This is a genomic window from Streptomyces pallidus (ex Mingjun et al. 2026) (genome assembly GCF_051550185.1).
GTDB lineage: Bacteria > Actinomycetota > Actinomycetes > Streptomycetales > Streptomycetaceae > Streptomyces.
The window spans coordinates 7373588-7431258 of the sequence record NZ_CP196181.1 but is presented as its reverse complement, the minus strand read 5'-3'; the positions used below and the strand labels follow the sequence as shown (position 1 = coordinate 7431258).

Sequence of the window (57671 nt, the reverse complement as noted above, 5' to 3'; positions counted from 1 at the left end):
CGACCCCACGACCTGCATCACTGCTCCGCCCCCGTTCGCCGTGCCGTACGTGCAGGGTGCCACCGCGTGGAGATCCGAAAACCGCTCGGACGGGCCCGGATCCCGGCTCCCTCTCCGGGCTCGACGCGCAGTCCGCGGTCGATTGTCAGTGGTGGGTGCGAGGATCGAAGCATCGAATCGGAAAAAGGGGGAGCGGCCATGTCCGGAAACCAGAACTACATCAATCACGTTGCTCTTGTGCTGGATGCCAGTTCGTCGATGACGAAGCTGAGCCGCAAGGTCGTCGAAGTCGCCGACCAGCAAATCGCCTATTTGGCGCGCCGGTCGGAGGAACTGGACCAGGAAACCCGTGTCACGGTGTACGTCTTCGCGGACGAGGTGGAGTGCGTCATCTACGACAAGGACGTGCTGCGCATGCCGTCCTTGAAGCAGCTGTACCGGGTCGGCGGCATGACGGCCCTGCTGGCCGCCACGCTGAAGTCGCAGCAGGAGCTGGCGCAGACGGCCCAGCTGTACGGCGACCACAGCTTCCTGACGTTCGTGCTGACCGACGGGCAGGAGAACGCAAGTCACCGCTGCCCCGGCGCTCCTGCCAGGAGCCCGCGTGAACTCGTCCAGGCCGTGGCCCGGATGATCGAGACGCAGGAGGACAACTGGACGCTGGCCGTCCTGGTGCCGGACCAGATGGGCAAGCGCGAGGCGGTGCAGTGCGGCTTCCCGAAGGACAACGTGGCCATCTGGGACGCCACGAGCACGCAGGGTCTGGAGGAGGCCGGACAGGTCATCAGGGAGGCCACCGAGAAATTCATGGTGGGCCGCACCAAGGGAATCCGGGGATCTCGGGCGGTGTTCTCCACGGGGGCGGAAGCGGTCAACAAGGAGACCATCGAGGCGGCCGGTCTCACCCCGGCGAATCCGTCGGAATACCACCTCGTTCCGGTGACTCGCGACGCGGCCATCCGGGAATGGGTCATAGAGTCCGGACACACCTACCGCACGGGTTGCGCGTTCTATCAGCTGAGCAAGTCGGAGAAGGTCCAGGCGCGCAAGCAGATCGCCGTGCTGGAGAAGAAGACGGACCGGGTGTACACGGGCCCGCAGGCCCGGGCCCTGCTCGGGCTGCCCGACGCGGAAGTGCGCCTCAAGCCGGACCACAACGACGACTTCACGATCTTCGTGCAGAGCACCAGCGTGAACCGGAAGCTGGTGCCGCAGACGCGGCTGCTGCTCATGGTCTGACACCTCGCGGCCCGACCGGGCGAAATCCGGTGGACCGGCCGGCGGGAGTCCCGGAAGATCGCCGAGGTACTGGCGGGAGAGGGAGCTCGTTTGGACGTGTTCACGTGCGCCGGGTGCGGCGCGGAGCTGACGGCGCCGCTCTCCCGGGTCGCCCTCCCCGTCCACACCCACCACGGGGGATGGGAGGAACTGCATCCCCCGCTGATGGAACCGGGGACGTATGCCGTCGACCCCCAACCCTCGGGACCGCCCTGGCGGTTGTGGGACGAGATCGGAGAGGCCGGGGCGGCCGGCCAGGGGGTGTACGCGCCCGTGTACTCCGTGTCCTTCGGGGCGCGGGACAGGATCGTCATCGCGCCCGGCGACTCCCGCGGCATGGCGCTGGTCCTCGACAAGTGCGAGGGCTACTGCCGGGGCGTCGACGGCCGGGCCGGTCCCAACCTGGCGTGCGTGGCCTGCGGTCGGGCGGTGGCGACCCGCATGGACGACTGCGGGCTCTGGCAGACGGTGTGGCTGGAGCCCGACGCGGTCCACCGCCTCCCGTCCGGCCTCCCGGCGGGCCCACCACCGGACTGGGCGGACCTGGAGCACCCGGAGCACCGCGTCCCGCCCGTCGACCCCGACGGGTGGTGGAGCCGTCGCTGGGAGGCGGCGGTCGGAGTGGCGCTGGCCCACCTCGTGGCAGTCTCCGAGGGCTGTCCGGTGCGCCTTCCGGCGGGTCCCGTCGCCGAGTTGCTCGGCGCCGCCGTGTCCCGGTACCTCCCGGCCGGGCCGGCGGCCAAGTCCGTGGGGCTCGCCGGCCCGGGGGTCCCCGCGCCCCGGCCGCGTCCCGACGTCCTCCTCGTCCCGCGCCACCCGCTGACGGGCGAGCCGTGGCGGCCGCCCGGCGACGAGGAGGCGGTGGTGGTGCCGCTGGACAGCGGGGTCTGGGCGTACCTCGTCCACCCCGGGGAAACCTCACCGCTGCCGGCGACCGGGAGGCTGCCGGAAGGTGTCCTGCGCGACGACTACGCGTCGGCGCCCGGGCCCTGGTACCCGTTGCTCCCCCACCACCGCGCCTTCACGGACACCCTCGTCCGGATGCCCGCCATGCGCAGCCCCCGGCTGCGCGCGTACTACGAACAGGGCCCAGGACCCCACTGAGCCACCGGCGAGTGCAGGTGGGGGTCGGCGGGCCGTTCGAGCGGGGCGCCGGTGGTGAAGGCGTGCCGGGCGAAGCGTTCGCCCATGAGGCGGTGGGTCGCGGCGTCCGGATGGAGGTTGTCGGGCAGTGGCATGGCGGCCGCGTCCGACGGTCCGTACAGTTCGCGCCCGTCGAGGTGGTACAGGTGCGGGTCGTCGGCACGGCGCTCGCGGACGATGCGGGCCAGCTCGTCCCGGATGACGGTAAGGGTCAGTTTTCCGCCCGCCACCTCACTCGGGTCGCCCGTGGCCCGGAACTTCAGCTGCCCGGTGGCGAGGGAGTCCGGATCGACCGCGCCGGGGCCCGGGGTGTCCTCGTGCACGGGACACAGGATCGGCGAGACGACGAGCAGAGGTGCCGTCGGGTGGCCTTCGCGGACCGTGTCGAGGAAACCGTGCACGGCCGGGCCGAAGGCCCGCAGCCTCATCAGGTCGAGGTTGACCACGTTGATCCCGAGCTTGAGGCTGATCAGGTCGGCGGGGGTGTCGCGGATCGTGCGGGCCGTGAACGGGTCGAGCAGGGCGCTGCCGCCAAGGCCCAGATTCAGCAGTTCGACGCCGCCGAGCGAGGCGGCGAGGGCGGGCCAGGTGGTGCTGGGGCTCGCGGCGTTGGAGCCGTGGCTGATCGAACTGCCGTGGTGCAGCCAGACGGGGCGGCCGCGGAGGGGCAGCGACTCGACGGGGGCGTCGGTGCGCAGCGCGACGAGTTCGGTGGTCTCGTCGTGGGGCAGCCAGATCTCGACGTCCTTCGCCCCGGTGGGCAGGCCGGTGAAGCGGACGGTCGCCGGTGGGCCCGGGCGGTACTCGGTGCTCCAGTCCGTCATGTCGACGGCGAGGGTGTTGCCGCCGTCTGCGCTGCCCTGCGCGGTGAGGCGGCCGTCGACCAGCAGGTCGTACACGCCGTCCGGGCGGGGCGGGGCACCGGCGTAGACACGTTTGGTGGGTACGGTCTCGAGCTCGACCGCAGTGGCCCGGGTGCGGAATGCGACCCGTACGCCGGACGGCTGGGCCTCGGCCATGGCGAGTTGTCCGTCGGCGCACTGGGCCCGGGCCCGGGCGGGCAGCCGGTGCGGCAGCAGTCCCTGCGCGGTGCGCTCCAGCTCGATGGCGCCGCGCACCAGGGAGTCGGTGAGCGGGGTGGTGATCCAGTGTGCGGCCGGGGACACGAGCGGACTCCTGTGGCTTGGTGCGGGTGTGCGTGTGCGTGGGGGTGTGGGGGCTGGGGCGGACGGCGGGTGGGCACTCACGGTGTGGGCCAGGCCCGCAGCAGGGCGTCGAGGGCGTCGATGATGCGGTCCCAGCTCTCCTGGCTGTCCGGGGAGCTGTGGCTGAAGCCGCCGGCCTTCTCCAAGCTGACGTAGCCGTGGAAGACGCTGCCGAGCATGCGGACGGCATGGGTCTGTTCCGGCTCCGCCAGGTCGTAGCCGCGCAGGATGGCCCGTGTCATCCGCGCGTGGCGTACTCCGGCGCTCGCGAGGGCGGTGTCGGTGTCGAGCGGGAACTGCGTCGCGGTGTAGCGGCCGGGATGCTCCCGGGCGTAGTCGCGGAAGACGTCCGCGTACGCGCCGAGGGCGTCCTTGCCTGAGCGTCCGGCGACGGCGTCGGCGGCCCGGTCGGCGAGATCCTCCAGGCAGGACAGTGCGATCCGGGTCTTCAGGTCGTGGGAGTTGCGCAGGTGCGAGTAGAGGCTCGCGACCTTGACGTCGAACCTCCGGGCGAGTTCGGAGAGCGTCACGTGCTCGAACCCGATCTCATCCGCCAGGTCCACCCCCGCACGTACCAGCCGATCCGCTGTGAGCCCGACCCGTCCGGCCATGACGCCCCCTCATCCTCTTCCCCGAAACCTTCCTACATCCATCAAGCATTTACCTAAAGCATATAGGTAGACGACGGGCGCGTCGCGCTGCCCCCGAAGGGCGGCGTTTCGTCCACGGGGCGGGCCGCCCGGCGCTCTAGGCTCGGCCCGTGACGCAACCCGAGCAGCGCGTCGAGGGCTTCGGACCGTTCACCACCCGGGTCACCTGGCAGCTGACCGATGGCGGGACAGCGGTCTGGGAGTCGCGTCCCGCCCGGCGGCGAGGAACCCTCGCCATCCGTACACCGGGGGCGGAACACGACCTGCACGCCCGCGCCGACGAGGTCTCGATCGGGCGCCTGCGCAGGCTCAACGCCATCGCCGCGACCGCGTTCTTCATCGGAGGCGCCCTCTTCGCGGCCGGCGCCGGCGTCGCCCAGTTCGGATCCGGCGACGCCACGCAGAGCGCGTCGATCTACTTCGTCGGCGGACTCTTCTTCAACACCGGCGGCTACGTCTCGCTCCTGCAAGCGGTCAACGCGCCCCGCCACACGGTCGACAACCGCCTACTGGCCACCCGCCGCTGGCGGTGGTGGAGCTACGAGCCGATGCGGTTGGACTGGCTGAGCGCCTTCCTCCTGTTCACGGGCACGCTGGTGTTCGGCGTGAACCTGCTGGACTCGTTCCAGCAGGGGCTGAGCGTCCAGCAGGTCAACCGGATGGTCTGGGTACCCGACCTGGTGGGCTGCCTGCTGTTCCTGGCATCCGGGCACCTCGCCCTGATCGAGGTCTGCCACGGGCGGCTCCGCCTGCTGCCGCGCGACCTCGGCTGGTGGATCGTCACGGTGAACCAGCTCGGGTCGGCCCTCTTCATGCTGTCCGCGCTCGCCGCGTACACCAGGCCGAGCACCGGCAGCCTGGTCAACGTGGCCATCGCCAACTGGGGCACCCTGACCGGCGCCCTGTGCTTCTCCGTCGGGGGCGTCCTCCAGCTCTTCGAACGCCCTTAGCTCCCGGGACTCCCGCGGCCCGCGTATCCCTTGTACGGCCCGTATCGCCCGCACTGCCCCGAAGACTGCGGTCGTCTGCCCGTCCTCGAATGGACCGGCCCCTTCCTCCGGCCGGGGGATACTGGGGCGCGGCCGATCCGAACATCATCCGCCCATCAGTCCCCCACCCGGCGGCGTCACCGCCGGCTGTTGGCCACGTCCCACCCTCTCGCGAGGAGCACCACGCGCATGTCGATACCCCCGCAGCCACCGTCGTCCCCTCAGCCGTACCCGCAGCCGGGGCCGTACGGGCAGCCCGGCCAGCCGGGACATCCCGGAATGGCCGGGCCGGCGGCGCCGCCGTACGGCGGTCCGCAGGGCTGGTACGCGCCGCCACAGAAGACCAACGTGCTGGCCGTCGTTGCGTTCGTGATGTCGCTCGTCTGCGCGATCCCGACGGTCCCGCTGATCCTCGGCATCGTCGCCCTCTCCCAGATCCGCAAGGGCGGCGAGAAGGGCAAGGGGCTGGCCGTAGCGGCCATCGTCATCCATGCGGCGACCATCGCGTTCTACGTGGTCGTGATGGTCATCGGGCTGTCCGGAGCGATGGGCGTCGACCCTGAGCCGCGGCGCGACACCAGCGGCCAGGTCACCACCCCCGGCTCCAGCGACGTACAGGACATCCGCAAGGGCGACTGCTTCAACACGGAGGACGACCTGGCGAAGACCCAGGAGAAGGAGGGCACCCAGGCCCGCTTCTCGGTGCGGACGGTGCCCTGCGACCAGCCCCACGAGGGTGAGGCGTACGCGGTCTTCGACCTGGAGGACGGCCCGTTCCCCGGCACGGCGAAGGCCGCCGCGGCCGCCGAGGAGAAGTGCGGCGGGAAGGCGCTGACCGACTACGTGGGCAACGCCGCGAAGCTGCCGAAGACGCTGGAGGTCTTCTACTACTACCCGCAGTCCAGCAGTTGGGCCCTCGGCGACCGCGAGGTCACGTGCTTCCTGGGCACCGCCAACGGCACGAGCACCGGCTCCGCCCGCGCCACCACCGGTTCCTGAACCTCCTCCCGACCGGACGTGCCAGCTCGCGGTACCGGTCCGACCCACGTCGGCGGGCCTGGCGCCGAGAGCGAGCAGCCGTTGCGGCTCGGCGTCCTGGTCGCGGTCGGGCGGGCGAAGGCCCCCGCACGGCCGGGGCCGCCGCATCCCCCCTCAGGTGCGGCGGCCCCGGTGCTTGTGCGGGCGGATCAGGCCACGAAGGTGATCCGGCTACCGGTCGGACACCTTCAGCAGCTTGTTCGGCGTACCGCTGCTCGGGTTGGTGATCTTCCCCGGGGTCGCGGCCGCGGTGAGCGCCTCCGCGACCTGCGCCGGGGTCGCGTCCTTGTGGCCGGCCAGGTACAGCGCGGCCGCCCCCACGACGTGCGGGGTCGCCATGGACGTACCGGAGATCGTCTTCGTGCCCGTGTCGCTGTCGTTCCAGGTGGAGGTGATGTCCGACCCGGGTGCGTACAGGTCGACGACGGATCCGAAGTTGGAGAACGACGACTGGGCGTCGGCGGCGGTGCTGGAGGCCACGGTGATCGCCTCCCGGACGCGGGAGGGCGAGCCCTGTCCGGCGTCGCTCGACTCGTTGCCCGCGGCGACCCCGAAGGTGACCCCCGCCGCTATCGCACGGCGCACGGCCTCGTCGAGCGCCTCGTCGGCACCACCGCCGAGGCTCATGTTCGCCACGGAGGGGCCGCTGTGGTGCTGTGTCACCCAGTCGATCCCGGCGACGACCTGCTCCGTGCTGCCCGACCCGTTGTCGTCGAGGACGCGGACGGCGACGATCTTCGCCGCCTTCGCCACCCCGTGCGACCGGCCGGCTATGGTTCCGGCGACGTGCGTGCCGTGCCCGTTGCCGTCGTCGGCGCTCTGGTCGTTGTCCACGGCGTCGAAGCCGTGCTCTGCCCGGCCCCCGAAGTCCTTGTGGGTGATGCGGACGCCGGTGTCGATGACGTACGCCGTGACGCCTTCACCGCCCGCGTCGGGGTAGGTGAACTTCTTGTCCCCCGCCGTCTCCGTCTGATCGATGCGGTCGAGGCCCCAGGACGGCGGGTCGTCCTGGGTGGTGTTGATGGAGAACTTCTTGTTCTGGACGACCTTGGACACCGCCGGGTCGGCCGCGAGGCGCTTGGCTCCGGTCTCGGAGAGCCCGGATGCGGAGAAGCCGTTGACCGCGGACGTGTAGGTGCGCTTGAGTTCGCCGCCGTACTTCTTGGCGAGGGCCTGCTTGTCCGCGTTCTGGTCGAGGATGACGATGTAGCTGCCGGGAAGTGCCCCCGGGGCGCCGAGCCCGTACACCGTTCCCTCTGCGGGTGCGGTGGCACCGGCGAGGGGCGATAACAGCATGCAGACGCCGGCTGCGGTGGCGACTCCGGTGGCCACGGCCAGGATGCGGAAGCCGCGCGAGCGTGCGCGGGCATGCCTGTGAGTTGACATGAAGAGGGTTCTCCTCGTGTTGACGTGTGGGGCGTCAAAGCGTTGTGGTGCAACCCCGTTGGAGCCGAAGGATCTTCTGGGGCTGGTTCGAAACCCTGACCGATTCGCAGAGGCGATTCAAGGCCGCCCGGGCCGACAGCCCTGTTCGCCAAGCTTTCTGAAGGAAATCTCCTCGTCAGCCCCGCGGGACGACCACACTCTTCGAACGACGCACACATGTACGCCACTTCACGATGCACTAGCGAAGGCGGGGCACCGAAGGGCCCGCAGCTGCGGGCAGGCGAGCGGCACGGCCACGGGCCCACACCCCGGCCCGGTCACCGACCGTGCACGCCTGGCGACCGGCACCGGCCGGAGTGCCGAACCAACGGGACGAGCCAGCGGCAGGTCCTACGCGCCGGCCGGCGCGCGGTGCCGGCGACAGCGCACCCACCCGGCCGTCCGCCCGTACGGCCGCCCCGCCGCCCGGCAAGGCCGTCCGCGGTGGACGGCGGAAGCGTCGGCGGGACCCGTTCCGTACCCTGGGCGGCATGCGCACGCGTCCCACGCTGAACTGGACCCCAACCGAGGACCTGCCGCCGGGCACCACGGATCTGGAGCCGGTCGCCGACGCCCTGGGCAGGGGCGGTGTGCTGGTGCTCAGTGGGGCGGGCATCTCCACGGAGTCGGGCATTCCCGCCTACCGGGGCGAGGGCGGGAGCCTGAGCCGGCACACCCCGATGACCTACCAGGACTTCACCGGCAGCGCCCGGGCGCGACGCCGGTACTGGGCGCGCAGCCACCTCGGCTGGCGTACCTTCGGCGGCGCCCGGCCCAATGCCGGGCACCGGGCCGTGGCCGCGTTCGGGAGCCGCGGCCTGCTGTCGGGCGTGATCACCCAGAACGTCGACGGCCTGCACCAGGCCGCCGGCAGCGAGGGCGTCGTGGAGCTCCACGGCAGCCTGGACCGGGTCGTCTGCCTTTCCTGCGGAGCCTTCAGCCCGCGCCGCGAGCTGGCCGAGCGGCTGGAGGAGGCCAATGCGGGCTTCGAGCCGGTGGCCGCCGGAGTCAACCCGGACGGCGACGCCGACCTCACCGAGGAACAGGTCGGGGACTTCCGCGCAGTGCCCTGCTCCGGTTGCGGCGGCGTCCTCAAGCCCGATGTGGTGTTCTTCGGCGAAGCCGTTCCGCCGGAGCGGGTCGAGCACTGTCGCGAGCTGGTCCGCGGGGCTGCGGCGCTACTGGTCCTGGGCTCCTCCCTGACGGTGATGTCCGGGCTCCGGTTCGTGCGCCAGGCAGCCCGGGCCGGGAAGCCGGTGCTGATCGTCAACCGGGACCCGACGCGCGGCGACCCGCACGCCCTCACCCGGGTCGCGCTCCCCCTGGGCACGGCCCTCACCACCGTCGCCGACCGACTGGACATCCCGGTCGACGGCGGGTGTGCGGCCTGAGCCCGGGTGCGCGCCCGGGCCCTTTGCGCCGGGCCCCTTCAGTCGGCCCGCTCGCGCACGTAGTCGTCGGTGAGGAGGTCGCACGTGCACCAGTCGCCGTCGCACGGACTGCCGTGTTCCGCCCCGTAGGGGCCGAGTCCGGCCATGAGGCCGAGGACCTCGGCCCGTTCGGGCGCGGTGAGAACGGGCAGCGAGGGGTCGGCAAGCTGCCGCCAGTCGGCCAGGTCGTCGTTGACGTCGGCGACGCAGCGGCCGTCGACGAAGAGGGTGTGGAGCGGGTGCTCGGGGAAGTCGTTGAGCCGCAGGACCCACCAGCGCCCTTCCACCCGCGCCGCATGGGGGAAGACGTTTGAGCCCGTGGCGTGCCAGATGGTTCCCGGGGGAAGCGGGAGGGGGCTCTCCCCCTCCCCTGCAAGGCCGGTCGTCGCGGCCCGTTCGCTCGTCATGCTGCCCATCCTGCAAGGTCCACGGCCGTCAGGTCCAGGTCGAGGCCGGTGCCGTGCAGCGCCAGGGGCGGAGGGGCTGCCGGGAACGGGTGCGTTCGTGCGCTCCGGCAGGAAGTGGTCGGTTCCGCAGTCGGGTCGGATTCCGCCGACTCGATTCGGACATCCACGGATAGCGACCCGAACGCGTTCAGGTGCTACTGACCAGTACTTTTCGACTCTTCGGCGTACGCCGCAGGACGACGTATTTGCGCCGTTCGTTTTACGGGACGCATCAGGGGGCGTTCCCCCGGCGAACATCCGCCGTGGCCGGCCGGGGGTCCGCCTCCGATGGCCGGTTCGGCAGCGCCGGGTTCGGATCAGCGACTGAGCGTTGACCCCTCAGTAACTTGGCGCTAGTTTCGCCTCGTTCACCGAAAGGCCCTAATTCCCGTTCCGGGCCAGCGCGACCTTGTGCCTTCCCGCGGCCTTAGTCATGGCCGAAATTCCCCCACCGGGCAACGCCATCGCACATTCGGAGAATTATGACGTCGGTAGTGCAAGTCATCGGACTGACCCCTTTCGGCGAACCCGACTCCCGCCTCGCGGCCGCGGTCACGCGCGGCGGCGGCCTGGGCGTCCTGGACCTCGGATCCGGCGACCGGGCCGCCCGTGAGGCCCTCGGCGAACTGCGGCACTGGCTCCCGGGCCGGTACGGGGTGCGGATCGGGCCGCAGTGCCGATTACGCCCCGGCGACCTGGCCGGGCTGCTCGACGTGGCCGGCGGGCCCCGTACCGTGCTGCTGGGCGTCGGGGCGGCCACGCGGCCCGGCGACCTGCCGTCCGGCGCGGGCGGCGTGCGCGTGCTGGCCGAGGTCACCGATCTGGCGGAGGCCCGGGCCGCCCTGGACGACGGTGCGCACGGCCTGATCGCCCGGGGCAACGAGTGCGGCGGCCGGATCGGCGAGCTGAGCACCTTCGTCCTGCTGCAGCAGCTCCTCGACGCCACCGGCCCCGACGGGCCCCCGGTGTGGGCCTGCGGGGGCATGGCGCCCGGCACGGCCGCGGCCGCCGTCGCCGGCGGCGCCGCGGGAGTGGTGCTCGACACCCAGCTGGCGCTCCTCGCGGAGTCGGCGCTCCCCGCGGCCGTCGCGGCCGTCCTGCGGTCGATGGACGGCTCCGAGACCACCGTGCTGGGCCGCCACCGTTTCCTGCACCGCCGCGGGCCCGGGGCCCCGCCGGCCGCGGAACTGCCCGACGACCCGGACCGGATCACGGAGCTGCTCGGCGGGCGCGACCCGGGCACCCGGCTGCTGCCGGTCGGGCAGGACGCCTTCCTCGCCGCCCGCTTCGCCGACCGCCACCGGGACGCCGCCGGCGCCGTCCGCGCCGTCACCGAAGCGATCCGGGCCGCGGCCGACGACGACACCGCCACCCGCGGCCTGGGCGCCGGGTCCCCCATGAGCCGGGCGCTCGGCACCGCGCTGCCCCTCGCCCAGGGGCCCATGACCCGGGTCAGCGACGGGGCGGACTTCGCCCGCGCGGTCTCCGACGGCGGAGCCCTGCCCTTCCTCGCCCTGGCGCTCGCCGGCCCGGAACAGGCCGACACGCTGCTCGCCGAGGCGGCCGCGGCGCTCGCCGGCCGCCCCTGGGGGGTCGGGATCCTCGGCTTCGCTCCGGAGGAGACCCGTACCGCCCAGCTCGAAGCGGTGCGCGCGCACCGACCCGGCCACGCCGTCATCGCCGGGGGCCGGCCCTCGCAGGCCCGGGCCCTGGAGGCCGACGGCATCCGCACCTTCCTGCACGTCCCCTCTCCCGGACTGCTGCGCCAGTACCTCGGCGAGGGCGCGCGCCGTTTCGTCTTCGAGGGCGCCGAGTGCGGGGGACACGTCGGCCCGCGCAACAGCTTCCCGCTGTGGGAGGCACAGATCGACGTGCTGCGCGAGTACCTGGCGGAGGATCCCGGCAGCGCACCGGAGATCGAGGTGTTCTTCGCCGGCGGTGTCCACGACGCCCGCTCCGCCGCCATGGTGGCGGTCCTGGCCGCGCCGCTCACCGCCCTCGGGTGTGCGGTCGGCACGCTGATGGGCACCGCCTACCTGTTCACCCGGGAGGCCGTCGCACACGGCGCCGTACGCCCCCTGTTCCAGCGGCAGGTGCTGGCCGCCGAGGGCACCGCGTTGCTGCGGACGGCGCCCGGGCACGCCACTCGGTGCGTGCCGAGCCCGTTCAGCGAGGGATTCCGGGACCTCGCGGCCAGCCTGCGCGCGGAGGGTGTTCCCGACCGCGAGGCGTGGGAGCGGCTGGAGCGCCTGAACGTCGGCCGGCTGCGGCTGGCGAGCAAGGGCGTCGAGCGCACCGCGAGCGGCGCCCTGGCCGCGGTGGACGAGGAGCGGCAGTACGCCGAGGGGATGTTCATGGCAGGTCAGGTGGCGGTGCTGCGCGACGCCCCCACGACCGTCGCGGCGCTGCACGCGTCCGTCACCGAGGGGGCCGCCTCCTTCCTCGACCGGCGGCGCGCCGCACTGCGGGCCGGGCGGGCCCCGCTCCCCTCCGGGGCCGACGCCCCGGCACCGGCTCCGCTGGACGTGGCCGTCATCGGCATGGCCTGCATGTTCCCCCAGGCTCCGGACCTCGCGGCGTTCTGGGCGCAGGTGCTGGACGGCCGGGACGCCGTCACCGAAGTGCCGGCGGAGCGCTGGGACCCCGACGTGCACTGCTCCCCCGGCCCGGACGGCACCGGCTCGGCCAGCGCGTCCCGATGGGGCGGGTTCCTGCCGCGCATCCCCTTCGACCCCCTGCGCTACGGCATCCCGCCGGCGTCCCTGGGCAGCATCGAGCCGGTGCAACTGCTCGCGCTCGAGGCGTCCCGGCGCGCCCTGGAGGACGCCGGCTACGGCGAGGACGGCCGAGTCCTCGACCGCTCGCGGACCGGGGTGGTGTTCGGCACCGAGGCCGGCAGCGACCTGTCCAACGCCACCACGCTGCGGGCCGTGCTGCCCTCCTACTACGGGCACGTGCCCGCCGGGCTGGACGAACAGCTGCCCCGGCTCACCGAGGACACCTTCCCCGGCCTGCTCGCCAACGTGGTCGCCGGCCGGGTCGCCAACCGCCTGGACCTGCGCGGCCCCAACTACACGGTGGACGCCGCCTGCGCCTCCTCGCTGGCGGCCGTGGACGTGGCGTGCAAGGAGCTTCTCCTCGGCACCAGCGACGTGATGCTGTGCGGCGGCGCGGACCTGCACAACGGCATCAACGACTACGCCCTCTTCACCTCGGTGCACGCGCTGTCGCCGACCGGCCGCTCCCGGGCCTTCGACTCCGCCGCCGACGGCATCGCCCTCGGCGAGGGCGTCGCCTGCATCGTCCTCAAGCGCCTCGCGGACGCCGAACGGGACGGGGACCGGATCTACGGGGTGATCAAGGGAGTCGGCGCCTCCAGCGACGGGCGTTCCCTCGGGCTGACCGCGCCCCGGCCGGAGGGCCAGCGCGCCGCCCTGGAACGGGCCTACCGGGGCGCCGGCGTCTCCCCCGCCGACGTCGGTCTGGTGGAGGCGCACGGCACCGGGACCGTGGTCGGCGACCGCACCGAGCTCGGCGTGCTGACGGAGGTCTTCGACGAGGCGGGCGCCCTCGCCGGGAGCTGTGTGCTGGGCTCGGTGAAATCACAGATCGGGCACACGAAGTGCGCGGCGGGACTGGCCGGGCTCATCAAGGCCGTACTGGCGCTGTACACCGGCGTCCGACCGCCCACCCTGCACCTGGAGAGACCGAACCCGGCCTGGAAGTCCGGCGCCAGCCCCTTCGTCTTCCACCGGGAGGCGCTGCCGTGGCCGGTCGCCCCGGGGCGGCGGTACGCGGGCGTGAGCGCGTTCGGCTTCGGCGGCACCAACTTCCACGCGGTCCTGGCCGCCCGCGGCGGGGACGGGCCGCCGCCGGCGCACGCCCGCGACGAGTGGCCGGCCGAACTGTTCCTGTTCCGGGGGACCGACCCGGCGGCCGCCCGGCGGGCCGCGGCACAGCTGCTGGACCCGGCGGACGCGGCCGCCCGCGGCGACGCCCCGTGGCGGCTGCGCGACCTGGCCGCGACCGCGTCCTTCCGCGCGGCGCGGGCCCGCGGGCCCGTCCGGATCGCCTTCGTCGCCCAGGACACCGGTGACCTGTGCCGCCTGCTGCGGGCAGCGGTGGAGGAGGACCTCGGGGCGGATGCCGGTCCGGCGCCGGCGTCGAAGCCGACCGGCTCCGGACGTGACGTGTACAGGGCGGCCGAGGCGGTCGCGGAGGGCGAAGGGATCGGGCGTACGGTCTTCCTCTTCCCCGGGCAGGGCAGTCAGCGTCCCGGAATGTCCGCCCACCTCTTCACCGCCTTCCCCTCCCTCGGCCGGCTGCTCGGCGTCGACCCGGAAGCGGAAGCGGCAGCGGGCACGGGCTCGGGGACGGGCGCGGCCATGACCGCGGACGCGGACGCGTGCGGCCGGGCCGTCGGCGCGTTGTACCCGCCCGCCGCGTTCGACGAGGCAGCCCTGGAGGAGTCGCGGCGGGCCCTCACGGACACCAGGGCCGCACAGCCGGCCCTGGGCATGGTGGAGTTGGCGGCGTACGAACTGCTCGGCCGCTGCGGGATCCGGCCCGACATGGCGGCCGGCCACAGCTACGGCGAGCTGGTCGCCCTGTGCGCCGCGGGGGTCGTCGACGCCGAGTCGCTGCCGCGGCTGAGCTCCGCCCGCGCCGCGGCCATCCTGGACGCGGCCGGAGACGACCCCGGGGCCATGGCGGCGGTGGCCGCCGCACCGGAGGACATCGGGCGGGTGCTGGGCGGCCCACCGCTGCCGGACGGGCTGGTCGTCGCCAACCACAACGCGCCGCGGCAGAGCGTCCTGTCGGGCCCGACCGGCGCGGTCGAGGCGGCGGTGCGCGGGCTGCGGGACGCCGGGCTGGCGGTGAAGCGGCTTCCGGTTGCCTGTGCCTTCCACAGCCCGGTCGTGGCCGCGGCCGGACCGGCCTTCGGCCGGATCCTGGAGGAGTTCCCGCTGCGGGAGCCGGAGTTCGAGGTGTGGGCCAACCGCACCGCCCTCCGCTACGGGACCGGCGCCGAGTCGGTGCGCGCGGAGCTCGCCGCTCAGATCGGGGCGCCGGTGCGGTTCGCGGCGCAGATCGAGGCGATGTACGGCGCCGGTGCCCGGACCTTCGTCGAGGTCGGACCCGGCCGGGTGCTGACCCGGCTCGTCGCGGACGTCCTCGGTGACCGGCCGCACCGGGTGGTCGCCGTGGAACCGCGCGCCGACAGCGGACTGGCGGGTTTCCTCGACGCCGTCGCCCGACTGGCGGCCGCCGGACTGCCGGTGGCCAACGACTGGATGTTCCGGGGGCGGGACGCCGTCGACATCGACCGGGCCCCCGCCCCGCGCACCCCCGGCTGGACGGTGGACGGACACCTCGTCCGGACCGCGTCCGGCGAGCCGCTCCCCGGCGCCCTCACGCCGGCCCGACGAGTCGTGGAGGCACCCGTGTCGACGAACCCAGGTGAGGAGGCTGCTTCCGACGCGCAGGACATGCTGGTCGCCGAGTTCCTGCGCAGCAGCCGGGAGATGATCGCCGCGCAGCGCGACGTGCTGCTGGCGTACTTCGGCGGCGGGCCGGAGAGGCCGGCCCCCGGCCCCGCCGCGCAGACGCCCGTGGCCGTGTCCGTGCCCGTACCCGAGTACGGGCCCGGGTGGACGGTCGGCACCGGCGCACCGGGCCCCGCGGCGTCCGAAGCCCCCGGGGGGCCCGTACCGGGGGGCGGTGCGCCGGATGCCGGCACACACGCGCCACAGTCCGGGGAGCTCTCCGAGGAAACGGTTCTGCGGGCGGTCCTGGAACTGATCAGCGAACGCACCGGCTACCCCTCGGACATGGTCGAACCGGAACTCGACCTGGAAGCCGACCTGAGCGTGGACTCCATCAAGCGCGCCGAGATCGCGGGAGAGCTGGCCCGCCGCCTCGGCACCTCGGCCGGCGGCCCCGCGCCCGCCGCGCTGGACGACGCGGAACTGGAGGAGCTGACGCGGGCGCGGACCGCTTCCGCGATCGCCCGGTGGCTCGTGGCCCACGCGACGGCCTCCCCCACTTCCACCGCATCAACCGCATCAACCGCATCCGACGCCACCGCCGGACCTCAGGTCCCGCAGCCCGAGACCGCGGTCGCCGCAGCCGCACCGGGCGCGGGCACGCCCGGCGAGCAGGGTGCGGCGGCCGGCGCTGCCGGCCCCAGGCCGCCCGACGGGGCTACGGAGCCCGACGGCGCGGCGGAGCCGGTCGTGACCGCCCCCCGCCGGTACCGGGTGGTCCGGGCCCGGCTGACGAGCACGGCCGGCACGACGGCGGACCTCACCGGCACCCGGTGGGTGCTCCTCGGCGACGGCTCCGGGGCCTGGCGCGGCGCCGCCGCGGAACTGCGGGAGCTGCTGACCGCGCGGGGCGCGGAGGCGCTGCTCACGGACTCGGTCCCGGCGGCGCCTGCGGACGGCCCTGCGGACGGCGTGGTCGTGCTGGGCGCCCTGGGCGGGAGCGGCGGTCCGCCGTTCCTCCCGGCCGGCTTCCCCGTCGTCCGGGCCGTGCTGCGCGGCGCCCCGCGGCGCCTGCTGGTCGTCCGGGAGGCGGGGTACGGGGTCCGGGCGGCCGGGACGGACGGGCTGCTGCGGTCCGCCGCCCGCGAGTACCCGGACGTCGCGGTGCGCTGTCTCGCGCTCGATCCCGGTGGGCCGCCCGGTCCGGTGGCGGCCGCGCAGGCCCTGCTGGAGGAGCTCCTCGTGGGCGGCAGCGAGCCCGTGGTCGTACGCACGCCGGCCGGACGGTTCGCGCCGGTGCTCGTCGAGGCGCCGCTCGGCCCGCTCGCCGGTACCGGCGCGGGCCCGGCCGGCGGGGGCGCCGCCGAGGCGGAGGCGCTGGGGCTGGACCGCGACGGCGTCGTGGTCGTCGTGGGCGGGGCCCGCGGGATCACCGCGCGGTGCGTGACCGTGCTGGCGGCGGCCGCCCGCTGCCGGATCGAACTCCTCGGCCGCACCCCGGCGCCGAGCGGGCCCGAGGACCCGGTGACCGCCGCCGCACGCGACCGCACCGCCCTGCGGGGCCTGCTCGCGCGTACCGGCCGCTACGACTCGCCCGCGGCCGTCGACGGCGCCGCGGACCTGATCCTGGCCCAGCGCGAGATCACCGCGACGCTGGACGCCGTACGGGCGGCCGGCGGCCGTGCCCGGTACCGCAGCGCCGACTGCCGGGACGCGGCCGCCGTGCTCCAGGCGCTCAAGGAGATCCACTCCGAACACGGCCGCATCGACGGGGTGGTCCATGCCGCCGGAGTCGTCGAGGACCAGCTGATCGAGGACAAGTCGGAGGACTCCTTCCGCCGCGTCCTCGGCACCAAGACGGAGGGTGCGGCCGCGCTCCTCGCGGCGGTCGAGGAGCTGCCGCAGGCCGAGCACCTGTCGTTCGCCGTGCTGTTCGGCAGCATCGCGGCCGTCCTCGGCAACCGCGGCCAGGCCGACTACGCGGCGGCCAACGACGCGCTGGAGGCGTACGGCACCGCGTGGGCGGCCCGGACCGGGCGGCGCGCGCTGACCGTGCACTGGGGCCCGTGGGCCCCTTCCGAGGACCACAGCGGCATGGTCGGCCCGGAGCTGGCCCGGCACTACGCCCGGCGCGGGGTCCGGCTGATCGATCCGGAGGAGGGAGCCCTGGCCCTGCTGCGGGAGCTGGCCTGGGGTGACCCGGCGGAGCGGGCCGTCGTCCTGACCGCCTCGGAGTGGTGACGTGACCCGCCGTCCGTACGGGTCCGGCGGCCCGGCCGTGCCCGTCGCCATCACCGGTATGGCCGTACTGCTGCCGGGCGCACCCGACCTGGCCGCGTACTGGCACAACCTGAGAGCGGGCGTCGACGTCATCGGCGAGGTCCCGCCCGGCCGCTGGGACGCCTCCTACTACCGCCCGGGCAGCGCACCGGAGCCGGCGGCGGCCGACCGCGTGTACTGCCGGCGCGGCGGGTTCGTGGACGCCGTCGCGGAGGTGGACGTCACCCGCTGGGGCGTCATGCCGTCCTCGGTGCCCGGCACCGAACCGGACCAGCTGATCGCACTCCACGTGGCGGCGAACGCACTGGCCGACGCGGGAGGCACCGACCGGCTGCCCGACCGCGACCGCGTCGGGATCGTCCTCGGCCGCGGCGGCTACCTCACGCCCGGCCTGGTCCGCCTCGACCAGCGCGTCCGCACGGCCCGCCAGCTGGTGCACACCCTCGGCGAGCTGGTGCCGGGCCTGGACGCGGAGCAACTGGAGCGGGTGCGGGAGGCGTTCACCGCACGGCTGGGTCCCGACCGGCCGGAGGACGCCATCGGGCTGGTGCCCAACCTCGCCGCCTCCCGGGTCGCGAACCGCCTGGACCTGCGGGGTCCCGCGTACACGGTCGACGCCGCGTGCGCTTCGTCGCTGCTGGCCGTGGACCAGGCGGTCGCCGCGCTGGCCGCCGGCCGGTGCGACGTGATGCTGGCCGGGGGCGTGCACCACTGCCACGACATCACGCTGTGGAGCGTCTTCTCTCAGCTGCGCGCCCTCTCCCCCAGCGAGCGGATCCGCCCCTTCCACCGTGGCGCCGACGGGCTCCTCATCGGTGAGGGCACCGGCGTGGTGGTGCTCAAACGCCTCGCCGACGCGGAACGCGACGGCGACCGGGTCTACGCCGTGATCCGCGGGACCGGGATCAGCAGCGACGGCCGCACGTCGGGCCTGGTGAACCCCGATCCGGCCGGGCAGGCACGAGCGGTCCGGGCGGCCTGGCGGGCCGCCGGCCTGGACCCGGCGGCGCCCGGCTCGCTGGGGCTGCTGGAGGCGCACGGTACGGCCACCCCGGCCGGTGACGCCGCCGAACTGGCGACCGTACGGGAGGTGTTCGGCCCTGCGGAGCCCGGCGGGTCGGGGCAGCGGCCCGTCATCGGGTCGGTGAAGTCCATGATCGGGCATGCCATGCCCGCCGCGGGGGTCGCCGGGCTCGTCAAGGCGGCGCTCGCCGTCCACCACGGCGTGCTGCTGCCCACGCTGCACTGCGAGGACCCGCATCCGGCGCTGGCCGACACCCGCTTCCGGCCGCTCGCCGGGGCGGCCGCCTGGGAGGCCGGGCCGGACGGGGGGCCGCGCCGGGCGGCGGTCAACGCGTTCGGCTTCGGCGGGATCAACGCGCACGTCGTCCTCGAACAGGCCCCGCACGGCGCGGGAGCCGCGGCGGGGGCCGTCGCCGCTGCGCCCGCGCCGCGCGCGCGGGCCGTGGTCGACGAGCCGGAGCCGGTACTGCTCCTGGCCGCCGCGACGCCCGAGGCCCTGGCCGACCTCCTGGAGGAGCGGGGGACGACGTCGGCGTGGGCCGGCGGGGTTCCGGCCGACGCCGGGGCGGGGCCGGTACGGCTGGGCATCGTCGGCCCCACCCCGAAGCGGCTCGCCCTGGCGCGGCGGGCCGTCGCCCGGGGCGAGCCGTGGCACGGGCGCGGCGACGTGTGGTTCCGCCCGTACCCGCTGCTCGGTGCGGGCGTCGGCGTCGGCGTCGGGAGCACCGGCGTCGGCGTCGACGTCGACCCCGCCGGGGGCGGTAGGACGGTCTTCCTCTTCCCCGGCCTGGAGGCCGATTTCGCGCCCCGGGTCGACGAGGTGGCCGACCGGTTCGGCCTGCCCCGGCCGCCGGCCGCTCCCGGGGCCACCCCGCTCGGCAGGCCGGGCGGAGCCGGTGGAGCCGGTGGAGCCGGTGGAGCCGGTGGAGCCGGTGGAGCCGGTGGAGCCGGCGGAGCCGGCGGGGCGGGGCCGCTGGGTGTGCACGGCCTCGGCGTCGTCGCCGTCGGCCGGCTGCTGGACGCCGCGCTCCGCCGGATCGGCGTCGTCCCGGACGCGGTCGCCGGGCACAGCGTCGGCGAGTGGACGGCGATGGCCGCGGGCGGGCTGTACGAGGAGGAGGCGGTGGACGCGTTCATGGCCGCCCTGGACCCGGCCACGGTCGAGGCCGCCGACCTGGCGTACGCGGCCGTCGGCGCGCACGCGGACACGGTGGCCGGACGCCTGGCCGCCGGAGACCACCCGGGGGTGGTCGTCTCACACGACAACGCGCCCCACCAGTGCATGGTGTGCGGACCGCCCGCAGCGGTGGAACGGCTCGCCGCCGCGCTGCGCGCCGAGGGCGTGCTCGTGCGCACCCTGCCGTTCCGCTCCGGCTTCCACACCCCGATGCTCGCGCCCTTCCTCGGGCCCTTCCGGGAGGCTGCCGAACGGCTGCCGCTGCGCGCCCCGCACACCCCCGTCTGGTCCGGCACGACGGGGGCGCCGTTCCCGGTCGAGGAGGCCGGGATCCGGGAGCTGTTCGTACGCCACCTGCTGGAGCCCGTCCGCTTCCGGCTGCTGACCGAGGCGCTGTACGGGGCGGGGTTCCGCGTGTTCGTCCAGGCGGGGCCCGGGCAACTCGGCGCCCTCGTGGGGGACTCGCTGGCCGGGCGGGACCATCTGGTGGTCGCCGCGGACTCCCCGCGGCGTGGGGGGCTGGACCAGCTCCGGCGGGTGGCCACCGCCCTGTGGACCGCGGGCGCCGCCACCGGACCGCAGGCCGTGGACGCGCCGCCCGGATCCGGGCGCGCCGCGCACCCCCGCTCCGTCGGCTCCGGCGCTCTCCCGGTCCGGCGTCCGGTCCGGCTGGATCTGAGCGGCGCGCTGGTGACCCTGCCGCCCTCGGCCCGGCCCTCGCTGACCCCGCGCCCCTCCCCCGCCGCAGCGCCCGCAGCGCCCGCAGCGCCCGCAGCGCCCGCAGCGCCCGCACCCCCGCACGCCGCGCGCCCGTCGGCCGCCGTGCCTGCCGCCGCGCCCGGGCCCCTGTCGGCCGCCGGCGGACCCGTCGCGGCGGAGCTGTCGGCCCTGCTGCACGAAACCGCGCAGGCCGCGCAGGCCGCCGCCGGACTGCTCACCTCGGCCCGGCCGGCCGCGCCCGTACGCCGTACGGCACCGGTGCCCGCCGGGCGGCCGGTCCGGGGCCCGCTGCCCGCCGCTCGCGGACGGCGGCCCGAAGCGCCCGCCGTGCCGCCCGGGCCGCCGCCCGCTGCGGCCGCAGCGCGCTCCGGAGCCGGCGGCTCGGGTTCCGTCCGTCGCGAGACGGTGCGGGTCTCGGTGGAGACCATGCCGTACCTGCTGGACCACTGCTTCTTCCCGCAGCGCGCGGACTGGCCGGACGTCGCGGACCGGTGGCCGGTGGTGCCGGCGACGACGATCGTGGCGCACATGATGGAGGCGGCCGAGCGTGCCGTACCGGGACAGGTGGCCGTAGCGGTGCACGACGTCGGCTTCGACCGGTGGCTGACGGCGGCCGAGCCGGTGGACGTCGAGGTGACCGTCACCCGGCACGGGCCGGGCCGGGTCGCGGTGTCGTTCGGGCCGCAGGCCCGCGCCGTCGTGGAGCTGGCCGCCCGTCACCCCGCGGCACCGGCGCCGCCCGTACCACCCGACCCCGCCTCCGAGCGGATTCCCGACCACACCGCCGAGCAGGTCTACCGCGAGCGCTGGATGTTCCACGGCCCGGCCTACCAGGGGATGGGCCGGCTCGCCGCCATCGCCGACCGGCACGTGCGCGCCACCCTCAGGACGCCGGCCGCGCCGGGCGCGCTGCTGGACAACGTCGGCCAGGTCCTCGGCTACTGGATCATGTCGAGCCGCACCGACCGGACCGTGGTCTTCCCCGTGCGGATGCGGCACATGCGCTTCTTCGGCCCCTCCCCCCGGCCCGGCACGGAGGTGGAGTGCCTCGTCCGCGTCACCTCCCTCACGGAGACGGTCCTGGAGGCCGACGCGGTGCTCACCGTGGCGGGCAGGGTGTGGGCGGAGCTGACCGGCTGGCAGGACCGCCGCTTCGACAACGACCCGCACACCCGGCCGGTGGAACGTTTCCCCGACCGCAACACGCTCTCGGTGACCGGGCCCGGCGGCTGGTCGCTGGTGTTCGAGCGCTGGCCCGACCTGGCCTCCCGCGAGTTGATCATGCGTAACGCGCTGGGCGGCCCGGAGCGTGCCGCCTACGCCGCCCGGCCGCCGCGCGGGCGCCGGCAGTGGCTGCTGGGCCGGATCGCCGCGAAGGACGCCGTACGCCGCCTGCTGTGGGACGCCGGCGAGGGGCCCGTCTTCCCCGCCGAACTCCTCGTGGACAACGAGCCGTCGGGACGGCCCCGGGTGACCGGGCGGCACGGCCGTACTCTGCCGCCGCTGGAGGTGTCGCTGGCGCACAGCGCCGAGGCGGGCGTCGCGCTCGCGCGCGCCGGGCGTCCGCCAGGACCACCGGGGCCGTCGTCGGCCGCGGAGGGCGCCCGGACGGCCGGCCGGCCGGGACCCGGCATCGACATCGAGGAGATCGCCGTGCCGGCCGCGGCGACCGTGGACACCGTGCTCGGCCTGGAAGAACGCGCCCTCCTGGCGGCTTGCCAGGCGGATACAGAGGAGGCACCCGACGTGTGGTTCACCCGCTTCTGGGCGGCCAAGGAGGCAGTCGCCAAGGCGGAGGGCACCGGTTTCGCGGGCCGCCCCAAGGACTTCGAGGTGACGGCCGCGGACCCGGACCGGTTGACGGTCCGTGTCCGCCGGCCGGACGCTTCGCCGTCCCCGAAGGGGCCGGAGGTGCCGGGGATCCCGGCCCGCGTGTACCGGGTGGGCTGCGCACGGGTCGCCAATCCGCCCGGACTGCCGCCCCGCGCGTACGTCGTGGCGTGGACGAACGGCCCGGACCCGGAGCCACCGGGTACGGGCGCCGACCGTGACGAGGGGAGCGAGTCGTGACGACCAACCGGCCCGGCACGTCCGAGGGCGCCGACGAGGAGGGGGTGCTCGCCGAGCTGACCTCCATGATCCGACAGGTACTGGACGGATACGAGTGGGAAGAGGGGGAGGTCACCATGCGGACCCGCTTCGGGAGCGACCTGGAACTCGAGAGCATCGACCTGGTGACGCTCGCAGGGCTGCTGGAGGAGCGCTACGGCCGATCGGTGAACTTCGCCGAGTTCGTCGCCGGCATGGACCTGGAGGAGATCATCGAGCTGGACGTGGGCCGGCTCGTCGAGCACATCTGCCTGTGCCTGAAGGCCGCGGACGGGGCCCACCCGCGATGACCTTCCTCGACACCGGCCGGGTCCGGCTGCACGTCCAGCGCCTCGCGCCCGCGGACGCCGGCCCGGCGCGGGCGACCGTGGTCCTGGTCCACGGCCTGCTCACCGACAGCCTCGCCAGCTACTACTTCACCGTGGCCCCGGCCCTCGCCGCCGCCGGCCTCGACGTGGTCATGTACGACCAGCGGGGACACGGCCGCAGCGCACGGCCCGCGTCCGGATACGGCCTCGACGACGCCACCGACGACCTGGACGCCCTGCTCACCGGCCTCGCGGTGTCCGGACCGGTGCACCTGGTGGGCAACTCGTACGGTGGCACGGTCGCCTTCGCCTACGCGCGGCGCCGCCCGGAGCGGGTGGCGAGCCTGGTCGTCGTCGAGTCGGAACCCGCCACCGCCTCCTGGGCGGTCAAGCTGGCCGGGCTGCTGGAGCGGGTCCGCCACGAGATGAGCGTCAACGAGAACGCCGCCCTCGACTGGATCGCCGCCCACCACGGCGGCCACACAGCCCGCCTGGCGAAGTCGGCCGGGCGGCTGGTGCGGGACACGACCATCGCCCGGGACATCCCGGCCAGCCCCGTGCTCGACGACGCACTGGTCCGCACCATCCGCTGCCCCGTCCTCGCGCTCTACGGCGCCGACTCCGACCTGGCCGAACAGGCGCCCCGGCTGCGCACGCTGCTGCCGCACTGCACCACCGAACTGGTGCCGGGCCTGCGCCACTCGGTGCTGGTGGAGGCGCCCGGGCGGGTGCGGGACGCGATCTTGGACTGGGTCGGCCGCCACGGCCCGGCGCGGGTGCTGAGGGAACCGGTCGCGGCCGGGCCGGAGGTGGCCGCCCGGTGAGTTCCTTCCTGTTCGTCGTGCCGCCGCTGGTCGGGCACGTCAACCCGGTCGTCGGCGTGGCGTCCGCGCTCGCCGCCCGCGGGCACCGGGTGGCCTGGGCCGGTGAGCCCGCGCTGGTCCGCCGCCTGGCCGGACCGGACGCGGTGGTCCATCCGTGCCCGCCGGACGCATCCCAGGGGCCGGGCGGGGGCCCCGGCGCGGGCGTGGCCGACTCCGGCCGCCCGCCGGACCTGCGCGGTCCCGAGGCGCTGCGCTTCCTGTGGGAGCGCTTCCTGGTCCCGCTCGCCGAGGCCATGGCGCCGGGCGTGCGGGAGGCGGTCGGGGCGTTCCGGCCGGACGTGGTCGTCGCCGACCAGCAGGCGCTCGCCGGGGCGCTGGTGGCCGAGGACCTGGGACTGCCGTGGGCCACGTCGGCGACGACCTCGGCGGAGTTCGCGGACGCCCTCGCCTCGATGCCGCGGGTCGCCGCCTGGAACGACACGCTGATCGGCGGCCTGCGCGAACGGATCGGGAATCCGGGCGGCTCCGGCGACCCCCGGTTCTCCCCGCACCTCGTCCTCGCCTTCAGCACACCCGAACTGGCCGGGCCCGCCCTGCGCGGCGGCGACCGCGTCCGCTGGGTCGGCCCGTCGCTGGCCGCGCGGCCCCGCCCCGCCGCGTTCCCGTGGCACCGGCTCGATCCCGGTCGGGCCCTGGTCCTGGTGACGCTGGGGACCGCGAACGCCGGTGCCGGCCGGCGTTTCCTCACCGAGGCGGCGAGCGCGGTACGGGCCCGGGCCGCACGGGTGCAGGCCGTGGTGGCCGACCCCGAGGGGGTGCTCGGCGAGCGGGCCGGCGATCCGGACGTCATCGCGCTGCCCCACGTCCCGCAGCTCGACCTGTTGGAGCGCACCGCCGCGGTGGTCTGCCACGCGGGCCACAACACCGTGTGCGAAGCCCTGTGGTACGGGGTGCCCCTGGTCGTGGCGCCCATCCGCGACGACCAGCCGGTGATCGCCGCCCAGGTGGCGGCCGCCGGAGCGGGGGTCAGGATCCGCTTCGGCCGGGCCGGCGCAGCGGCCATCGGCACGGCGCTGGACACCGTGCTCGACGAGCCCGGGGTCCGGGCGGCGGCCGCCGAGGTCTCCGCCGCCTTCCGCGCCGCGGGGGGCACGACCGCGGCCGCGGACCATCTCGAACGGCTGGCACGCCGGGAGGACCCCGTATGAGCCCCGCACCCCGCACGGACGGCACGCGCGACGCCCACGGCACCGGCGCCCCTCCCCCGGGCGGCCGTACGGGGCGCAGGGAACGCGCCGCCCGGGTGGCCGCGCTGCGCACCGCCTACCTGCGCGAACTCGCCGAGGGCACCGGCGCGTTCTTCGAGGCCCGGCAGCACCGGTGCCCGTGGTGCGGCTCGGCGCGGCTCGGTGGCCGGCTGCGCACCGCCGACCTCCTGCAGCACAAGCCGGGGGAGTTCAGCCTCGACCGGTGCCACGACTGCGGGCACATCTTCCAGAACCCGCGGCTCAGCGAACGCGGACTCGCCTTCTACTACCGGGACTTCTACGACGGCTTGGGCGAGGAACGCCTGGGCGGGCTGTTCGCGGGTCGCACCGCGGCCTACCGGGCGCGGGCCGGGTCGGTGCGCCCGCACCTGACCGGCCCGGCCGAGTGGTTGGACGTGGGCACCGGGCACGGGCACTTCTGCGCGAGCGCCGCGGAGGTCCTGCCCGACGTGGTCTTCGACGGTCTCGACCGCTCCGACGGTGCGGAGCTCGCCCAGCGCGCCGGACGGGTGCGCCGCGGGCACCGCGGCTCGTTCACGGACCTGGCGGCGGGGATGACCGGGGCGTACGACGTGGTGAGCATGTTCCACTACCTGGAGCACTCCACCGACCCGCAGGGCGAGTTGGAGGCTGCGCACGCCGTACTGCGGCAGGGCGGGCTGGTGGTGATCGACGTACCGGACCCGGAGAGCCGCTGGGCCCGGCTGCTGGGGCGCTGGTGGCTGCCGTGGCTCCAGCCGCAGCACCTGCACCTGGTGCCGGTGGCGAACCTGCGGCGACGGTTGGCCGAGACGGGTTTCACGGTGCTGGCGGAGGAACACGCCCAGGCGCACGACGCCGTGGACCTCGTGGCGGCGGCATGGCTGGCCCTGGACGGGCTGGCACCGCGCGAGGACCTGCCCTGGCTGGCGGAGCCGCCCGGGGCGGCCCGCCGGGCGCTGCGCGCCGCAGCCCTGCTGGCGGGGGTGCCGCTGCTGCTGGCGGCCGCCCTGCTGGACCGGGCGGTGGCGCGGCCGCTCGCCGGGCGGTGGGGGCTGACCAACGCCTACCGCCTGGTCGCCCGACGGGAGGGACCGGGGACGGACCGGCCGGCGTGAGCTGCGCGGGCTGACCCGGGAGCCGGTCCACCGGCGTCCGGGTCAGCCGGCGTCCGGGTCAGCCGGCGTCCGGGTCAGGGGGCAGCCGGGGAACGGTTCAGCCGGTGAGCGGGGCCAGGATCGAGACGAGGCGGTCCTCGTCGATCAGGTCGAAGTGATCGACGTCGGTGAGTTCCACCGAAACGCTGTCGGCGTCCCCGTGCCGGCCCATTGCCGCACGCATGGAGGACAGGTGTTCCCCGTAAGAGGCGGAGAGGACCAGTCGTACCTGCTCTGCCACACGGGTCACATTGTGCAGCCGGGCCCCGAATTGCTCGTATCCGTCGGGCCGCCAGTAGGTGACCATGTCACGCGATAGTTGCGCGACCTGTCCGAAATCCTTCGGCGCCACCTTCGCGAGGTAATGGCACAGCGACCGGAAACCGTCCTTGTCCGGAGCGAGATTGACCAGTCGCTTGAAAGCTGGAACCGGATCTGCCGGATCCGCCTCTGCGAACAACCGGGAAATGGTCATCGTCGATTGATTGACGTTGGGATCGAGGAGTACGGCGGCGCGCACCGCCGGGACCTCACCCCCGCCCTGCCAGCGCTCCGCCAGCTGCAGGATCAGGTCCGCGCCGAGCGAGAAGCCCAGCAGCACGATCTTCTTGCCGGCGTTCTCCCTGCTGACCTGCTCGACGAAGGCGGCGGCGAGCCGGATGTGCGAGGCCAGGGGGACCGGCGGGATCCCGGTCGACCGGTCAGGTTCGTAACCGCGCAGGTTCAGCGCGATGCCGTGGGTGTCCGCGTGGCTGAGGTAGCCGAGGTAGTCCGTCGCGTCGAGGCCCAAACCGTGGAAGAAGAAGGTGAGCGTGTCGGAGTCCGACTTTCGTTCCAGGTACCTCAATCCGGTCGACGTTCGTCCTTCGGTCACCTGACCGAAAGCCAACGCAGAGGTCATACGGACCACCCTCTGGCAGTGTGTGCGGCAAGTGCGTGAGCGACTCTAGACCAACACCGCATGGCATGTGCCGGAACGGGTAAGACCACCACCCGGCGTCGGCGAAAGTGGGGACCCGTCGGCGTTCTGGACACCATCCAGGACCGTCCAGCTTAATGGGGAGGCACTCGCACGGCTACCGAACGGGCCAAGAATCGAACCGCTGATTCCGGCACCTGATCCAGTAAGCCGAACAAGAGGGGGGCGCTTCGGTGATGTCCGACGGCAAGGAGCTTCTGGTACGCACGTTGAGCGAAATGCAGCAGCACGAGCAGGGAAATCACGGCTGGTCGGTGGTGCACGAGTCGATGGCCCTGCTGGCCGGCTCCGGCTCCGCCCCGGACCTCGACCGGCTGGTGGAGTCCGTACGCCGCGCCCGGCCCCGCATGAGCACCTCGCACCTCATCACCCTCATCGCCATCGCCCTGCGCACCGCGGCAGCGCAGGACCCTCGGGCCGGGGCGCTCTTCTCGCCCGAACTCCCGCCCACCGACCGGGCCGTGCTGCTCTCGCAGACGCTCGGCGAACACCGCGACCTGATCACCGCCGTGCTCACCGGCCGTTCCAACTCCTTCACCGGGGCACGCCGGTTCCTCGTGCCCCAGCTGCTCCTGGGCTCGTGGGCCGCGCACCGCGGGATCGACGGCGTACGCCTGCTGGACGTGGGCACGGGCATCGGACTCATGCTGCGCCAGTTGAACAACAAGGTGGTGTTCGACCGGTTCGCGCCCGAGCTCGAATGGAGCCCCTGCACGCCGCCGTACCGGACGCTCCCGCTGGAGGCGCGGCACGGCATCGACGCGCCGCCGCTGCCCACCCTGGACTGGGTGCGCGCCTGCCACGGGCCCTCGGCCTACTACGACGACCGCTTCTCCGAGGTGCTGTGGTCGCTGCAGCAGACGGCGCCCGCCGACGGCACCTTCACGGTCTCCGCCCTCGACGTGCTCGACCTGCCGGCGCTGACCCGGTATCTCCGCACCCACCGGATCAACGTCGTGACCTGCAACTTCGTCCTCTACCAGTACGACGAATCCACCCGCGGCCAGGTCATCGAGGCGATCAGGGAGGCGCTGGACCCGCCCGGCCTGCTGCTCGGCATGGAGCCGCGGGACGGGCTGCGCCGGATGGGAGCCCGGGTGGAGGCCCATCCGACCGGCAGCGCCGGCCCGCTCCACGTCGCGGACGTCTCCGACGCCCATGTCGTCGGGCGGGTCACGGCCGGCCCCGGCTTCACCGAACTCACCGGTCTGGACGGCCGGGGCGGCCGATGAGAGGGATCGACACCACACGGCTGGCCGCCTTCACCACCCGGTGGAAGGGTCCGCTGGCCGCTGCCGGCGGCGGGGCCAGCCTGCTCGTCGGCATCTACAGCGACGAGGCACGCGCCATGCTCGCCTGGACCTGGACCCGTGTGGCCGCCGGCGGAACGCTGATCGCCGCCGGCGTCGCCGCCGTGTTCTGCACGGCCTGGTGGGCGCGCGGCCGGGTGGAGCGGCGCAGGGAGACCCAGCGCGAGGTCACGCTGCAGTCGTTCGAGATCCGGGCCGACGACTTCGACGGCGACCTCCCGTCGGACCAGGCCGTCATCGGCCGCGAACTGCGCTACCTCGAACGGCGCACCTCCTCCACGCACTTGGTGGTCCTGCTGCACGGTCTCGGCCTGGACGCCGAGGACTTCCGCCCCTACATGAACCGGGCACGGCAGCACACCGTCGCCATCACCGCGTTCGGGCACAACGCGGACGAGGCCCGGGACCATCGGTACGGTCCGATCGGGCTGGCCACCCACGCCGACCTGATCAACGGCGCGATCAACAACCTGTGCCGGCAGTACCCGAACAAGAAACTGACCCTGGTGGGGTTCTCGGTCGGGGCCGACATGCTGTTCCGGCTGGCCGCGCTGTGGACCGCGTACCCGGACCGCAAGCCGAAGGTGGCCGCCGCCCTGCTCCTGGACCCCAACATCAACCACTCCACCATGATCATCACGGGGAGCGTGGCGCAGATGAACCCGGACGACCCGCTGGCGGAGCTCAAGCGGATCGCCAACACCCCGCGCTCCCCGGTGGAGTTCCAGAACGTCTGCGAGTACCTCCACAAGATCACCGAGAAGGATCTGCACCAGGTCCAGCGGTACGCCTCCGAGCTGTGGACGGACTGGGAGCCAGAGGGCCGCTACGACCTGTTCTTCCGGCGCTTCGACCAGCTCCAGGCCCTGTCCGGCACCGTGAAGGTCTTCTTCTCCACCCACTTCGAGCGGCACTTCAACGACGTGGTGGGACTGGCCCGGCAACGCGGCGTCCGACGGGTCTTCGACCTGCGCCGGGTGGACCACTTCGAGCTGTGCAAGGAGACGTTCCTGGTCCGCGAGGTGGACGCCCTCACCCGACGCCGCTGACCGGACGGGATGCCGGACGGGCATACGATGTCCGGTGTGCCCGGTCCGGCCGGCGTCCTGTACGCCCCCTCCCCCAGCGCACGGCTGCGGTCCGCAGCCCGGCTGGTGGTGTGCGCCGCAGCGCCCTGGTACCTCTGCCTGTGGTGGGGCACGAGCCCGGTCCCGGTGCCCGCGGCCCTGCCGGCCGTCCTGATCCTCCGTGAGGACGCGTACGCCCCGCCGCGGCTGGCGTGGGAACGCCTCAAGGGCGTCGCCGCGGGGGTGGTGCTGAGCACCCTCGTGCTGAGCCGGCTGCCGGCCTCGTCACTGTCCTTCCTCGCCGTGCTGGTCTGCGGCTGCGCCGGCACGTACCTGCTGGGCCCGGCCGGCTCGCCGAACCGGCAGGTCCTCATCACGGCACTGGTCGTCTACGCCACCGCGCTGCCGGGCTACCCCCTGGCGCGCCTGCTGGAGACCGCGGTGGGCATCGCCGTGGTGGTCCTGCTCGGGCCGCTGCTCTGGCCTCCCGATCCGTACCGGTCGGCCGCGGAGGGGCTCGCCGCCTACCGGGAGGACCTGCGCGACCTCCTCGGCGCGGTCGGCGGCCGGCTCGCCGCGGGCGAAGCCCCGCAGGCCGTGGAGCCGGGTTCGGAGGGGGCGCAGCTCTGGTTGCGGCCGCAGTCCTGCCGCGCCGTCCTGGACCGGGCGGCCCGTCCCGTGCTGCCGTTTCGGCCCCTCCGGTACCTCCGGCCGCACTGGCGGGAGGGTCGCCCGCCCGAGGGTCTGCGGGAGCGCCTGGACCTGGCTGCCCGGACCGCCGTGACGCTCCAGTGCTTCCTCGGCGAGTTGGCCGGCCCGGACCTCGGCCGCTGCGCCGGCACGCACGGGGGCGGGCCCGAACCCGACCCTGCCCTGCGCGACCTGGCCCCACTGGTCCGGGCCACGTCCCTCGCACTGGACGCCGCCCTGCGCGGCGACGACTTCACCGCGGAACTCGCCCGGGCCCGCCGACTCGACGCCCTGCACCGTGGGCCCCGCCCCGCCGGCCTCCGCCTGACCGAGGAAGCCCTCGCCGACCACCTCTCGGCCCGCCGCCCAGGTCCGGCCCGGCCCGGCGGAGGCAACGGGCTCCCGCCCGCGGGCTGAGCCCGAGCAGTGGAGAGTGAAGACAAGGCGCGTGATCAGAGGAGTGGAGACCCCGCACCGTCAGGGTGTACGGCACGCCTCAGCTGCCCACCGACCGCGAGCACCGCGGCGAGGGCCGCGCCGAGGATGACGGACACGGCCCCTCTCGGCATCCGCAGAGCCCGCAGGACGCCCCCCGGGCCCGGGCGGGACGACACAGGACCAGTTCCGGTCGCGACGCCAGGGTCTGTCGCCGGGGCGCAACAGCGTATCCGGCGGCTCGCCGCTGGCCCGTCGCCGGTCGGCCGTGGACACGCCCACGAACAAGATCATCAGGTAGCCCGCCGCGGAGAACGGCCAGGCCACCAGCCATCCGCCGATCAACAGCAGCAGGCCGACGGCCAGTAGACCCTTCGCCCAGTCAGGGCCCTGTCCCTCAGCCGACACGGCTCCCTTCATCGGCACCGATCACGCTACGCGCTGCGACGGCTGTGAGCGCAGGGTTCAGCGAGAGCGGGGCAGACGCAGGGGCAGCGCCACGGCGCGGGTATCGGCTTGCGCGGAGGTCCGGCAGCGCGCAGGCCCTGGGTGCGCCCGGGGTAGCGGTCAACGGTTCTGCCGGAGCTGGTGCGGCAGGCGCCATGGGGCCAGCGGGCGCGCGAGGCGGCCCTCTCCCGCGTGGGCCGTGCCCGGCCGATCGAGGGCCGCGCGGTCGGGATCGTCACGCCAGCGCCGGGGACCTCGCCGGGGTCCGTGCCGTGCGTGACGCGGTCAGCGAGGCGGGAACGGTGCCCCTGGTCATCGCGCCCTCGGGTGGAACGGTCGGCCCGGACGGCGACGGAGCAGTCCTCCGGGTGCAGCGCACCTTCGCCGCCGCCCGGTCCGCGGAGTACGACGCGCTGGTGTCCTCCGGCTGCCCCGGACCCGGGGCCGGCGCGACCGGGGCCGGCTCCGCCGACGCCGCGGCGCCGCAGGCGGACGGCGCCGACGCGCGGGGGGTGCTCTTCGTCACCGGGGCGTACCGGCACGGCAGAGCCGCCGCCGGTGGGAACGGCGCCGAGCGGCTCCTGCGAGCGGCGGGGTCCCCGAAGCCGCCGCGGGCGTCGAACTGGGCCCGGACGGGCCGGCGGCCTTCGGCGGACTGGCCGACCTGCTGCCGGCCCACCGGGTCGGGCACCGCTTCGACGCCGCGTGCGACGGCCCGGGCATCACCGCATCACGTCGTCAGTGCGTGCGGCGACGGTCGGACCACCGCCGCCCGCGGAGCCGGATCGGCAGGCACCGTCGAAGCGACGGGTCAGCCGATTCCCGAGTTGCCGATCCCGGCGTTGCCGATGCCCTCGTTGGCGATACCCGCGTTGCCGATGCCGCAGTTGGCGATACCCGCGTTGCCGATGCCGCAGTTGGCGATACCCGCGTTGCCGATGCCGGTGTTGAAGATGCCGGAGTTCCCGATGCCCCAGTTGCCGATGCCGTCGGCACTGGCCGCCGCGGCCCCGCCGAGGCCGAGGGCCGCGGCGGCACCCAGGACGACGGTGAACCGGAGAAGACGTGCGCGCATTGCATACCTCCTGTGTGCGGTGCTTTTGCAATGCATGACTAGCATTCGGTTCATGGCGGGTCCGGGCATATGCGCCGGAGGCGGCCGTGTCGGCACCGGCTGGCGTACATGCCGGGGTACGTGCGGCCCCCGCACGCGGCCGCCGCCCGGGCGTGGGTCCTCAGCAGGTGATCGTGACCTCGTGGACGACCGGCCGGGCCGCCCAGGGGAACGAGGCCACGCCGAAGCTGCCGCGGACGGTCGAGCCGCAGGCCGCGGTGGTCACCGGGCCGCGTACTTCGAGCGTGGTGGAGGTGAAGACGACCTGCCTGTCCTGCGGGTCGGACGGGGTGCCGCCCACGACTCCGGCGGACAGCGTGGTGAACAGTTGCTTCGGCGCGGGTGCCGGGCTGCCGGAGGAGGGCGGGCCGGCGAGGCCGACCAGGCCGTAGAACGCGACGGTGTTGCCGGTGACGTCCGCGCACAGCCTGGTGGACAGCCCGGCCTGGAGACCCGAGTTCCCGCAGGAAGTGACGGTCTCCGTGACGGCTCCGGCAGTGGCAGTGACAGGGGCGGCGGCAGCGGCCGGGGCGGTCGCGAGGGCGGTCAGGCCGGCAACGCCGACCGCGAGGAGGGCTAAGCGGTTCATCGGGGTTCTCCTTGTCCGAATCCGAAGTGGAGGCCCAGGGGCCCTGGGACACCTCGTGGCATGTGATATTTCACATGCCACGAGAATACAAGATGATCAGCACCTGAACGCCGCACGACGTCAGTTCACCTGGACCGTGACGGTGCGGCCCGGAGCGACCGACGGGGTGGCGTACGTGTACGTCTCCCCGTCCACCACCTTCGTGCGGGCGGGCACCCGCACCCCGTTCACCGTGATCGAGGACCAGGTGCCCGGAAAGCGCGCCTCCCAGGTCCAGCGGTCGGTGCCCGACGTGTTCGTCAGCACCGACCGGCGGGCTCCGTCGTGACGGAGGGAGAAACCGGAGCGGCCCACGCGCAGGTCGTCGATCTTCAACCAGTCCATGCCGGACGGCAGCCGGGACAGAGTGGTGAGCCGGCGGGCGGGGGCGTCGGGCGTGACGCCGAGCAGGCCCTCGACGGTCTGGCCGAGCAGGCTGAAGGAGACCTCCGGGTAGTCGCCGTTGGCGCCCTGGGCGGAGTTGACGTGCTGGTCTTCCCTGTGGTCGTAGACGTGCCGCATCCACCTCCAGGCGGTGTCCGCACGGTTGTTGGTGAAGAACGTGTCCGGCAGGTAGGTGAGGGCCTCGATGTTGTCGGGGCGGCCCTCGCCGGAGGCCTGCTGGTCGATGTAGTCGAGGTACGCCTCCCTGCGCGGACCCGGTTCCATGATCTGCTTCAGCGGCATGAACCAGCTGTTCTCCTTGCCCCAGCCGGTCAGAGGGCGCCCGTCGGTGGTCCAGCCACGAATGGTGTCGGGACCGGAGCCGGAGCCGCTCCACACCGTGTTGAAGTACTCCTTCAGGTCGCGGGCCCGCATGTCGTACGTGGCGGCGAGCGCGGTCTCCCCCTTGGCGCGGGCGAGGGAGGCCATCGCCGTGTACGCGCGGTACTGGGCGCCGATGCCGTCGCCGGCCTCGGCCAGCGGTTCACCGCTCTGCTCGTTGTAGCTGGCGGTGCCCTGGAAGATGCCCCTGCCGGTGCCCTCGGCGACCTTGACGGTGCCGTTGCCCTTCAGTCCGTCGTGCAGGTCGACGAACTCCTCGGTGGCGTGCCGGTAGAAGTCCCACAGCACCGGGTCGGTGAGGTAGCCGCGGTCCCCGCTCCAGCGGTAGGCCTCCTCGGCCTTCTGGACCAGTTCGAAGGTGGCGGGGACCTCGCGGACGAAGAGGGACGGACTCCGGTAGTCGATGGAGAGGGGGCTGCGGTTGTCGAAGTTGAGCGCCCAGACCGGGTAGAACATGTGCTCGGCCGTGGCGGACGCGGCGAAGGCGCGGAGCACGGCCCGGTTCTCGGTGTGCAGGCCCAGGACGCCCGCTCCGGCCAGCTGGTGCGCCGTGTCACGGGAGTAGTAGCCGCTGCGGTTGGCGTACCCCGCCCAGTACGAGGGCCCGTAGGTGCCGGTTCCGCTGCCCGAGGTGTTGTTCTCGTCCACGTCGAGGGGCCCCGCGGTGCCCGCGAGGTGCACCCAGCTGTTGGCCTTCCGCTTCGCCCAGTCGAACATCTCGGCGACCTTCGGGTCCGACGAGCTGACCCGGGGGTCGGCCGGGGAGGCCGGGGACAGCATCAGGTCGTCGGCGTTGACCCACCCCTCGCCCGACTCGAAGGCGATCTCCAGCCGGTCGCCGGCGGTGAGGGCGACCCGGCTGAGGGTCCGGCGCCGGTAGGCGGATACGGCGGGCAGGTCCTGCGCGGCCCGTTCGGTGCCGTTGACGCGGGCGGTGAACCGGCCTCGGGCGCCGCCCGTCGCGATCCACGCGGAGATGTCGTACGTACCGCGCCCGGTCGCGGTGAGGGTCTGCGAGACCTTCTTCCCGGCTCCGGCGTCCAGATAGACCAGCCGCCTCCCGCCGTGCGGGTAGTTCGTGGCCACTCCGGTCCCAGCGGTGAACCGCCAGCCTGTCGCGCCCTGTTCGAAGCCCGGGTCGAGCACGGTGAGGGGGGCGGGCGCCGCACGGTCCGGGCGTTCGGCCCCGGCGTCCAGGGCGGCGGCGGGGGTTCCGCCGAGGGGGAGCGGGAGGAGCGGGGCGAGCAGGGCCAGTGCGGTGAGCAGGGTGGTGCGCGATCGCGTCATCGGGTTCTCCCGGGTGGCTGTTCCCCGTCCGCTGCGAGGAGGGCGCGCGGCACGCTAGCAAGCAGCATGAAGAACTGGCAATGAATCAGGCACAGTTGAATGCCGGACCGAACTGAAAGTTTTCATGGTTGTATTGCAAGTCGGTCAGTCGCGTGGTTGAGTTCCGGCCCGTCAGCTTCCCCACGAGTGGTCAACAGAGGTGGTCCCCATGAGATTTGGGCGTCGACGGGTGCTGGGCATGGGCGGGGCCCTCACTGCGGGCCTCGGGCTCGCGGGCGTGGCCGGTTGCTCCGGCAGCGGCGCGGACGCGGCCGCCGGCGGAGCAGCCGGGGAGAAGGACGAGGGCCGGATCACCGTATGGTCCTGGCACGGTCCGGCCGCCGAACTCAAGTCCCTCGTACCGGAGTTCAACAGGACCTATCCCGGCATCGAGGTCACCGTCGAGGACATCGGCAACCCCGCCATCTGGGACAAGATCACCACCGGTCTCGCCGCCGGTGGCCAGGGACTCGCGGACGTCCTGCACATCGGTGTCGACTACCTCCCCGGATACGTGGAGAAGTTCCCCGGCGGTCTCGCCGACCTGGCGCCGCTCGGGGCCACCGCCCACCGCGACGCCTTCGCCCCCGGCCTCTGGCAGACCGTCTCCCCCGACGGCAAGCGGGTCAACGCCCTGCCCTGGGAGGCGAACTCGGCCGGGTTCCACTACCGGGCCGACCTCTTCGAGCAGGCCGGCCTGGACGCCGAGGCCCTGCAGACCTGGGACGACACGGTCGAGGCGGGGAAGCAGCTCAAGGCCCGCACCGGAGCCTTCCTCCTCGGCATCGACAAGCCCGCCTCGCAGGCCGACGCCGCGAACTTCTTCCAGATGCTGCTCCAGCTCCAGGGCTCCTTCTACTTCGACCTCGAAGGGCGGATCACCCTCGACTCCCCCGAGGCCGTCAAAGCCCTCACCCTGATCAAGACGCTGAACGACGCCGGGCTGGTCAGCGACCTGGCCGGCGGCTGGAACGCCCTGATGGCCTCCCTGAAGCGGGGCACCACCGCGGTCTACCCGTGGCCCACCTGGTTCGGCGGGATCATCGAGGAGCAGGTTCCCGGCGAAGCCGGGAAGTGGAAGGTCCGCCTTCCCCCGGCCGTCCGGCGCGGTGGGTCCTCGGCCGCCACCGTGAACTCCACCCACCTCGCGGTGGCCGGCAGCAGCAGGCACCGGGCGGCCGCCTGGTCCTTCGTCGAGTTCGTCCTGACCCGGCCGGCCTCCCAGGTACGCATCTACCGCAGCAAGGGCATCGCCCCCGCGCTGATGGCCGCCTACGAGGACAGCGTCTTCCACGAGCCGTCCGCGTTCTTCAGCGGCCAGCGAAAGGGAGAGGTCTTCCTGGCCGCCCTCAAGGCACCGCAGCCCGCCCCCCGGTACACCGCCGACTACGCCCGCGCCCTGAAGCTGGTCACGGACGCCCAGTCCAAGGTTCTCCTCAAGGGCGCCGACCCGGCCCGCGTCCTGCGGGACGCTGCCGACCAGCTCGCACAGCAGACGGGCCGCAAGGTCGCCCGGTGACGCACACGACGCACACGGCGCCAGCGGCCGCCGCCGCACCCCGCACCGGTCGCCCCCGTACCGCACCGGGCCACCGGCGCCCGCGCCGCCGCCCTGCACCGTACCTCTTCGTGCTGCCCGCCCTTCTCCTGTTCGCGGTGTTCAGGCTCTACCCGATCGGCTCGTCCTTCCTCCTCAGCCTGCACCGGACCGTCGGCGGCACCGAGGCCTTCGTCGGCGGCGGCAACTACACCCGGCTGCTGCACGACCCGCTCTTCCGGACCGCCCTGGGGAACACGGCGGTGATCCTGGTCGTCCAGGTCCCCGTGATGCTGGCCCTCGCCACCGGACTCGCCGTCGCCCTGAACTCCCGACTGCTGCGCGGCCGGGGCGTCCTCCGGCTGGGGTTCTTCCTGCCCGTGGTCACCGGGCTCGTCGCCTACGGGATCGTGTTCTCCGTCCTGCTCAACAAGGACCACGGCCTGGTCAACTCGCTCCTCGCCCGCGTCGGGGCCGGCCCGGTGCCCTGGCTGACCGACCCGCTGTGGGCGAAGGTCTCCCTCGGCCTGGCCCTCACCTGGCACTACACCGGCTACAACGCGGTCATCCTGCTCGCCCGGCTGCAGAGCGTACCCGCCGAGCTGTACGACGCCGCCGCCGTCGACGGCGCCGGCCGCTGGTCGGCCTTCCGCCACGTCACGCTGCCCGGCCTGCGCCCGGCCCTGCTGCTCACCGCGGTCCTCTCCACCATCGGCACCCTCCAGCTCTTCGACGAGCCCTACGTCCTCACCGGCGGCGGCCCGGACAACGCCACCCTCACCCTCGGCGTGTACCTCTACCAGAACGCCTTCACGTTCTACGACTTCGGCTACGCCTCCGCCATCGCGTACGCCCTCACCGTCCTCATCGCGATCCTCGGGCTGGTCCAGTTCCGCGTCCTGGGAGAGAAGGAATGACCTCCGCCGCGCCGCCCGGCGCCCGCCGCCGCGCCCGGGGACTGCTGCTGACCTCGGGGCTCGCCATCACCCTGGCCGCCGTCCTCGTTCCGTTCCACTGGCTGGTCGTGGGCGCCACCCACAGCTCGCAGGAGATCTTCAGCAGCCCGCCGCCGCTGCTCCCCGGCGGCCACCTCGCGCAGAACCTGCGGTCCCTCCAGGACTCCGCGCAGTTCGGCCGGGTCCTGCTCAACTCCCTGCTGGTCTCCACCGTCTACACCGTCGGTGCCGGGGTCGTGTGCACGCTGGCCGGCTACGGGTTCGCCGTCTTCCGCTTCCGCGGCCGCAACGCCCTGTTCGGCCTGCTCATGCTCGGCCTGGTGGTGCCGACCCAGGTCACCCTGGTCCCGCTGTTCCGGATGATGGCCGACCTGGGCTGGCTGGGCACCTACCAGGCGGTGGTCCTGCCCAACCTGGCCCTCCCGTTCGGCATCTTCCTGATGCGCCAGTCCATGGCCGCCCTGCCGCCCGCCCTCCTCGACGCCGGCAGGATGGACGGCTGCGGCGAGCTGCGGCTCTTTGCCAGGGTGGCCCTGCCGACCATGCGGCCCTCGCTCGCCGCCCTGGCCGTCTTCCTCTTCCTCTACCAGTGGAACGACTTCGTCTGGCCGCTGATCGTGCTCCGCGACGGCTCCTCGTTCACCCTCCCCGTGGCCCTCGCCTCCCTCCAGGGTCTGGACGAGACCGACTACGGCGCGATCCTCGCCGGAACCTCCGTAGCGGCCCTGCCCATGGCCGCCGTATTCCTCGCGCTCCAGCGCCACTTCGTCTCCGGCCTGCTCGCCGGCGCCGTGAAGGACTGACCATGACGACCGAGACCGAGACCGACACCAACGCCCACACCGACCGCCGCACCGTCGCTGCCGCCACGGCCCCGGCCCCGCTCGACCCCGTGACCACGGCCGGGCTGCCACCCGTCCGGTACGCGCCGCTGCTCGACGGAGTGCAGGTCGCCGCCCTCGCCCTCCCCGCATGCGCCGAGGCCCCCTGGGCCCTGACCTCCCTCCCGGGCGGCCTGCGCCTGCTGGAGGTCGCGGCCGACGGAGCCCCCGCCGAGATCCGCTTCTGCGTCCCCCTCGGCGACGCCGCCGGCTACTGGCACCCGCAGGGCGGCTGGCGCCGCACCCTCGTCGCCGACTGGGAGGGCCGGGCGACGGTCTCGCTGGTCGACGGTCTCGCCGCGGGCTGCCTCTACGACCACGGCGGCGCCACCCTGCTGACCTTCGCCGCCGCCGACCCGGCACCCGAAACCACGCTCCGGTTCGGGGTCTCCGAGGAGGACGACACCCACGTCGTGCACCTCCGGCTGCCCGCCGACGCCACGCGCCGGCCCCACCGGGTCCTGCTCGTCCCGAGCGCCCCTTCCGTGGCCGCCGCCCTGCGCCCGCTGCGCGCCTGGTACGCCCGCGCGCTGCCCCCGATGCCGGCCCCCGAGGGCGCCCGCACCCCCGTGTACTCCACCTGGTACGCCTTCAACCAGGACGTCACCGCCGAGGAGGTCGAGGCCCAGGCCGCGCTCGCCGCCCCGCTGGGCTGCGGCACCCTGATCCTCGACGACGGCTGGCAGCAGTACGGCCACGGGCGCGGCTACGCCGGCCTCGGCGACTGGCGGCCCGACCCCGTCAAGTTCCCCGACTTCACGGCCCACGTCGCCGCCGTCCGCGGCCTGGGCCTGCGCTACCTGGCCTGGACCGCCCCCCTCCTGCTCGGCCCGGGCGCCGACTGCCACGCCGACTGGGCCCCGTACGCCCCCGCCCCGGCGACCGTGCCCGGCGCCCACGTCCTCGACCCGCGCCGGCCCGAGGTCCGACGCCGTGTCGTCGAGGTGTGCACCCGCCTCGTCCGCGACCACGGACTGGACGGCCTGAAGCTCGACTTCCTCGACCAGGCCATGGTCTACTCGGGCGACGGCGGAGACGACGTCGGCCGGGCCATGGCCGCCCTGCTCGCCGAGCTCCGGGCCGCCCTGGAGGACGTACGCCCCGAAGGGCTGCTGCTGGAGCTGCGGCAGCCCTACACCGGCCCCGGTACCGCCCCCTTCGGGAACCTGCTGCGCTCCTTCGACTGCCCGGCCGACGCCGCCGCGAACCGGGTCCGCACCCTGGACACCGCACTCCTCGCGGTCGGCGGCGCCGTCCACTCCGACATGCTGCTCTGGTCCCCGCAGGCGCCCGTGGAGGCGGTGGCGCGACAGCTGATCGGCGCCCTGCACGCCGTCCCGCAGCTGTCGGTGCGCCTGGACCGGATCCCCGAGGCGCACCGGGCGACCATCGGCTTCTGGCTGCGCCGTTGGCAGGAGAACCGCGACCTGCTGCTCGACGGCGAGGTGGAACCCGGCCGCCCCGACGAGCTGTACCCGCTGGTGCGGGCCACGGCCGGGGACCGCTGCCTGATCAGCGTGCACGGCGACCTCGTGGTCCCCCTCGATCCGGCAGCCCACCGCCGGGTGGAGCTGGTCAACGGGTCCGCCGGGGACCTGCTGACCCTCTCGGTGCGGGGCGGTCCGGCCGAGATCACCCGGGTGGTCCACGCCCCGGACGGCCGTATCATCGAGTCCGCGTCGGCCCGCTTCGCGGAGGGGCCGCACACCCTGGCCGTCCCCCGCGGCGGCCTGGCCTCGCTCACGATCACGGAAGGACGGCGATGAGGGTCGGCATCACCGACATCGCGGCCCGCGCGCAGGTCAGCGAGGCGACGGTCAGCCGGGTCATCAACCGCCGCCAGGGCGTGTCGCGCAAGACCCGGGACACGGTCGAACAGGCGATGGCCGAGCTGGGCTACGAGCGCACCACCCAGGGCCGGCTGGTGGCCGTGGTCACCGACCACGTGTCGAACCCCTTCTTCGCCGACGTCGCCGAGCGCATCGAGTCCGCCCTCGCCCCGCACGGCCTGAAGACGGTCCTCTGCCCGGCCTTCGCGGGCGGCGTGCAGGAGTACGACTTCGTCTCCTCCCTGGTGGACAAGGGCATCGCGGCAGTGGTCTTCCTCTCCGCCTCCAACACCGTCGAGGGCGCCGACACCGAGGCGTACGAGCTGCTGCGCCAGCGCCGGGTGCCGTACGTGGGCGTCAACGGCGAGTTTGCGGACGGGGTCGCGGTCCCGGTGTTCTCCACCGACGACCGGCTCGCCGCCGAACTCGCCGTCGACCACCTCTACCGGCTGGGCCACCGCAGGATCGGCATGGCCTCCGGGCCGGCGGGCAACCGTCCCGCCGACCGCCGCGTCCGGGGCTTCCTCGCGGCCATGGCACGGCGCGGGATCGAGGACGCCGAACGCTGGGTGATCCGCCAGTCGTACACCGTGGAGGGCGGGCAGGCCGCCGTCGCACCGCTGCTGGACCTCGGGGCCACCGCGGTCGTCGCCGCCAGCGACTGGATGGCGCTCGGCGCGATCCGCGGGATCCGCCGGCTCGGCCGGTCCGTCCCGCAGGACGTGTCGGTGGTCGGCTACGACGGCACGGGCGTCACGGAGTTCACCGACCCGCCGCTCACCACCGTCCGACAGCCCGCCGACCGGCTGGCGCTGGAGGTGGGCCGCAGTGTGCTGGCGCTGGTCGGCGGCCGGGACGTGCCCACCGGTGAGCTGCTGTTCGACCCCGAGCTCGTCGTCCGTGCCTCCACCGGCCCGGCCCCGGCCGGCGCCTGAGCGGCCACCGCGCCGCCGCCCCGCCGCGAACCCATCCGCCCGCGCACCCACACGACAGATCAGGCGAGGACGTGCACAGGACCGTCACCGAACTCGCGGACGGCCGCGAGCTCATCTACTACGACAGCGCCCCCGGCCGGGACCGCCGGGCCCCGGACCGGCGCCCGCTGGACCGCGTCGAGAGCGTTCCGGAACTGCGCCGGGACCCGGCGACCGGTGACTGGGTCGCGATCGCCGCGCACCGGCAGTCCCGCACCTACCATCCGCCGGCGGACGCCTGCCCGCTGTGCCCCTCGCGGGAGGGCCGGGAGAGCGAGGTCCCGGCCGCCGACTACGAGGTGGCCGTCTTCGAGAACCGTTTCCCCTCCCTCTCCGGTCCGACCGGCCGCTGCGAGGTGGTGTGCTTCACCCCGGACCACGACGCCGGTTTCGCCGACCTCACCCCCGAGCGGGCCCGGCTGGTGCTGGACGCCTGGACCGACCGGACCGCCGAACTGTCCGCCCGCCCCGGCGTGGTGCAGGTGTACTGCTTCGAGAACCGCGGCACCGAGATCGGTGTGACCCTGCCCCATCCGCACGGCCAGATCTACGCGTTCTCCGCCGTCGCGCCGCGGACCGCCAAACACCTCGCCGCCGCGGCCGCCCACCGCGCCGCGACCGGCCGGAACCTGTTCGAGGACCTGCTCGCCGAGGCCCGCGCGGCCACCGAGCGCGTGGTCCTCGCCGGGGAACACTGGACGGCCTTCGTGCCGTACGCCGCCCGCTGGCCGTACGAGGTTCACCTCTACCCGCACCGCCGGGTCCCCGACCTGACCCGCCTCACCGAGGCGGAGCGCGCCGAGTTCCCGGTCCTCTACCTCGACCTGCTGCGCCGCTTCGACCGCCTCTTCGGGCCGGCCCGGCCCACCCCGTACATCTCCGCCTGGCACCAGGCACCGGTCACCGGCGGCGGGGAACTCGCCCTGCACATGGAGCTGTTCACCGTCAGGCGGACCGCCGACAAGCTCAAGTACCTGGCCGGGACCGAGTCCGGCATGGAGGCGTTCATGAACGACGTGGCCCCCGAGACGGCCGCACGGCGCCTGCGGGAGGCGCGATGACCCCCGCCGCCTCCGCAGCCGCGCACGAGGGGTTCCGCCGGATCCACGGCGGCGACCCCGACGGGGTCTGGGCCGCGCCCGGCCGGGTCAACCTGATCGGCGAACACACCGACTACAACGACGGCTTCGCGCTGCCCATGGCGCTGCCGCAGGCCGCCGTACTCGCCGTCCGCCGCCGCACGGACGGCCTGCTGCGGCTGCACAGCGCCCAGGGCGACGGCCTGACCACCGAACTGCGGGTGGCGGACCTCGCGCCGGGCCGCACGGCCGGGTGGACCCGCTACCCGGCCGGCGTGGTGTGGGCGCTGCGCGAGCGCGGGCTGCCGGTCGGCGGCGCCGACCTGCACCTGGACAGCTCGGTCCCCACAGGCGCCGGACTGTCGTCCTCCGCGGCCCTGGAGTGTGCGGTGGCCGTCGCGTACGACGAGCTGTACGGGCTCGGCCTGTCCGGGCCGGAGCTGGCGCGGGTGGCCCAGTACGCCGAGAACGCCTACGCCGGGGTGCCCTGCGGGGTCATGGACCAGATGGCCTCGGTGTGCTGCACCGGCGGCCATGCGCTCCACCTCGACAGCCGCAGCCTGGAGGTGCGGCAGGTGCCCCTCGACCTCACCGGGCGCGGGCTGTGCCTGCTGGTCCTCGACACCCGGGTCCGGCACGACCTCGCCGACGGGGCCTACGCGGCCCTGCGGGCCGGGTGCGAGCGGGCCGCCGGGCTGTTGGGGCTGCCCGCCCTGCGGGACCTGCCCGGGGCGGAGCTGCCCGCGGCGCTGGTGCGGCTGCCCGCCGACCTCGTCCCGCTCGTGCGGCACGTGGTCACCGAGAACGCCCGGGTCGAGCGGGCCGTCGAGCGGCTGGCGGCGGGCGTGCCCGAGGCCCTGGGCCCGTTGCTGACCGAGGGGCACGCCTCACTGCGGGACGACTACCGGGTCTCGTGCGCGGAGACCGACCTGGCGGTGGAGGCCGCGGTCGCCGCGGGGGCGCTGGGGGCCCGGATGACCGGCGGCGGGTTCGGCGGCTCGGTGATCGCCCTGGTCCCGGCCGGGGAGGCAGCGGCCGTGGGCCGGGCCGTGACGGACGCCTTCGCGGCGGCCGGGTTCGGTGCGCCGGCCGTGCTGGAGGCCGTACCGTCGGCCGGTGCGCGCCGCATCGCCTGACGGACGGCCGCGGGCCCCGGAACGGCTGGGCCCGTCGTGCTCAGCCGTTCCGGGTGCGGTGCCGCCCGTGTTGCTTTCGGTAGGCGTCCAGGACGTCCTGGCGGGCGAGGAAGCCGAAGCCCGCCGACTCCAGGCGCAGGCCCAGTCGGGCCTCGTCGATGCCGAGGGCGGCTGCGGTGTCCGCCAGGTGCCAGCCGTGGTCGGCGAGCCTGCTGAGCAGGTGACCGCGGCGGACCTGGTTCTCCGACAGGCGGAACGTCTTGAGGTAGGCGATGTGGTTCTCCTGCTCGGGGCGGAACGGCGGCAGGAAGCGGGAGAGGGTGAAGCGTCCCATCCGGTGGACCGGTTGCCAGGTGTACGCGTGCTCCAGCAGGCCGGCGGCCATGGTCGTGTTCACCGGCCGGGTCTGCGGTACGACTGCTGCCCGCCGCCCCCTCGGTCCGCCGGTCAGTATCCGTACCCGGGCTGCGTCTCCCGGGGTGCGGGGGCGGCCGTGGAGGTGGCGACGCGCGGAAGGGCGTACGGGTGCTTCTCGGACAGCCAGGCGACCAGCTGTTCGCGCACCGTGCAGCGGGCCTTCCACAGGTCGTCGGGGTCCTTGGCGGTGACGATCGCCCTCACCACGATGGTGCTGGGTGTGGTGTCGGTGACGGCGAGGTCCCAGCCGCGGCCGTCCCACGCCTCGCAGCCGTCCAGGATCTCCCGCAGCTTCTCGCGCATCAGCGCCACGGGGGCGGTGTGGTCGCAGTGGAGGAAGACCGTGCCGGTCATCTGGATCCCGCCGCGCGACCAGTTCTCGAAGGGGCGACCGGTGAAGTAGGAGACGGGCATCGTGATCCGGCGCTCGTCCCAGGTGCGCACGGCCAGGTAGGTGAGCGTCACGTCCTCCACCACGCCCCACTCCCCCGCGACGACGACCGTGTCACCGATGCGCACCATGTCGCCGAAGGCGATCTGGAAGCCGGCGAAGAGGTTGCCGAGGGTGGACTGGGCCGCCACGCCGGCCACGATGCCGATGATGCCGGCCGAGGCCAGCAGCGAGGTGCCGACGGCGCGGAAGGCGGGGAAGGCGAGCAGCATCGCGGCCGCTGCGACCACGGCGACGACGGCGGTGACGATCCTCATGATGAGCGTCACCTGGGTACGGACCCGGCGCACCCTGGAGGGGTCGCGCGTGCCCAGGGCGTAGCGGGCGTACGAGGACTCGACCACGGCGGAGGTGACCCGGACGACGAACCATGCGCCCGCCCCGATCAGGACGAGCGTCAGGACCCGGCCCACGGCTTCCTCGTGCGCCTGGAGCGGCTGCCACGCGATCTGCCGGTACGCCCCGCGCAGGATCGCCGTGAGCAGCAGGACCCGCACGGACGGGCCGCAGCGGCGCAGCATGTTCCACAGGGGCGTCTCGGGGTGGCGGGCGTCCGCGCGGCGCAGCAGCAGGTCGATGAGCCAGCCCACCGTGAGGGTGAGCAGGATCGATCCGCCCGTGACGGTCAGCAGTCCGAGGAGGCTGTTCATGTCGGGTCAGCCGTTCAGCAGCTCTTCGCGCAGGGCGCCCAGCGTGCGGGAGAGGAGGCGGGAGACGTGCATCTGGGAGAGGCCGATCTCCGCGCCGATCTCGGCCTGGGTCATCTCCCGGCCGAAGCGCAGTTCCAGGACGCGCGTCGAGCGTTCGTCCAGCTCGGCGAGGAGGGGCGCGAGGGCGTGCCGGTCCTCGACCGCCTCCAGGGCGGGGTCGACCTCGCCCAGGGTCTCGGCGAAGGTGCGCGCGGCCCGGCCGGCCCCGGGCGCCTGCGCGTCGGCCGCGGTGCACTCCTGGGGCGCGTCGAGGGACTGGGTGGAGTAGCCGTTGGCCGCGACCAGGCCCTCGCGGACCTCGTCCTCGGTCAGGCCCAGGTGTGCCGCGAGTTCCGCGGGGGTGGGCTCGTGGTCGAGTACGGCGGTGAGCTGCTCGGTGGCCTTCGCCAGCTGCGAGCGCCTCTCCTGTAGGCGGCGCGGGACCCGCACGGCCCAGGTGGCGTCCCGGAAGTGGCGCTTGATCTCGCCCGTGATGTACGGGAGGGCGAGCGTGGTGAACTGCGTCCGGCGCGCGGGGTCGTAGCGGTCTATGGCCTTGATCAGGCCGATGGTGCCGACCTGGATGATGTCCTCGTCCTCGGGGCCGCCGGGGCGGTTGCGGAAGGGGCGGGCCGCGAACCTCACCAGCGAGAGGTTCATCTCGATCAGCGTGTTGCGCACGTACTGGTACTCCCGGGTCCCCTCCTCGAGGCCCCGCAGCCGCTCGAAGTACACGCCGGTCAGCTGCCGGGCCTCGGACGTGGAGAGTTCCCTCGGGTGGGACACCTCGGGGAGCCCTTCGGGCGCGGGGGTGGGGGTGGGGGCGGGGGTGATGGTGGTCGTCGTCGGTGTCGTCGTCAGGGCCGTTGCATCGAGCGTGGCCGTGAAGGTCATCGTCTTCGCTCCTTGGGCACGAGTGCTTGCGGGCGTTGCGGCGGATGCTCGGTCATGCGGAAGTCCGCTTCCGCTCACCTGAACCCTGCCCGGGGCCATGGACACACGTCAAGTGATACCGGAAAATCAATTCTGGAGTTGCTTTTCGCGAGCAGGGACTCAAGAATGTCGACGTGGAGAACGAGCACACGGAATCCCGCCGGAGCCGCTGGACCTTCCTGACGAACCACGCCCGGGTTCTGATCGCCATCGCGCGCGACCCCGGGATCCGGCTGCGCGACATCGCGGCGACCTGCGACCTGACCGAGCGCACCGTGCAGGCGATCGTCACCGACCTGGAGGCCGACGGGTACCTCACGCGGACCCGGGACGGTCGGCGCAACCGCTACGTCATCGCCCCCGGCGCACGGTTCCGCCACCCCGCGGAGGCCGACCACGAGATCGCGGGCCTGCTGGCCTATCTCGCCGCCCCGCTGACCTCACCGGCGGCGACCTCGGCGGCGACCTCCGGCGGGGAGCCGACCGAAAGCCCCGCATGACGGGGCGGAACACCATAGGCCCCACGTCCCCACCCCCGCGCGGCCGCACCTTATGGCTGGCGGCTCTCGCCACCGCCGCCCTGTCCCTCGCCCTCGGCTGGGGCCTGGCCGGCACGGCCGCCCCGCAGCCCGTCGGCCAGCACGCCCCGGCGCGGCCAACGCCGCACTCGACGGCCACGGCAACCTGGTGATCACCGCCCGCCGCGAGAACCCCGGCAACCACCAGTGCTGGTACGGCCGGTGCGAGTACACCTCGGCCCGGCTCAACACCGCCGGCCGCTTCACCCAGCAGTACGGGCACGTCGAGGCGCGGATGAAGGTGCCGCGCGGGCAGGGCATGTGGCCGGCGTTCTGGATGCTCGGCCATGACATCGGCCAGGTCGGCCGGCCGAGCAGCGGTGAGATCGACGTCATGGAGAACGTCGGCCACGAGCCCTCCGCCGTGCACGGCACCCTCCACGGGCCCGGCTACTCGGGCGCGGGAGGGATCGGAGCCGCGTACACCCTGTCCGGCGGGCGGGCGTTCGCCGACGACTTCCACACCTTCGCCGTGGACTGGTCGCCCGGATCGCTCACCTGGTCGGTCGACGGCCAGGTCTACCAGCGCCGCACGCCCGGGGACCTCGGCGGCCGCCCGGGGGCGTTCGACAAGCCGTTCTTCCTCCTCAACCTGGCGGTGGGCGGCGACTGGCCGGGCGACCCGGACGGCTCGACACAGTTCCCGAACCAGCTCGTCGTCGACCACGTCCGCGTCACCACCTCGGACGGCGGCGGAGGCGGCCGCACCGGAACCCTCGTCGGCCTGGCCGGCAAGTGTCTGGACGTGGCCGGCTCGCAGACCGCGAACGGCACCCAGGTCCAGCTGTACACCTGCAACGGCACCGACGCCCAGCGCTGGACCCTGCCGGGCGACGGCACGGTGCGGGCCCTCGGCAAGTGCCTGGACGTCAACGCGGCGTCTCCGGAGCCCGGCGCAAAGGTCCAGCTGTGGGACTGCAACGGCGCCGGGGCGCAGCGCTTCGACCACAACGGCACCACCCGGGACCTGGTGAACGTCCCGGCCGACAAGTGCGTGGACGTCCGCGGCCACGACCCGGCCGACGCGACGCCGGTGCAGACCTGGTGGTGCAGCGGCAACCCGAACCAGAAGTGGACCTTCACCGGCTGACACCACGGACCGGCCGCTCCGCCCGGGGACCGCCGCTGCCTCCTGTACGGGGCGCGTGCCCGGGCGGCATCTTCGTGCACGCGAGGGCATCGATGCCGTCGCCGCGCCTTCGCGCGCCGCGACGGGCCGGGGCGCGGCCGGCCGGTCGGCCGCCGGGAGGCGAAAAGCCCCGCCTGTCGGCATTCTCCGACAACTCCCCTTGGAATGCGGCTGGTTGTCTTGCGGTACGTGGCTTCCCGAGGTCGGTGTCGGACCCTAGACTCGTCCCCCGACCGGGGCGTGCGCCAGGCGTGCCCGCCCGTACCGTAGCCGATGCCCGCCGGAAGGCCCGCCCTCGCCATGCATCTCGAATGGCTGCCCTGCACGAGCGGGCCGTGCGTCCGGCGGACGTGCGTCCTGGCTCGGGGCTCAGCAGTGCTCCGACAACGTTGTCGGTGTGCCGGTCCGCGCCCCGTAGGAGAGCCTCGGCTCCGTCGGCGGCGACCGTCGTCCAGTTGAGGCGTCCGGCCTCCGGGGCTCCGGCCCGCCCGATCCGCCACCCTCACCCCACCCTTGGAGGGACACCGATGAGAGCTGCCCCGTTCTCCCCTGCCCGCGTCAGAGCGGCGGGACGCACCCTGCCCGCCCTGCTGGCGGCCCTTGCGTCGGCGTCCCTCCTCGCCGGTGCCGCGGCGGCGGGCGCCCAGGCCGCGCCGGCGTCTGCGCCCGCGGGCCCCGCACCCGCACCCGCACCCGCACCCACGACCGTGTCGAAGGCCGGGTCCGCCGCGGCGTCCACCGCCCCACTGACCGGCGCCCAGCTCGCAGCATCGTGGACGGGCCCGCTCAGCACCCGCGGCCGGTACGTCGTCGACGCCTCCGGCAACCGCTTCAAGCTGAAGTCGGGCAACTGGGCCGGAGCCCAGGGGACCTGGGAAGGCAGCGGGGACGTCAACGACCCCGCGAACCACCAGGCCGACCAGATGTCGCACAACATCCCCCTCGGCCTCGACCGGGCTCCGATGGCGAAGATCCTCGCCGGTTTCCACCGCCTCGGGCTCAACAGCATCCGGCTGCCCTACGCCGACGCGCTGGTCCACGACACAGCTCCGGTACCGGACGCCGCCGTGGCCGCCAACCCCCAGTTGAAGGGCAGGACCCCGCTCCAGGTGTTCGACGCGGTCGTGGAGGCCCTGACCGCCGACGGGTTCGCCGTCATCCTCAACAACCACACCACCAGCTACCGGTTCTGCTGTGGCCTGGACGGCAACGAGCGCTGGAACAGCGGCCAGTCGACGCGGCAGTGGGAGGACAACTGGCTGTTCCTCGTGAACCGCTACAAGGCCAACAAGCGCGTGGTGGGCGCGGACCTGCGCAACGAGATCCGCCGCGACACGTGGAACGACCCCAACTGGGGCTGGGGCAACGAACACGACGCCTACAACGCCTTCGAGAACGCCGGGAACCGCATCCTCCAGACCGCCCCCGACATGCTCGTCGTCATGGAGGGCATCAACTGGTACGGCATCCCCGCGGCCCTCTTCAGCCACGGCCGCCCGCTGCTCACCCCGGTCGCCACCCTGTCCAACACCCTCATCCGATCGGACAAGCTCGTCTACGCCGCCCACTTCTACGGCTACACCGGTCCCGCCAACACGGGGGCAGGCAGCGGATGGGGCGCCACCGACGACCCGCGGTACCAGGACTTCACCCCCGAGCGGCTCGCCCAGGTCATCGACGAGCAGGCGCTGTTCGTCACGCGGGCCGGGCAGCACTTCACCGCGCCCGTGTGGATCAGCGAGTTCGGTGCCGGCGGCCGCGGCTCCACCAACGCGCAGGAGAAGGCCTGGTTCGCGGCGTTCACCGACATCCTGGTCCGCAACGACACGGACTTCGCCCTGTGGCCGCTGGTCGGCTGGACCGGTCCCGACGGCGCGCCGCAGGACGACTGGGCCGCCCTCTCCTACGACCGGGCCGGCAACGAGCTCGGCCTCGACGGCCCCGGCGACTGGCGCGCCGCCGACTGGAACAAGCTCGTGAACGCCCCCTCCCGCTCCGGTCCCGTCGCCGAGACCACCCGCTGGAACATGCTCGACCTCGACTTCGCCGACCAGAACGTCTCCGCGCGGATGCTCGCGCAGGGCGACTGGAGCCCGGGGAACCGCAAGGGCAACTGCCCCGACGGGCAGCGCCTGGTCGGCCTCGGCCGCAGTGACAGCCGCGGCCTGTGCACCGACGCCGGCCAGCCCGCCGCCGGGGCCGGACCCTGGGTGAACGTCACCGACGAGCGCTACGTCATCCGCGGCGACTGGGCGAGCGGCTACAACAAGCTCGAATGCCCGAAGGACTCCTACGCGGTCGGCTACAGCGTCAACCGCAACGCCATGTCGGCCCTGCTGTGCGCACCCGCCGCCGCGCCGCTGCCCGGCACCGGCCGCGTCGTCTGGTTCGACCAGGGTGACAACCGGCCCGCCACCGGAGGGTCCGCCGCCAGCGACTGGGCGCCCGGCTACCACAAGGGCCAGTGCGCCGACGGCGAGTACCTCGCCGGCGTCGCCTACACCTGGAAGTGGATGCACGGCGGCGTCCCGGACGCTCTGCTCTGCCGCCCGCTGGCCTGATCCCCTCCCCCGGACGGACCGACCCCGCCCGGTCCGTCCGGGCTCCTGACCCCGGCCTCGTCCCGTCGTGCGCAGTGCCCCGTACGCTGCCGCGGGTGACGGCCGGACCAGGGTGCGTCGAACACGTCGATGCGGGGAAACGACCCACCACGGTCGATCACGCCGAGCACGGCAGCAGCACGTCGGCGGAGCACGAGGACTGGACCGGCCGCTCCTACGAGACCAGCGACGTCGACGCCTTCTACGACGCCGTCTGGGGCGGTGAGGACATCCACGTCGGCATGTGCGCCCACCCTCAGGAGGCGATCGCGGACGCCTCGCACCGCACGGTGCAGCGCGCCGGGGACGGGGTCGCCGACCTGCTCGGTCCGGACACGACGGTCCTCGACCTCGGCTCGGGATACGGCGGCTCGGCCCGCGCGCTCGCCGGGCGGGGCGCTGGTCTTCTCGGACGTCATGGCGGCCGAGACCACGGCGACGCAGGACGTGCGCCCGGCGCTGTCACGTCCGGGGGTGCGGAGGCTGGCGACGCCGTCGTTCTCCCTGGAGCACCTGTCCGGGCTCGGCCTCCCGGCCGACTTCGACGATCACACGGAGGGAGATCGCCCCCCACTACGCGCGCCTCGAGGGGGAGGTGCGCCGCCGGGCCCCCGAGCTGCAGGGCGTCATCAGCCGGCCCTCCCTGGACGGCCTGCTCGCGAACCTGCCCCTGTGGTCGGACATCACGCGGCGCCGGCTGCTGCGCTGGGGGCCCTTCCAGGCCCGCCGGACCGCGGTCGGCTCCGGTTCCTGACCCTGCGCCGGGCGGGTGTCGTTGCCCCTTTCGCGGTGGCACCCGCCTGTCGTCGCGTCTTTCGGGCGTCGCAGGTCGGCACAGTGGGGGCATGAACGCAGACAGCGGCAACCTCCTGGCCCGGGGCCGTGTGGCGACCAGGCTGCCCGCCCGGGACCTCGAACGGGCGCGGCGCTTCTACGCCGAGCAGCTCGGTCTGGAGCCCGTCGACGAACGGCCCGGCGGGCTGCTGTACCGGTGCGGTGGCACGGAGTTCGCGGTGTTCGCCTCGACGGGGGCGTCGTCCGGCACGTTCACCCAGATGGGGTGGCAGGTCGACGACGTCGAGGCGGTCGTGGCCGAGCTCCGGCAGCGCGGGGTGGTCTTCGAGGACGTCGACGTGCCCGGGTTCCGCACGAGGAACGGGATCGCCGAGATCGACGGGAACTACCCGAGCAAGGGGGCCCGGGGCGAACGCGCCGCCTGGTTCCGTGACAGCGAGGGCAACCTGTTGGGCATCGGCGAGCCGGTCGTCTGAACCGGCACGGGGGGACGGCGGACGGCTCATCCGGTCGCCGTGTGCAGCCGCAGCAGGAGCCGGTGCAGGGTGTTCCGCTCGTCGGCGTCGAGCGGGGCGAGCAGTGCGTCCTGCACGGCCGCCACCTCGGCTTCGAGCTCGGCGAGGGCCGTGCGGCCGGCGGTGGTGAGGGTGGCCGTGATCCGGCGGCGGTCGGCGGAGTCGCGCTCGCGGTCGACCCAGCCGGCGCGGGTCAGCTCGTCCAGGACCTTGGCCATGTCACTGGGGTGGACGGCGAGCCGGGTCGCGAGGTCGCGCTGGGGTTGCGGGCCGTCGGCGGCGAGGGAGGACAGCACGGCCATGTGCCACATCCGCAGACCCCGGGCGGCGAGCCGGTCACCGACCCGCGCGCGGGCGGTCCTGCCGACCTTGGAGAGCAGGTACGGGGTGAACGCGGCGAGGCCGGAGGTCGTAGGCGCCGGGGGCGCCGGGGAGTCGTGCATGGAGATGATTGTAGGCTGTGACCAAACATAGGTGCACACCTACTGATTTGGAGGGGATCCCCATGGACGCCCTGCACCCGCGGCTGCTCGTGGACCGTTTCGACGCGGCCTTCGAGTTCTACGACGCCACCCTGCCCGCCCTCCTCGGCGCCAGCCGGACCCGCGGCGGCGAACAGGGCCCGTACGCGGGGTGGGACGTCGACGGCCAGGGGGTCCTCGCACTCTTCGACCGAGCCGCCATGCCCGCCGGCCTGCCGCTCGCCCCGACCGGCGGCGACCCGTCCATGCTGGTCAGCCGGGTCACCGACGTGGACGCGGGCTACGCGCTCTGCCTGGCGCACGGCGCCGAACCGGTGGCCGAGCCGCAGGACCGCCCCGCATGGGGGCCGGGCCTGCGCACGGCCCATGTCCGTGCCCCGGGGGGCACCCTGTGGGAGCTCCAGTCGTACCCGGGCTGAGGGAGGGTGCCGGCCCCGCACGGCACGGACGGGGCCGGCGCCCGACGTAGGCCGAGTTCCGCGCGCCGACGGACAGGGAGCCCGAAGACGCGCGCGGTGAACGAGAGGCACGGCGACGACCCGCCGGCAGCGGCCGAGCGGGCTACGCCGACGGGCCCTCGCCCGCGGGCGTGTCCGGGCCTCGCCCGGCCAGCTTGGAGTGCCCGTAGGAGTAGCCGAAGTAGATGACCAGGCCGATCAGGAACCAGACCGCGAAGCGGATCCACGTCTCCACCCGCAGGTAGGTGATGAGCCAGAGCGACGCGACGACACCGACCGCAGGGGTGAACGGCATGAGCGGCGTGTGGAAGGCCCGGGGCAGTTCGGGCCGCCGGTAGCGGAGCACGATGACCGCGGTGCACACGACGGCGAAGGCGAGCAGGATCCCGATGTTGGTGAGCTCCGCCGCCTCGCCGATCGGCACGAAGCCCGCGATGGCCGCGGACGCGACACCGACGATCCAGGTGACGCGGGTCGGGACGTGCCGGGTCGGGTGGGTCTTGGCGAACCAGTGCGGCAGCAGTCCGTCACGGCTCATGGAGAACCACACGCGCGTCACGCCGAGCATGAACGTGAACATCACCGTGAGGATGCCGATGATCGCCCCGACCGCGATGAAGTCGGCGATCACCGGCAGCCCGACCGCCTTGAAGGCGGTGGAGAAGCCGCTTTCCGGGTCGATCTCCGTGTAGCTCTGCATGCCGGTGAGGACCAGGCAGGCGAGCACGTACAGCACCATGGAGATGGCCAGCGAGTAGAGGATCGCCTTGGGCATGTGCTGCTGGGCGTCCTTGGACTCCTCCGCCGCCGTGCTCATCGCGTCGTAGCCGAAGACCGCGAAGAAGACCGTGGCCGCGCCGGTGATGGCGCCCCCGACCCCGAAGGGGAAGAACGGCGTGTAGTTGTCGGTGTTGATGTGGAAGAAGCCGACGACGATGACCAGCACCACGACGAGCACCTTGATGGCGACCACCACCGTCTCGAAACGTGCCGCGCTCTTCATGCCCCGGTTGAGCAGGTAGGCCGTGAACAGGCACAGGACCGCCGCGATGAGGTCGAAGCGGTGTCCCTCGCCGGTGCCCGGGGCGCCGAGCATCCAGGTGGGCAGGGCGTTGCCCGTGTCCTCCAGGAGGAAGTTGAAGTACCCGGAGATGCCGATGGCGACCACCGCGACGATGGCCGTGTATTCGAGCAGCAGGTCCCAGCCGATGAACCAGCCGGCCAGCTCGCCGAGGACGGCGTACCCGTAGGTGTAGGCGGAACCGGCCTTCGGGATCATGCCGGCGAACTCCGCGTAGGAGAACGCCGCCGCGGCGCTGGCCACGCCGGCGATGAGGAAGGAGATGAGCACGGCCGGTCCCGCGACGCCGTTGGCGACCGTCCCGGCGAGCGTGAAGATGCCCGCGCCGATGATGCCGCCGACGCCGATCGCCGTGAGCTGCCACAGGCCGAGGGTGCGGGTGAGCTGCTCGCTGGGTGCGCCTTCGGGCTCCTCGATGTGCTCGATCGGTTTACGACGGAGTACGCCCTGCACTGACCACAGCGAGGCCATGTTCCGTTCCTTTCCGCCGGGGGTGACGGCCGCTCATCATCGCGGAACGACCGCCACGGCGGAACTAGGCGCTCCGCCAGCTTGCACGCAGGTGTTCCGTCGCCGGTCCTTCCTCGTCGGGGACGGCGCGCCCCGCCCGCTCCCGGTCGCATCCGGGCGCGGGCGGGGTGACGATGGGAAGGGCCGCTTCCGTTCGCCGGCCCGTGGCCGTTCCGGACGCGCGCGGACGGCGGCCGACGCGGCCTGCCCGGGCGCCGAGCGCGCAGCCGCGGCTTCACGATTCCTCCCGGAGAGGAAGAACCATGTACCGGCACACACGCCTCCTCGTCCTCAGCTCCCTCGCGGCTGCCTCGCTCCTCGCGGCTCCCACGGCCCTCGCAGCGCTTCCCCAGGCCGAGCCGGCCGCCGCTCCGGCTGCGACCTGCTCCGTCTCGGGCGTCCTCGAGAACGGCAAGGTGCACCTCTCCGGCGGCGGCTTCACCCCGGGCCCTGCGTACGTGTACGGATCGGCCGGCTTCGGCGGGACGGTCGAGATCCCGCAGAACGGCGGCTTCCAGATCATGAACGTGCCGCCCGCGCACTACAGCGTCCGGCAGGGCGGCGAGATGACCCGGTGCAGCGGCTTCAACGGCTGAGCACGGGCACGAACGCCGCGTGCGGCAGGGGCCGGTGCCGGCCGGCCGGCCACAGCGCTAGCTGCGTTCCCAGAAGGCGCAGCCGCGTGGGGCGGACGGGGACTCGCCGGTCGGGGTGGGGCAGGGGCGGGGTGTACCGCTCGGAGGGGAGACGCGTTCCCAGTGGGGCGGGGGCTGCGGCGGGCTGGCCGTGCCGTCCAGGTAGAGCGTGACCGCGCCGCCGGCCGCCACCAGCAGCAGCCACACCACCACCGCCCAACGCCAGGTCCGCCGCGCCATCGTCGTACCGCCCCCTCGGCGCCGATCGGCTGCGGTCACGCAGGACCTCCCGTGCCGGGGCTGCTGCCCGTCGAGGGCAGGGCCTCGCGCAGGCGGTCCAGCAGCACCCGGCCCGCGGGACTCGAAGGGCCGTCGGCCCGCCAGGCGAGTGCGACACGGGCGCGGATCCCGGGGCGGACGATGGTCAGCGTCCGGAGGGGACCGTCGGCGACCGGGTCGCCGCCCTCGGCCGCCGGCAGCACCGCGACGCCCAGGCCGCGGGCCGCAAGCTGGGCCAGGACGTGGGGGGATGCCGCCTCGAAGGAGACGCGGGGGCGGAATCCCTCCTGGGCGCAGGCGCGTTCGAGGGCGGCGCGCACTCCGGTGCCGCGCGGCAGGCAGATCAGTGCTCGGTCGCGGAGTGCTGCCAGTTCGACGGTCGTCCGGCCGGGCGCGGCACGCAACAGCGGGTCCTCGGGCGCCGCGGCGACCCCCAGCGGGCTGTCGACGACCGTGTGGAGGGACAGGCCGGGCGGGGGTCCTTCATCGGTCGGACCGAGGAGGGCCACGTCGAGCTCACCGGCCAGGAGTGCGGCCTGCATCCGCTCCGAGGTGTCCTCGGTGAGGGCGATCTCCAGGGCGGGATGGGCGTCGCAGAAGTCGGCGAGGAACGAGGCGATGTCGAAGGCGTGGCCGGTGGCCCCGGAGACCGTTCCGAGGGTGACCCGTCCGCGCAGCAGGCCCGAGTACGCGTCGGCCGTCTGCCGCACCGCGTCCGCCGCGGCGAGCGCGGCCCGCGCGTACGGCAGGACGGCCCGACCCGTCTCGGTGAGAGTCACCGACCGGTGCGAGCGGTCGAGCAACGGCTGGCCCAGCTCCCGTTCCAACTGCCGGATCTGGGCGCTGAGGCCGGACTGGGCCAGGTGCAGTCGGGCGGCGGCGCGGGTGAACCCGCCCTCCTCGACGACGGTGACCAGATAGCGCAGCTGGCGAAGCTCCATGACTGGTCATGCTAGATGGCAGCACGACCATCTGTTGGACACATGGATCGGCCGCTTGCAGGCCTGATCGCATGACGAACGCCGCACGAAGCAGGGGCGGGCGGTCCGGTCTTGCCCTTCGATCCGCGGGGACCGGTCTTGCCCTTCGGCCCACGCGGGCCGGTGGGGCCGGTGGGGCCGGCGATGCACTTGGCCTTCTGATCGGGGCCCGACCGCTCTCCCGTCACCCCGACGTCCCGCCGGGGCCCGGAGGGCTTGCACGTGTCCCCGCCCACCGGAACCGTGCCCGCGGGGCTGCTGGTCGAGCCCGGCGCCGCGGCCGCTACCACGGGAAGGCGGACCCCGGACAGCGCGAGGGCGAGCACGGCCAGGCAGCCGCCCGCCAGTTGACGTGCCCGTCCGGGCAGCGGCCCCAGGACACTCCTGGCCGGCCTGCCGACAGGACCCATGTCCGCTCCTCGCGCCACCCGGACAACCGGATCGGATGATGGCCTGCAAGCGACCTCATCCTGAGAGGAACCGTCCGGCGAGTCGCCGCCGCCTCGCCCGTGCGTCAGCTCTCCGGCCCCACGGGAACGGCCGCTCGGGCGCCTACGGCGCACCTCCGGCAGGCCGGGCGGGCCGCGAGGTCCTCGCCGCGTTCGTTCCCCGACACCGCCTCGTTGCCCCGACAGCCGGTGTCGTTACGGAGTCGGCCGCCCGTTCGGCGTAGTGCGGGAGGCGGGGAAGGCGCAGGTACGGGCCGGTGCACCGGGCCGTTCTCCGGTTTGCGGACCGGGTGTTGGCGCGCCCGGCCACGACGCTCCGTCAAGGCGGTGTTGACCGTTGGCTCCTGCAAGGGAGAGTTACGGATACGTCCGCATTGGGCAACACGCGCCCTGGGCGCGCCGTGCGGCGGTGGGAGCGGGCCAGAGTGTGGCTCCTCGGCAGAACGCCGGGAACCGCACGACAGTCCGTCCGGCGCGCCCTCGTCGGCCGGACGGGCTGGCCTTTCGAAGGAGTCACCCGTTATGTTTTTCGCGGTCCTGCAATGGGGCCGCTGGCCTCCGGGCCCGGTATGACTGTGTCCCCTCTGTCGAACGGATGACCTGGGGGGTGGTGTCGCCGGGCCCGGCAGGTGCCGTCGGAGACGCTGATGAGAGACCCGGCCACCGTCCGGTCCGGCGCAATGCCGGGCAGATACGTGGGCGGCAGGTCTGCATAACGTGGATGCGCGAGCACGGTGCCACCGCCGAGGCCGGCACGGTCAACACCTGCGGAAGGTTGCGATGTTAGACACCGAAGGCATAGGCGTCTTCCTCGGGATGGACGTCGGCAAGACCGCCCACCACGGCCACGGGCTCACCCCGGCCGGGAAGAAGGTCTTCGACAAGCCGATGCCCAACAGCGAACCGAAGCTGCGGGCCGTCTTCGACAAGCTCAAAGCCAAGTTCGGCAGCGTCCTGGTGATCGTGGACCAGCCCGCCTCGATCGGGGCTCTCCCGCTGACCGTCGCCCGCGACGCCGGCTGCGAGGTCGCCTATCTGCCCGGACTGGCGATGCGGCGGATCGCCGACCTGTATCCGGGGGAGGCGAAGACCGACGCGAAGGACGCGGCGGTGATCGCGGACGCGGCCCGCACCATGCCCCACACCCTGCGTTCACTGGAGCTGACCGACGAGATCACCGCCGAGCTGACCGTCCTGACCGGCTTCGACCAGGACCTCGCCGCCGAGGCCACCCGCACCAGCAACCGGATACGCGGCCTGCTCACCCAGTTCCACCCGTCGCTGGAGCGCGTGCTCGGACCGCGACTGGACCACCCCGCCGTCACCTGGCTCCTGGAGCGCTACGGATCCCCGGCCGCACTGCGCAAGGCCGGCCGCCGCAGACTCGTCGAGGTAATCCGGCCCAAGGCCCCGCGCATGGCCGACAGGCTGATCGACGACATCTTCAACGCCCTCGACGAACAGACCGTCGTCGTCCCCGGCACGGGCACCCTCGACGTGGTCATCCCCTCGCTGGCCCGCGCGCTCGCCGCGGTCCACGAACAGCGCCGAGCCCTGGAAACCCAGATCAACACCCTGCTG

44 protein-coding genes and 3 pseudogenes (2 of these 47 running past the window's edge) are annotated in these 57671 nt (G+C 73.8%); 30 read left to right on the top strand and 17 right to left on the bottom strand.

All coding sequences use genetic code 11. The features are described 5' to 3' along the window. A protein-coding gene (locus tag ACSHWO_RS33175; protein ID WP_438318065.1) for a hypothetical protein crosses the window boundary here: on the bottom strand, nucleotides 1-18 show its start. Its footprint begins 138 nt before the window's first position; the window shows 18 of its 156 coding nt (coding positions 1-18); the start codon lies at nucleotides 16-18; its stop codon lies off the left edge, out of view. Between the two features lie 180 nt (nucleotides 19-198). Here ACSHWO_RS33175 and ACSHWO_RS33170 point away from each other — a divergent pair, with 180 nt between their 5' ends. Further along, a complete protein-coding gene (locus ACSHWO_RS33170) occupies nucleotides 199-1239 on the top strand; it encodes a vWA domain-containing protein (protein ID WP_438319328.1) in 1041 nt (346 codons plus the stop codon). 90 nt (nucleotides 1240-1329) lie between these two features. After that, nucleotides 1330-2382 carry a hypothetical protein gene (locus tag ACSHWO_RS33165; RefSeq protein ID WP_438318062.1) on the top strand — a complete coding sequence of 351 codons (1053 nt, stop codon included), beginning with the start codon at nucleotides 1330-1332 and terminating at the stop codon, nucleotides 2380-2382. On the opposite strand, the gene ACSHWO_RS33160 is transcribed toward ACSHWO_RS33165, so the two are convergent. Continuing rightward, complete coding sequence (locus ACSHWO_RS33160; RefSeq protein ID WP_438318059.1) at nucleotides 2355-3587, bottom strand: SGNH/GDSL hydrolase family protein; 1233 nt, start codon at nucleotides 3585-3587, stop codon at nucleotides 2355-2357. The genes ACSHWO_RS33165 and ACSHWO_RS33160 overlap by 28 nt on opposite strands. A 77-nt stretch (nucleotides 3588-3664) precedes the next feature. After that, entirely contained in the window at nucleotides 3665-4237 is a 573-nt protein-coding gene (locus tag ACSHWO_RS33155) for a TetR/AcrR family transcriptional regulator (RefSeq protein ID WP_361099334.1), read from the bottom strand. A 149-nt stretch (nucleotides 4238-4386) separates the two neighbouring features. Here ACSHWO_RS33155 and ACSHWO_RS33150 point away from each other — a divergent pair, with 149 nt between their 5' ends. After that, nucleotides 4387-5226: a hypothetical protein gene (locus ACSHWO_RS33150; protein ID WP_438318055.1), complete on the top strand. Its 840-nt coding sequence runs from the start codon at nucleotides 4387-4389 to the stop codon at nucleotides 5224-5226. A 228-nt stretch (nucleotides 5227-5454) separates the two neighbouring features. Next, nucleotides 5455-6264 carry a septum formation family protein gene (locus tag ACSHWO_RS33145; RefSeq protein WP_438318052.1) on the top strand — a complete coding sequence of 270 codons (810 nt, stop codon included), beginning with the start codon at nucleotides 5455-5457 and terminating at the stop codon, nucleotides 6262-6264. A gap of 15 nt (nucleotides 6265-6279) precedes the next feature. On the opposite strand, the pseudogene ACSHWO_RS33140 reads toward ACSHWO_RS33145, so the two are convergent. Further along, a pseudogene (locus ACSHWO_RS33140) lies at nucleotides 6280-6378 on the bottom strand (VOC family protein); the annotation flags it as partial. Nucleotides 6379-6474: 96 nt separating this feature from the next. After that, nucleotides 6475-7689, bottom strand: a complete 1215-nt coding sequence (locus tag ACSHWO_RS33135) for a S8 family peptidase (protein WP_385848251.1) — start codon at nucleotides 7687-7689, stop codon at nucleotides 6475-6477. A gap of 530 nt (nucleotides 7690-8219) precedes the next feature. Between ACSHWO_RS33135 and ACSHWO_RS33130 the strand changes: the two genes are divergently transcribed. Further along, complete coding sequence (locus ACSHWO_RS33130; RefSeq protein WP_385848248.1) at nucleotides 8220-9119, top strand: NAD-dependent protein deacetylase; 900 nt, start codon at nucleotides 8220-8222, stop codon at nucleotides 9117-9119. A gap of 38 nt (nucleotides 9120-9157) precedes the next feature. On the opposite strand, the gene ACSHWO_RS33125 is transcribed toward ACSHWO_RS33130, so the two are convergent. Further along, on the bottom strand, nucleotides 9158-9565 hold the full coding sequence (locus ACSHWO_RS33125) for a hypothetical protein (protein WP_438318047.1): 408 nt from the start codon (nucleotides 9563-9565) through the stop codon (nucleotides 9158-9160). Between the two features lie 521 nt (nucleotides 9566-10086). Between ACSHWO_RS33125 and ACSHWO_RS33120 the strand changes: the two genes are divergently transcribed. The 6 genes from ACSHWO_RS33120 (at nucleotide 10087) to ACSHWO_RS33095 (ending at nucleotide 25896) form a co-directional block, all read left to right on the top strand. Continuing rightward, nucleotides 10087-17331, top strand: coding sequence for an SDR family oxidoreductase (locus ACSHWO_RS33120; RefSeq protein WP_438318044.1), 7245 nt, complete (start codon nucleotides 10087-10089; stop codon nucleotides 17329-17331). A gap of 1 nt (nucleotide 17332) precedes the next feature. Next, nucleotides 17333-22360, top strand: a complete 5028-nt coding sequence (locus ACSHWO_RS33115) for a beta-ketoacyl synthase N-terminal-like domain-containing protein (protein ID WP_438318041.1) — start codon at nucleotides 17333-17335, stop codon at nucleotides 22358-22360. Continuing rightward, the gene (locus ACSHWO_RS33110; RefSeq protein WP_438318038.1) at nucleotides 22357-22689 is read left to right on the top strand and encodes an acyl carrier protein; all 333 of its coding nucleotides are present in this window, start codon (nucleotides 22357-22359) and stop codon (nucleotides 22687-22689) included. The genes ACSHWO_RS33115 and ACSHWO_RS33110 overlap by 4 nt, the downstream gene beginning before the upstream one ends. Beyond that, complete coding sequence (locus tag ACSHWO_RS33105) at nucleotides 22686-23531, top strand: alpha/beta fold hydrolase (protein WP_361099311.1); 846 nt, start codon at nucleotides 22686-22688, stop codon at nucleotides 23529-23531. Before ACSHWO_RS33110 ends, ACSHWO_RS33105 begins: the two co-directional genes overlap by 4 nt. Next, entirely contained in the window at nucleotides 23528-24739 is a 1212-nt protein-coding gene (locus ACSHWO_RS33100; protein ID WP_438318034.1) for a glycosyltransferase, read from the top strand. The genes ACSHWO_RS33105 and ACSHWO_RS33100 overlap by 4 nt, the downstream gene beginning before the upstream one ends. A gap of 95 nt (nucleotides 24740-24834) precedes the next feature. Beyond that, complete coding sequence (locus tag ACSHWO_RS33095) at nucleotides 24835-25896, top strand: class I SAM-dependent methyltransferase (protein ID WP_385848291.1); 1062 nt, start codon at nucleotides 24835-24837, stop codon at nucleotides 25894-25896. 97 nt (nucleotides 25897-25993) lie between these two features. On the opposite strand, the gene ACSHWO_RS33090 is transcribed toward ACSHWO_RS33095, so the two are convergent. Then, entirely contained in the window at nucleotides 25994-26836 is an 843-nt protein-coding gene (locus tag ACSHWO_RS33090; protein ID WP_361099305.1) for an alpha/beta fold hydrolase, read from the bottom strand. A gap of 296 nt (nucleotides 26837-27132) precedes the next feature. On the opposite strand from ACSHWO_RS33090, the gene ACSHWO_RS33085 reads away from it, so the two are divergent. The 4 genes and pseudogenes from ACSHWO_RS33085 to ACSHWO_RS33070 form a co-directional block, all read left to right on the top strand. Next, a complete protein-coding gene (locus tag ACSHWO_RS33085; protein ID WP_385848227.1) occupies nucleotides 27133-28146 on the top strand; it encodes a hypothetical protein in 1014 nt (337 codons plus the stop codon). Further along, nucleotides 28143-29273, top strand: a complete 1131-nt coding sequence (locus ACSHWO_RS33080) for an alpha/beta fold hydrolase (protein WP_361099299.1) — start codon at nucleotides 28143-28145, stop codon at nucleotides 29271-29273. Before ACSHWO_RS33085 ends, ACSHWO_RS33080 begins: the two co-directional genes overlap by 4 nt. A 36-nt stretch (nucleotides 29274-29309) precedes the next feature. Further along, entirely contained in the window at nucleotides 29310-30398 is a 1089-nt protein-coding gene (locus ACSHWO_RS33075) for an FUSC family protein (RefSeq protein WP_438318029.1), read from the top strand. Nucleotides 30399-31018: 620 nt separating this feature from the next. Next, a pseudogene (locus ACSHWO_RS33070) lies at nucleotides 31019-31450 on the top strand (hypothetical protein); the annotation flags it as partial. A gap of 224 nt (nucleotides 31451-31674) precedes the next feature. On the opposite strand, the gene ACSHWO_RS33065 reads toward ACSHWO_RS33070, so the two are convergent. The 3 genes from ACSHWO_RS33065 to ACSHWO_RS33055 form a co-directional block, all read right to left on the bottom strand. Beyond that, nucleotides 31675-31938 carry a hypothetical protein gene (locus ACSHWO_RS33065; RefSeq protein WP_361099293.1) on the bottom strand — a complete coding sequence of 88 codons (264 nt, stop codon included), beginning with the start codon at nucleotides 31936-31938 and terminating at the stop codon, nucleotides 31675-31677. A 160-nt stretch (nucleotides 31939-32098) separates the two neighbouring features. Next, nucleotides 32099-32566 (bottom strand): hypothetical protein, encoded by a 468-nt coding sequence (locus ACSHWO_RS33060; protein WP_438318026.1) that lies wholly within the window; start codon nucleotides 32564-32566, stop codon nucleotides 32099-32101. Nucleotides 32567-32686: 120 nt separating this feature from the next. After that, nucleotides 32687-34678, bottom strand: coding sequence for a hypothetical protein (locus ACSHWO_RS33055; RefSeq protein ID WP_438318023.1), 1992 nt, complete (start codon nucleotides 34676-34678; stop codon nucleotides 32687-32689). 208 nt (nucleotides 34679-34886) lie between these two features. Here ACSHWO_RS33055 and ACSHWO_RS33050 point away from each other — a divergent pair, with 208 nt between their 5' ends. From ACSHWO_RS33050 to galK, 7 genes are all read left to right on the top strand, one after another. Then, nucleotides 34887-36236, top strand: a complete 1350-nt coding sequence (locus ACSHWO_RS33050; protein ID WP_385848219.1) for an ABC transporter substrate-binding protein — start codon at nucleotides 34887-34889, stop codon at nucleotides 36234-36236. After that, nucleotides 36233-37171: a carbohydrate ABC transporter permease gene (locus ACSHWO_RS33045; RefSeq protein ID WP_438318020.1), complete on the top strand. Its 939-nt coding sequence runs from the start codon at nucleotides 36233-36235 to the stop codon at nucleotides 37169-37171. The genes ACSHWO_RS33050 and ACSHWO_RS33045 overlap by 4 nt, the downstream gene beginning before the upstream one ends. Continuing rightward, nucleotides 37168-38013, top strand: coding sequence for a carbohydrate ABC transporter permease (locus ACSHWO_RS33040; RefSeq protein ID WP_438318017.1), 846 nt, complete (start codon nucleotides 37168-37170; stop codon nucleotides 38011-38013). The genes ACSHWO_RS33045 and ACSHWO_RS33040 overlap by 4 nt, the downstream gene beginning before the upstream one ends. A 2-nt stretch (nucleotides 38014-38015) precedes the next feature. Then, nucleotides 38016-39857: an alpha-galactosidase gene (locus ACSHWO_RS33035; protein WP_438318014.1), complete on the top strand. Its 1842-nt coding sequence runs from the start codon at nucleotides 38016-38018 to the stop codon at nucleotides 39855-39857. Then, complete coding sequence (locus ACSHWO_RS33030) at nucleotides 39854-40855, top strand: LacI family DNA-binding transcriptional regulator (RefSeq protein WP_361099272.1); 1002 nt, start codon at nucleotides 39854-39856, stop codon at nucleotides 40853-40855. The genes ACSHWO_RS33035 and ACSHWO_RS33030 overlap by 4 nt, the downstream gene beginning before the upstream one ends. Nucleotides 40856-40926: 71 nt before the next feature. After that, a complete protein-coding gene (gene galT, locus ACSHWO_RS33025) occupies nucleotides 40927-41955 on the top strand; it encodes a galactose-1-phosphate uridylyltransferase (RefSeq protein ID WP_438318010.1) in 1029 nt (342 codons plus the stop codon). Then, entirely contained in the window at nucleotides 41952-43109 is a 1158-nt protein-coding gene (galK, locus tag ACSHWO_RS33020) for a galactokinase (protein WP_438318007.1), read from the top strand. Before galT ends, galK begins: the two co-directional genes overlap by 4 nt. A gap of 40 nt (nucleotides 43110-43149) precedes the next feature. Here galK and ACSHWO_RS33015 read toward each other — a convergent pair whose 3' ends face one another. From ACSHWO_RS33015 to ACSHWO_RS33005, 3 genes are read right to left on the bottom strand one after another with little or no spacing between them, the layout of a single operon-like run. Further along, nucleotides 43150-43506 carry a hypothetical protein gene (locus tag ACSHWO_RS33015; protein ID WP_438318004.1) on the bottom strand — a complete coding sequence of 119 codons (357 nt, stop codon included), beginning with the start codon at nucleotides 43504-43506 and terminating at the stop codon, nucleotides 43150-43152. 50 nt (nucleotides 43507-43556) lie between these two features. After that, the gene (locus ACSHWO_RS33010) at nucleotides 43557-44627 is read right to left on the bottom strand and encodes a mechanosensitive ion channel family protein (RefSeq protein WP_438318001.1); all 1071 of its coding nucleotides are present in this window, start codon (nucleotides 44625-44627) and stop codon (nucleotides 43557-43559) included. Between the two features lie 6 nt (nucleotides 44628-44633). Then, complete coding sequence (locus ACSHWO_RS33005) at nucleotides 44634-45560, bottom strand: SigB/SigF/SigG family RNA polymerase sigma factor (protein WP_438317998.1); 927 nt, start codon at nucleotides 45558-45560, stop codon at nucleotides 44634-44636. Nucleotides 45561-45733: 173 nt separating this feature from the next. Here ACSHWO_RS33005 and ACSHWO_RS33000 point away from each other — a divergent pair, with 173 nt between their 5' ends. The 5 genes and pseudogenes from ACSHWO_RS33000 (at nucleotide 45734) to ACSHWO_RS32980 (ending at nucleotide 51177) form a co-directional block, all read left to right on the top strand. Beyond that, nucleotides 45734-46099, top strand: coding sequence for a helix-turn-helix transcriptional regulator (locus ACSHWO_RS33000; RefSeq protein ID WP_438317995.1), 366 nt, complete (start codon nucleotides 45734-45736; stop codon nucleotides 46097-46099). A gap of 148 nt (nucleotides 46100-46247) precedes the next feature. Further along, a pseudogene (locus ACSHWO_RS32995) lies at nucleotides 46248-47267 on the top strand (ricin-type beta-trefoil lectin domain protein); the annotation flags it as partial. A gap of 566 nt (nucleotides 47268-47833) precedes the next feature. Next, nucleotides 47834-49867 (top strand): glycoside hydrolase family 5 protein, encoded by a 2034-nt coding sequence (locus ACSHWO_RS32990; RefSeq protein WP_438317992.1) that lies wholly within the window; start codon nucleotides 47834-47836, stop codon nucleotides 49865-49867. A 634-nt stretch (nucleotides 49868-50501) separates the two neighbouring features. Beyond that, entirely contained in the window at nucleotides 50502-50660 is a 159-nt protein-coding gene (locus ACSHWO_RS32985) for a hypothetical protein (protein ID WP_438317989.1), read from the top strand. 91 nt (nucleotides 50661-50751) lie between these two features. Next, the gene (locus ACSHWO_RS32980; protein ID WP_385848186.1) at nucleotides 50752-51177 is read left to right on the top strand and encodes a VOC family protein; all 426 of its coding nucleotides are present in this window, start codon (nucleotides 50752-50754) and stop codon (nucleotides 51175-51177) included. 26 nt (nucleotides 51178-51203) lie between these two features. Here the strand turns inward: ACSHWO_RS32980 and ACSHWO_RS32975 are convergent, their stop codons facing one another. After that, entirely contained in the window at nucleotides 51204-51659 is a 456-nt protein-coding gene (locus ACSHWO_RS32975; protein WP_438317986.1) for a MarR family winged helix-turn-helix transcriptional regulator, read from the bottom strand. A gap of 62 nt (nucleotides 51660-51721) precedes the next feature. Between ACSHWO_RS32975 and ACSHWO_RS32970 the strand changes: the two genes are divergently transcribed. Beyond that, entirely contained in the window at nucleotides 51722-52117 is a 396-nt protein-coding gene (locus ACSHWO_RS32970) for a VOC family protein (protein ID WP_385848180.1), read from the top strand. Nucleotides 52118-52259: 142 nt separating this feature from the next. Here the strand turns inward: ACSHWO_RS32970 and ACSHWO_RS32965 are convergent, their stop codons facing one another. Then, nucleotides 52260-53708 carry an amino acid permease gene (locus tag ACSHWO_RS32965; RefSeq protein ID WP_385848177.1) on the bottom strand — a complete coding sequence of 483 codons (1449 nt, stop codon included), beginning with the start codon at nucleotides 53706-53708 and terminating at the stop codon, nucleotides 52260-52262. 302 nt (nucleotides 53709-54010) lie between these two features. Between ACSHWO_RS32965 and ACSHWO_RS32960 the strand changes: the two genes are divergently transcribed. Beyond that, on the top strand, nucleotides 54011-54343 hold the full coding sequence (locus ACSHWO_RS32960; RefSeq protein WP_438317983.1) for a hypothetical protein: 333 nt from the start codon (nucleotides 54011-54013) through the stop codon (nucleotides 54341-54343). 57 nt (nucleotides 54344-54400) lie between these two features. Here ACSHWO_RS32960 and ACSHWO_RS32955 read toward each other — a convergent pair whose 3' ends face one another. Both ACSHWO_RS32955 and ACSHWO_RS32950 read right to left on the bottom strand, forming a co-directional pair. Beyond that, a complete protein-coding gene (locus ACSHWO_RS32955; RefSeq protein ID WP_438317980.1) occupies nucleotides 54401-54661 on the bottom strand; it encodes a hypothetical protein in 261 nt (86 codons plus the stop codon). After that, nucleotides 54658-55602 (bottom strand): LysR family transcriptional regulator, encoded by a 945-nt coding sequence (locus ACSHWO_RS32950; RefSeq protein ID WP_385848171.1) that lies wholly within the window; start codon nucleotides 55600-55602, stop codon nucleotides 54658-54660. The genes ACSHWO_RS32955 and ACSHWO_RS32950 overlap by 4 nt, the downstream gene beginning before the upstream one ends. Nucleotides 55603-56870: 1268 nt before the next feature. Here ACSHWO_RS32950 and ACSHWO_RS32945 point away from each other — a divergent pair. Next, on the top strand, nucleotides 56871-57671 hold the 5' portion of the coding sequence (locus ACSHWO_RS32945; RefSeq protein WP_438309567.1) for an IS110 family transposase. It continues 414 nt past the right edge of the window; 801 of the gene's 1215 nt are visible here — the first part of the coding sequence; the start codon lies at nucleotides 56871-56873; its stop codon lies off the right edge, out of view.

Coding starts and splice junctions, on each gene's coding strand:
- ACSHWO_RS33170 (WP_438319328.1), top strand. CDS start 199: ATGTCCGGAAACCAGAACTACATCAATCACGTTGCTCTTGTGCTGGAT.
- ACSHWO_RS33155 (WP_361099334.1), bottom strand. CDS start 4,237: ATGGCCGGACGGGTCGGGCTCACAGCGGATCGGCTGGTACGTGCGGGG.
- ACSHWO_RS33145 (WP_438318052.1), top strand. CDS start 5,455: ATGTCGATACCCCCGCAGCCACCGTCGTCCCCTCAGCCGTACCCGCAG.
- ACSHWO_RS33135 (WP_385848251.1), bottom strand. CDS start 7,689: ATGTCAACTCACAGGCATGCCCGCGCACGCTCGCGCGGCTTCCGCATC.
- ACSHWO_RS33130 (WP_385848248.1), top strand. CDS start 8,220: ATGCGCACGCGTCCCACGCTGAACTGGACCCCAACCGAGGACCTGCCG.
- ACSHWO_RS33125 (WP_438318047.1), bottom strand. CDS start 9,565: ATGACGAGCGAACGGGCCGCGACGACCGGCCTTGCAGGGGAGGGGGAG.
- ACSHWO_RS33120 (WP_438318044.1), top strand. CDS start 10,087: ATGACGTCGGTAGTGCAAGTCATCGGACTGACCCCTTTCGGCGAACCC.
- ACSHWO_RS33105 (WP_361099311.1), top strand. CDS start 22,686: ATGACCTTCCTCGACACCGGCCGGGTCCGGCTGCACGTCCAGCGCCTC.
- ACSHWO_RS33090 (WP_361099305.1), bottom strand. CDS start 26,836: ATGACCTCTGCGTTGGCTTTCGGTCAGGTGACCGAAGGACGAACGTCG.
- ACSHWO_RS33085 (WP_385848227.1), top strand. CDS start 27,133: ATGCAGCAGCACGAGCAGGGAAATCACGGCTGGTCGGTGGTGCACGAG.
- ACSHWO_RS33080 (WP_361099299.1), top strand. CDS start 28,143: ATGAGAGGGATCGACACCACACGGCTGGCCGCCTTCACCACCCGGTGG.
- ACSHWO_RS33065 (WP_361099293.1), bottom strand. CDS start 31,938: ATGCGCGCACGTCTTCTCCGGTTCACCGTCGTCCTGGGTGCCGCCGCG.
- ACSHWO_RS33060 (WP_438318026.1), bottom strand. CDS start 32,566: ATGAACCGCTTAGCCCTCCTCGCGGTCGGCGTTGCCGGCCTGACCGCC.
- ACSHWO_RS33055 (WP_438318023.1), bottom strand. CDS start 34,678: ATGACGCGATCGCGCACCACCCTGCTCACCGCACTGGCCCTGCTCGCC.
- ACSHWO_RS33050 (WP_385848219.1), top strand. CDS start 34,887: ATGAGATTTGGGCGTCGACGGGTGCTGGGCATGGGCGGGGCCCTCACT.
- ACSHWO_RS33040 (WP_438318017.1), top strand. CDS start 37,168: ATGACCTCCGCCGCGCCGCCCGGCGCCCGCCGCCGCGCCCGGGGACTG.
- ACSHWO_RS33035 (WP_438318014.1), top strand. CDS start 38,016: ATGACGACCGAGACCGAGACCGACACCAACGCCCACACCGACCGCCGC.
- ACSHWO_RS33030 (WP_361099272.1), top strand. CDS start 39,854: ATGAGGGTCGGCATCACCGACATCGCGGCCCGCGCGCAGGTCAGCGAG.
- galK (WP_438318007.1), top strand. CDS start 41,952: ATGACCCCCGCCGCCTCCGCAGCCGCGCACGAGGGGTTCCGCCGGATC.
- ACSHWO_RS33010 (WP_438318001.1), bottom strand. CDS start 44,627: ATGAACAGCCTCCTCGGACTGCTGACCGTCACGGGCGGATCGATCCTG.
- ACSHWO_RS33005 (WP_438317998.1), bottom strand. CDS start 45,560: ATGACCTTCACGGCCACGCTCGATGCAACGGCCCTGACGACGACACCG.
- ACSHWO_RS32990 (WP_438317992.1), top strand. CDS start 47,834: ATGAGAGCTGCCCCGTTCTCCCCTGCCCGCGTCAGAGCGGCGGGACGC.
- ACSHWO_RS32980 (WP_385848186.1), top strand. CDS start 50,752: ATGAACGCAGACAGCGGCAACCTCCTGGCCCGGGGCCGTGTGGCGACC.
- ACSHWO_RS32975 (WP_438317986.1), bottom strand. CDS start 51,659: ATGCACGACTCCCCGGCGCCCCCGGCGCCTACGACCTCCGGCCTCGCC.
- ACSHWO_RS32970 (WP_385848180.1), top strand. CDS start 51,722: ATGGACGCCCTGCACCCGCGGCTGCTCGTGGACCGTTTCGACGCGGCC.
- ACSHWO_RS32965 (WP_385848177.1), bottom strand. CDS start 53,708: ATGGCCTCGCTGTGGTCAGTGCAGGGCGTACTCCGTCGTAAACCGATC.
- ACSHWO_RS32960 (WP_438317983.1), top strand. CDS start 54,011: ATGTACCGGCACACACGCCTCCTCGTCCTCAGCTCCCTCGCGGCTGCC.
- ACSHWO_RS32950 (WP_385848171.1), bottom strand. CDS start 55,602: ATGGAGCTTCGCCAGCTGCGCTATCTGGTCACCGTCGTCGAGGAGGGC.